The organism is Qipengyuania flavescens (genome assembly GCF_029688735.1).
Lineage (GTDB): Bacteria > Pseudomonadota > Alphaproteobacteria > Sphingomonadales > Sphingomonadaceae > Qipengyuania.
On record NZ_JARULD010000005.1, the window covers coordinates 109400 to 164973 of the forward strand.

The window sequence follows — 55574 nt, forward strand, 5'->3', positions numbered from 1 at the left end:
TGGCAGGCTCGCGCCGTGCTCGCAACCGTCGGGCGATCGAGACGTCGACTCGTCGCATACCGGACTCGGGTCGGCGCAGTTTAAGTCTGCGTTTACTTTGTTTTGGCAGGGAAAGCGGGCAAAGGTCCCGCAAGGGTCGGGTCGATCGCTCACGCACGGATCGACCATGGACGGAGGGTCACGCGTGTATAGGTCCCATGGGGACAGCGAGCAAAGCGATCTGCACACCGCATCGGCGAGCGCCGGTGCGGGCGCTGCTGCGCTCGCGCACGATCAGATATTGTCTGACACGCAGTCTACCGGCTTTTTTCTCGCCACGCTGCGCGATCAGCTCTCCGCGCGGATCGCGTCGGTCGATTTTGCGCCGGACCTCGGTAGCGAGATCGGCAGCCGCCGCTGGTTCCGCGGTCTTGGCACCTTCGTCGGGCTCTCCGCCGCTGCGCTGGCCTTCTGGCCGAGCTTCGCGCCGCTGGAGGCCGCGCCGCCAGCGCATGTCGACGATGCCGTCCGCTCCGAATACCGCAGCCAGATGATCCTGCCGTTGGCGCTGGGGGCCGACAGCGGCCGCCGCATGGGTGCGACCTCGCTGGTCGAACCGCTGGCGCAAGCGCCCGAGCGCCCGCGCATCGAACTTGTCGCGACCCTCTCGCGCGGCGACGATTTCGAACGGATGTTGCGCCGCGCCGGCCTCGGTCGCGAGGATACGCAGCTGGTCACCGACATGGTCGGCAGGGCCATGCCGCTGGGCGAGATCGAACCCGGTACGCGAATCGACATCGTGCTGGGCCGCAGGAACGGCACCGGCGAACCGCGCCCGCTGGAAGAGCTCGCTTTCCGCGCCCGCTTCGATCTGGAACTGTCCGTCGGACGGCTGGACGAGGGCGGTCCGCTGACGCTCGTGCGCAAGCCGATCCGCGTCGACGACACGCCGCTGCGCATTCGTGGCGTCGTCGGCGACAGCCTCTACCGCTCCGCCCGCGCTGCCGGAGCGCCCGCCAGCGCCGTGCAAGCCTATCTCAAAACGCTGGGCCAGCACGTAAACCTCGATCGCGAGATCCGCTCCACCGATACGTTCGATTTCATCATTGCGCATCGCCGTGCGGCCACGGGCGAGCGCCAGGCCGGGCAGCTGCTGTATGCCGGTGTCGAGCGGGGCGACAAACCGCGAGTGCAGCTGATGCGCTGGGGCACGGATGGCGAGTTTTACGAAGCCTCCGGCGTCGGCGAACAGCGCGGTGGGTTGATGGCCCCTGTGCCGGGCCGGATGAGTTCGCGCTACGGCATGCGCCGCCACCCGATTCTCGGCTACAAACGGATGCACGCAGGTCTGGACTACAAGGCACGCCACGGCACGCCGATCGTCGCGGTCACCGATGGCCGCGTTCTCTCGGCCGGGCGTGCAGGCGGATGTGGCAATGCCGTAAAGCTACGCCACGATGGCGGGATCGACACACGCTATTGTCACATGAGCCGCATGGCGGTGGACCGCGGCCAGCGCGTGCGGCGCGGGCAGGTGATCGGCTATGTCGGCTCTACCGGCCTCTCGACCGGGCCCCACTTGCATTACGAGATGTATCGCGGCGGGCGCTCTATCGACCCGGCTTCGGTCAAATATGTGACCCGCGCCCAGCTAAGCGGTGCGGAACTCGCTCGCTTTCAAGGTGCGCTGGAGAAGCTGCGCCAGGTCGAAGCCGGTGCCGCGCTGGCCGAACTCGCACCGACTGCGAGCGAAACGGCGGCGGAAACCCCGCAACGCGAGATCGACAAGGTCGAGCGCAAAGAAACGCTGCGCTGACCGGCTGACGATTGCGCCGCGCCGTGGCTTGCGGCATCTGCGTTCCATGACCAACGCTAGATATCCGAACACCCGCCTGCGCCGAACGCGTGCCCACGCCTGGAGCCGGCGGATGCACCGCGAGACGGTGATGACTTCGGCGGACCTCATCTGGCCGCTGTTCGTGACCGATGGCTCCGGCGTCGAGGAGCCGATTGCGCGCCTGCCCGGCGTGTCGCGCTGGTCGGTGGACGGGATTGCGCAGCGTGCGAAGGAAGCGGTCGAGCTGGGCATTCCGTGCATCGCGCTGTTCCCGAATACGCAACCCGACAAGCGCAGCGATGACGGGGCCGAGGCTTATAATCCCGACAATCTCATGTGCCGCGCGACCAAGGCGGTGCGCGATGCCTGTGGCAGCGACATCGGCATCCTGACCGACGTCGCGCTCGATCCCTATACCAGCCACGGGCAGGACGGGCTGCTCGACGAGAGCGGCTATGTCGTGAACGACGATACAGTTGCGGTACTCGTCGATCAGGCGGTCAACCAGGCAGAGGCTGGAGCGGACATCATCGCCCCGTCGGACATGATGGACGGCCGCGTGCGGGCGATCCGGATGGCGCTGGAAATGGGCGGGCACCACAATATCCAGATCATGGCCTATGCGGCTAAATACGCCTCGGTCTTCTACGGGCCATTCCGTGACGCCGTGGGGTCTGGCGGACTGCTGAAAGGCGACAAGAAAAGCTACCAGATGGATCCCGCAAACGGCGACGAGGCGATGCGCGAGATCGCGATGGATATCGCCGAGGGTGCAGACAGCGTGATGGTGAAGCCGGGTCTCTCCTATCTCGACGTGATCTGGCGCGCGAAGGAGCAGTTCCACGTGCCGGTCTTCGCTTATCAGGTGAGCGGCGAATATGCGCTGATCGAGGCGGGGGCTGCGGCGGGCGTAGCGGACCGCGAGGCGCTGCTGATGGAGAAGCTGCTCGCCTTCAAGCGCGCCGGCTGCTCGGGCGTGCTGACCTATCACGCGCCGTTCGCCGCGCGTATCCTCAATGGCTGACGCTTTCAGGCACGAAACCGAACGGCTGGTCCTGCGCGACTGGCGCGAGGAGGACTGGCCCCGGTTCTGGGAGCTTTGCAACACCCCCAATGTCATGCGCTGGCTGGGCGGTGTGGCGGATGAGGCCACGCAGGCCGGCGCGCAAGAGCGGCTCGAGGGCTATCGCCGCGATCACGGGCACACCTTCTGGGTCTGCGAACGCAAGGCCGATGGCGGGCACCTGTCCGGCGAGATGCTCGGTTTTTGCGGACTGAAGCGCTCCAATGTCGAGAACGAGTCCGTCTTCGGCATGATGGAGGTCGGCTGGCGCTTGCGTGAAGACGCCTGGGGCCATGGTTACGCAAAGGAGGCTGCTCTCGCTTCGCTCGATCTCGGCTTCGGGCGCTTCGGAGGGGAAGAGATCGTCGCCCTGACCGTAGCCGGCAATGCGGCAAGCTGGGGTCTGATGCTGCGTCTCGGCATGACGCGCCGCGAAGATCTGGACTTCACCGATCCACGCTGGGGGCCTGAGCTAAATCCGACTATCGTGTACTCCATCGACCGCGACACCTGGCAGGCGCGCGATGGCTGATATCGTCGCCGAAACCGAGCGCCTTATCCTGCGCACTGTGAATGAGGGTGACGAAGCGGACCACGCCCGCCTGCTCAACTCTCCGACGATCATGAAATTCATCGGCGGCATGATGGAGCCTGCCGAGATCGAGCAGCGGCACGCCAAGGCCATGGCGATGTATGCGCGCGAAGGTTTCAGCTTTCTGTTCGTGATCGAGAAGGCGAGCGGCGAGATGGTCGGCTATTGCGGCATCAAGCGCGTCGACGATCCGGCCGCGCCGAATATCGGGGACCACGAGATCGGCTGGAAAATCCGCGAGGATCGGTGGGGTAGGGGCTATGCGAGCGAGGCCATGCGCGCGGTGATCGACTGGGCCTTCACCCGCGTCCACGCACCGCATGTCGTCGCCATCACCGCTCCGGACAATACGGCAAGCTGGAAGCTGATGGAAAAACTCGGCATGATGCGGCGTGATGATCTGGACTTCGAAGCCGAGCACGGCCCGCTGATCCAGTATTCGCTGACCGCAAATCAATGGGAGAGCGCGGCTTGAGTATTCATCGCCCCGGAGTGACCATCATCCCGATCCACGGCCACACGCCGAAAATCCACGACAGCGCGTTCATCGCGCCCGGTTGCACCATCGTCGGCAATGTCGAGATCGGGGCCGACAGCTCGGTCTGGTACAATTGCGTGCTGCGCGCCGATGTCAGCCGCATCGTGATCGGCGAACGCTCCAACATCCAGGACGGCAGCGTCTGTCACTGCGACCCGGAGCGACCCGGCGACCCCGACGGCTCGCCGCTGATCATCGGCGACGACGTGCTGGTCGGGCACATGGCAATGGTTCACGGCTGCATCATAGAGGACCGAGGTTTCGTCGGCCTCGGCGCGATTGCGATGAACAAGGCGGTCATAGGTAGCGACGCAATGCTCGCGGCCGGCGCCATGCTCACCGAGGGCAAGGTGATGGGCGCGCGCGAGCTGTGGGGCGGCCGCCCGGCGCGCAAGATGCGCGACCTCGACGATGCAGCCATCGCCGGGATGCGCATGGGCGTGGCGCATTATGCGGAGAACGCCAAGGCGCATGGCAAGGCGATCGGAGAAGCGGACTTGGGCTAAGTCGCGCGGCGCGACTTTTTTGGTCTGGGTGCAAGCCTTCGACGGATGTCGAAGGCGCACCTTAAAAAACCAAACCTAATCCCGCACCAGCGCCCTCAGCGCCTCCACCCGATCCGCCTCATGCGGTGGCTTGTCCCAGCGGATGCGGTGGATGCGCGGGAATCGCATGGCGAGGCCGCTTTTGTGACGCTTGCTCTCATGCACGCTGTCGAAGGCGACTTCGAACACCAGGCTCTTGTCGGTTTCGCGGACCGGGCCGAAGCGATTGACGGTGTTGCGGCGGACATGGCGGTCGAGCTTCTTCAGCTCCTCGTCGGTGAAGCCCGAATAGGCCTTGCCCACCGGGAGCAGGTCCGCGCCCGCATCGGGGTCACCGTCCCAGCAGCCGAAGGTGTAGTCCGAATAGAAGCTCGAGCGTTTGCCGCTGCCGCGCTGGGCATACATCAGCACGCAATCGACCAGCAGCGGGTCGCGCTTCCATTTGTACCAATATCCCACGCGCCGCCCGGCGATATAGGGGCTGTCCTTGCGCTTCAGCATCAGCCCTTCGATCGCATCGTCGCGGCTGCCCTCGCGGATCGCGGCAAGGTGCTCGAAATCCTTCGCCTCGACGATGCGACTGATGTCGAAATGGCTATCGGGCAAGCGCTCCATCAGCGCTTCGAGCCGGGCGCGGCGCTTCGTCCATGGACAGGGGCGCAGGTCTTCCCCTTCGACCAGCAGCGCATCGTACAGCCGAACGAAAGCCGGAGCTTCCTTCAGCATCTTCTTGCTGACGGTCTTGCGCCCGAGCCGCTGCTGCAGGGCATTGAAACTGGCCGCGCCGCCTTCCTCCCCTCCTTGCACTATGCCGCGCACCAACAGCTCGCCGTCGAGCACCGCCGGGAAAGGCAACATGTCGAGCAGTTCGGGGAACGTCGCCGAAATATCGTCGCCGGATCGCGAATACACGCGCGTCTCATCTCCCGCACGCACCAGCTGCACGCGGATGCCGTCCCATTTCCATTCGGCCGCGTAATCGCTGAGATCGACCACCGTCTCTTCCAGCGGGTGGGCGAGCATGAAGGGGCGGAAGGTCGGCAAATTGTCGATATCCGGCGGGTCTTCGCCCTCGGCCGCCCAGGCGAACAGCTCCGGATAGGGCGGGGCGAGGCCATGCCAATATTCCTCGACCTCGTCGACCGACACCTCGAACGCCTGCGCGAAGGCTGTCTTCGCAAGGCGACTGGAGACGCCGATTCGCATGCCCCCGGTGGCGAGCTTCAGCAGCGCGTAGCGACCCGAGGGATCGAGCCGGTCGAGCAGTTTCGGCAATTCGGTGACCGCGCTCTTGCGATTCATCGCTTCGAGCAGCTCGACCGTTTCGCTGACCGATGGCGGCGAGGGCGGCTGATCGGGCGCCATTTGCTTTTGGGGCCAGAGCAGGCTGGCCGTCTCCGCCGTATCGCCGACGAAATCACGGCTGAGCGACCAAAGCACCGGATCGATGCGGTCCTTCATCAGATTGCGGATCGTCGAGCTTTTCACCGCCGGAAAATCGAGCCCGTCCGACAATGCCGCCAACGCCCAGCCGCGGTCTGGATCGGGTGTGGCGCGCAGATATTCGGCGATCAGGCGCAACTTTTCGTTGCGGCTGCGCGTATAGACCAGCGCGTCGATGAGAGCGGCGAACTCGTCCACGCCTCAATCGTCCTCGTCGTCATAGCCGACCAGCGCCAGAGCCCGGGCGCGGCGCTGGTGAAGCTGGCACCAGCGCAGCAGTGCATCCTCGCGCCCGTGGGTGATCCAGTTCTCCTGCGCGTCGACCTCCTTGATCGTGCGCGTCAGCTCGCCCCAGTCGGCATGGTCGGAAATGACCAGCGGCAATTCGACGTTGCGCTGCCGGGCGCGCTGGCGGACGCGCATCCAGCCGCTGGCCATGGCGGTGATCGGATCGGGCAGGCGGCGGCTCCAACGATCGTTCAGCGCGGAGGGCGGGCAGACGACGATCGCGCCGCGCATGTCGTCCTTGGAATAATCGGCCACCAGGCGAAGCTCGCCGAGATCGACGCCGTGTTCCTCATAGAGGCGGCACATCTTCTCCATCGCGCCATGGAGGTAGATCGGGTCGCGATGGCCCGCGCGGCGCAGCTCGGCAATCACGCGCTGGGCCTTGCCGAGTGCATAAGCCCCCACGAGCACGCAGCGATCGGGATGCGCGGCGAGGCGGTCGAGAAGTTTGGCCATCTCGTCCTCGATCGGCGGATGAGTGAAGAGCGGCAGGCCGAATGTCGCTTCGGTGATGAAGATATCGCAGGGCGTGACTTCGAACGGCGGGCAGGTGGGGTCCTCGCGTCGTTTGTAGTCGCCGGTCACGATCACACGTTCGCCCGCGTGCTCCAGCAGGATCTGCGCGCTGCCGAGCACATGGCCTGCTGGGATGTAGGTAGCGTCGACACCGCCCGTCAGTCGGATCGTCTCGCCATATTCGACCGGCACGGCCTTGTGCGGAGTTTCGCCTGCATCGTCCTCGGCCCCGGTGCGATAGCGCAGCTCCATGATCGCGAGCGTTTCAGGCGTGGCAACAGTCTCGCCATGCCCGCCGCGCGCATGGTCGGCATGGCCGTGCGTGACCAATGCCTTGCCCACGGCCCTGGACGGATCGACCCAGCAATCGGCTGGTGGGATATAGATGCCGTGCGGTTCCGGCTTGATCCAGGAGAAGGGCGCGCTCACCCCGACTCAAGCGGGCAAAGCGCCAACCGTTCCCGCCGCAGCGTTACGCAGGCGCCTTGAAGCGCTCCATCAGCTGCTTGAAACCCGGCTTCTGACCGGTCGCGAGCAGGCTGGCGCGGAACAGGCGGCCGAGGAAAACCACTTCCAGCGCCACGAAGCCTGCGAGCAGGATGCCCGATCCGATCATCTCCCACCACTCAATGCCCATGCCGAGCCGCGCAAGCACTGCGAAAGGGGTCCACAGCGGCACCCAAGTGAGGATCTGGACCAGCAGCCCGTCCTTGCCGGCCACGAGCGAGGACAGCAGGAAGGTGATCGGCAGCAGGATGCCGAGCAGCACCGGCATCAGATACCCCTGCGCCTCGCTCATCGAATCGGCCATCGCGCCGATTGCCACGAAGATGATCGATACCGCGATATAGCCCATCACGAAGAAATAGATCATCGCGATGATGGCGGTGGGCGAAGACACCGGCTCCAGCGCCGGGCGGATCATGTCGGCGATCTCGCCTTGCGTGAAGAAGGCGACGACGATCGCGCAGCCGACCCAGACGCCGATCATCGAGAAGCCGACAGCCAGCGCGCCCAGCAGTTTGCCCTGCATCAGTTCCTCCGGCCGGATGCAGGCGAGCAGTGATTCGAGCAGTTTGTTCGAACGTTCCTCGACCGAGCCCTGCAACATCCAGCTGCCCGACAGCATCAGGCTGAGCATCAGGATATAGGACAGCGCGAGCGGCACGATCGAGCGGATCAGCAGCGCCTCGCGCGCCCCGCCGCCAGGTGGCGGCGTCGTGACCGCAATGGCGGGCGCCGCGCCCTGGATAGCGGCGGCTTGCGATGCGGGGATGCCCTGGTCGGTCAGCAGGCGCTGGCGCAAATCCGCTGTCAGCACTTCCTGCACCTGGGATACGAAGCTCGAGCGTGGCTGGTCTTTGGACCATAGGCGAATGGTGGGATCGGCCGGATAGCCTTCGCCAACCAGCAGGACGTAATCGGCCGCTTCGCCTTCGGGCACATCTTCGCCGCCATCGAGCAGCGCATCGACGCGGCTCTGCAACTCCTCGGCCTGGGCCGACGCCAAAGCGGCAGGGGCAGGCGCAAAGCTGTATTCGGGCTCGGGAATATCGAATTCCGGCGTGCCGTCGGGCCGAACTTCGTCGATCTGCGCCACCGCTCCTTCCACGCCGCCGGACTGGCGAAAGGCCAGCACATCGGCATCGGTGTACCAGCGGTCGTGCTGGGCCCAAGGAGCGTCGGGATCTGCATTCTCGAGGCCGTGACGCCGCACGTAGCGCGAGAGCGAGCGCAGGACGGAACGCTCTTCCTCGAACCCGAAGCGCTGTTCCAGCGCGATCGCGGCCGATCCTCCGGCGCGGTCGAGCACGACGACGCGCGTCGCCTCCTCCTCGTCCAGCGAACTTCCCAAAAGCGGACCGATAGCCAGCGCGACCGGCACGAGCAGAAGCGTCAGCCAGAAGCTTTTCATGGCGGCGATCTGGCGGAACTCGCGCGCCGCTACGAGCAGAACATTCCGGTTCATCACTGGACCTCCCCTTCGCCGACCATGCTGACGAATACCTCGTGCAGCGATGCGCGCTGCTCCTCGAACCGGCGCAGGGAAATCCCTTTGGCAGTGCAGGCTTCGAGCACGGCTTCGGAGTTCGTGCCGGGGGTAAGCCGGACATCGTAACGATGAAATCCGTCGCCCGCATCCTCGACAGGTTCTGCGCTTGCCACCCCGTCTACCGAGGCAATCGCGGGATGCGCCAAGGCGGTGATCCGCGCCGGCAGCGTGTCTCGCGCTTCCTCCAGCGTGCCTTCGAACCGCTTCGCGCCCTTCTTCAGAAGCAACAGCCGGTCGCACAAACGTTCGGCGTGCTGCATCACGTGGGTGGAGAAGATCACCGCTGCCCCGCGCTGCGATGCGCGCAGGATCTCGTCTTCGAGCAAGCCCTGGTTGACCGGGTCGAGGCCCGAGAACGGCTCGTCCAGCATCAGCAGTTCGGGCCGGTTGACCAGCGAACAGGCAAGCTGGACCTTTTGCGCCATGCCCTTCGACATGTCGCCGATCTGGCTCTTCGCCCGGTCGGCAAGATCGAAGCGTTCGAGCAATTCCATCCCGTGCGCATGGGCGTCCGCCGGATCCATATGCTTGAGCCGACCGAAATAGACGATCGTCTCGATCGCCTTCATGTGGGAATAGAGCCCGCGTTCCTCGGGCAGAAAGCCGATCGCATCGGACTTGCGCTTGTCCGGCGCTGCGCCGAGCACCTCGATCCGGCCCGAGGTCGGCCGGATGATGTCGAGCACCATGCGCAGCGTAGTCGTCTTACCCGCGCCGTTACCGCCGAGAAATCCGAAGATTTCGCCCGGCTGCACGGCGAAGGACAGATCGTCCACCGCCAAAACATCGCCGAAGCGCTTGGTAAGGTTCTCGACCCTTAGAACCGACACTGTGCAATCCCCCTATATCGCTTTCGAGCGGTATGGGAGCGACGCCAAAGCCTCAAGCATTTATCGGGCAGACGGCAAAAAGGGGCCGACAAACGCCGACCCCTCAATGGTTCGTTCAGGGCGAGTGCTTACTTGCTCTCGTCGGTGCTCTCGCTGGTGCCCGCTTCGGGTTTCTTGTCCGCAGGCTTTTTCTTCGCCGCCGCCTTCTTCTTCGGCTTGGCCTTCGCCTTGGGCGGGGCGGGGGTGAGCTCGAAGGAGGGCTTGCCATCCTTCATCGTTACCGACACCTCGCCGCCATCGGCGAGCTTGCCGAACAGCAATTCCTCCGCCAACGGCTGCTTGATCTTTTCCTGGATCAGGCGGCCCATCGGGCGCGCGCCATAGAGGCGGTCGTAACCCTTGTCCGCCAGCCAGGCGCGGGCATCCTTGTCGAACTGGATATCGACGTTCTGCTCGGCCAGCTGCAGTTCGAGCTGGAGGATGAACTTGTCGACCACGCGGGCGACGGTGTCCTTGCCGAGATAGCCGAACGGCACGATCGCATCGAGCCGGTTGCGGAATTCCGGCGTGAACATGCGCTTCACCGCTTCTTCGCTGGCATCTTCCTTCGAAACATCGCCGAACCCAATGCCCTGGCGCGCCATGTCGGCTGCCCCGGCATTGGTGGTCATGATCAGCACGACATTGCGGAAATCGACCGTCTTGCCGTGGTGGTCGGTCAGGCGGCCGTTATCCATTACCTGCAGCAGGATGTTGAACAGGTCTGGATGCGCCTTCTCGATCTCGTCCAGCAGCAGGATGCAGTGCGGGTTCTGGTCGATCGCATCGGTCAGCAGACCGCCCTGATCGTAACCGACATAGCCCGGAGGCGCGCCGATCAGGCGGCTGACGCTGTGACGTTCCATATATTCGGACATGTCGAAGCGCTTGAGCTCGATGCCCATGATGCTGGCGAGCTGGCGCGCGACTTCGGTCTTGCCGACGCCGGTCGGGCCGCTGAACAGGAAGCTGCCGATCGGCTTGTCCGGATCGCGCAGGCCCGCGCGGCTGAGCTTCATCGCGGTCGACAGGCGATTGACCGCCGAATCCTGCCCGAAGACGACATGCTTCAGATCGCGTTCGAGGTTTTCGAGCGCCTTCTTGTCGTCCTTGCTCACCGATTTGGGCGGGATACGCGCCATCGTTGCGATGACCGCCTCGATCTCGCGCGCGGTGATCTTCTTCTTGCGGCGGCTCGGCGGCACCAGCATCTGCATCGCCCCGACCTCGTCGATCACATCGATCGCCTTGTCGGGCAGCTTGCGGTCGTTGATGTAGCGCGCCGACAGCTCGACCGCCGTTTTCAGCGCATCCTGGGTGTAAGTCACCTTGTGATGATCCTGGAACGCGCTCTTGAGCCCCTTGAGGATCTTGATCGTGTCCTCGATCGTCGGCTCGTTCACATCGATCTTCTGGAACCGGCGCAGCAGCGCGCGATCCTTTTCGAAATGGTTGCGAAATTCCTTGTAGGTGGTCGAGCCGATGCAGCGGATCGCGCCGCTGGAGAGGGCCGGCTTCAGCAGGTTGGACGCATCCATCGCCCCGCCGCTGGTTGCGCCCGCACCGATCACCGTGTGGATTTCGTCGATGAACAGGATCGCCTCGGGCATGCCTTCGAGTTCGTTGACCACCTGCTTCAGGCGCTCCTCGAAATCGCCGCGATAGCGGGTGCCCGCCAGCAGCGCGCCCATGTCGAGCGAATAGATCACCGCGTCCTGCAGCACTTCGGGCACGTCGCCCTCGACGATCTTGCGCGCCAGGCCTTCGGCAATAGCCGTTTTCCCGACGCCCGGATCGCCGACATAGAGCGGGTTGTTCTTGCTCCGGCGGCACAGGATCTGGACCGTGCGGTCGACTTCGGGCCCGCGGCCGATCAGCGGATCGATCCGCCCATCCTCGGCCTTCTTGTTGAGATCGACCGTGAACTGGTCGAGCGCGGTTTCCTTCTTGGCGTTTTTGCCGTCGGCCTTTTCATCGCCCTGCGTTTCGGCACTTTCAGCCCCTTCGGCCGGGCGGCTTTCGATCTGCTTGCCGCCCTTGCCGATGCCGTGGCTGATGAAGCTCACCGCATCAAGGCGGCTCATGTCCTGCTGCTGCAGGAAGTACACCGCATAAGAATCGCGTTCGGAGAACAGCGCGACCAGCACGTTCGCGCCGGTTACGGTGTCCTTGCCGGAAGACTGGACATGCAGGATCGCACGCTGGATCACCCGCTGGAATCCGGCGGTGGGCTGCGGATCGGCGCTTTCGTCCGATTGCAGCGCCTGGTATTCCTGCTCGAGATACTGCTTCACCACCGCACCGAGCTCGCCGAGGTCCACGCCGCAGGCATTCATGACCTGCGCCGCATCGTCGTCTTCGATCAAGGCAAGCAGCAAGTGTTCGAGCGTGGCGTATTCGTGCCGCCGCTCGCCCGCGTCGCTGAGCGCTGCGTGGAGGGTTTTCTCGAGGTTTGCTGCAAAGCTTGGCATTCAGATGTCTCTTTCGTGGGACTCGCAGGGGGCGAGATGGAAGCAGCCTAGGCCAGGAAACTTGCCCAAAGCTGTATGTGCCGAAGATATGGGAACGGGGTCCGGATTTTTCAGCCCCTGCTGCTCCGCCCCGACCACCGCGCTATTCTTTCCGCCCGAACAGGGCCTCGGCAGCATCGCGATGTGCGGCAGCTTTGGAACGGTGGCTTTCCACCCGGGCAATCTCGGCCTGGAGCATGGCAATCCGATCGGCGAGTTCGTCCTGCGAATAGGGGCCGAGGTCTTCCGCAGCGAGCTTGCTCGCGGCGTCGCCTTTAGGGCGGGGACGATCCTCGTCTTCCATTGCCTGCCAGTGTTCCCCTCTCTCCGGTTGCTGTCAACGGGGCGCTTGGGTAATGCCCCCTCAAATGCGATGAGGCGTTGCAGCGCCGCACCGCGACCGGACCAGGGGCGGGCACACAGGGGAATTGCGTGACTGACGATCTACCCGAGACGATGACGGCGATGGGTTTCGACGATCCGGGCGGTCCGGATGTCCTGCGGCCGGAGACACTGCCGGTGCCGCAACCGGGCGAGAACCAGGTCCTGATCAAGGTCAGCCACGCGGGCGTCAACCGGCCCGATGTCATCCAGCGGCAGGGCTTCTATCCGCCGCCGCCCGGCGCTTCGCCGATCCCGGGGCTGGAGGTGTCGGGCACGGTCGTCGCCCTCGGTGACGGCACGCCGCCCGAAATGCTCGATCGCAAGGTTTGCGCGCTGGTCTCCGGCGGGGGCTATGCCGAATATTGCCTTGCAAATTCCGCGCACTGCCTCGCCGTGCCGGCCGGCATGGAGATGGACGTCGCGGCGGCGATTCCCGAAACGCTGTTCACCGTCTGGCACAATGTGTTCGAGCGCGGGTTCGCGCGCGACGGCGAAACCCTGCTGGTGCACGGCGGCACGTCGGGTATCGGCACCATGGCGATCATGCTCGCCAAGGCCTTCGAGATGACGGTCATCACCACGGCGGGTAGCGAGGAAAAATGCCAGGCGGCACGCGACCTCGGCGCGGATCTGGCGATCAACTACAAGGACGAGGATTTCGTCGAGAAGGCGAAGACGTTCACCGATGGCAAGGGCGTGGACGTGGTGCTCGACATGGTGTCGGGCGAGTACGTTGCGCGTAATATCGACTGCCTCGCCGAGGATGGCCGGCACGTGACGATCGCCGTGCTCGGCGGGCTCAAGGCCGAGATCAACATGGCCACCGTGATGCGCAAGCGGCTGGTGCTGACCGGCTCCACGCTGCGGCCCCGCTCGGACGAGTTCAAGGCGCTGCTCGCCGACGAAATCTACAACCACGCCTGGCCGCTGTTCGAAGACGGCACAATCCGACCGGTCATGGACCAGACCTTCCCGCTCGCCGAAGCGGGCGCGGCGCATGCGCGGATGGAGGGCGGCGACCACATCGGCAAGATCGTCCTCGCGGTCGGAGGGGACTGACTCCGAACCGTCGCAAAGTCTCGGTTCCGTAACCGCGCTGTGCGACGCGCGTAACATTCCTGCGGCAAGGCTTTCCCGATCATGCAGCGGGGAGTCCGATCATGACCGATCTGCCGAGCGGGTTCGAAGCCTTCCACAACGTCGCGAATTTTCCCTCGATCAAACCGGCCGTGCCTGAAGTCACCAAGGGCGAGCGGCGGCGCTTCCGCACCATCTGGATCAGCGATGTCCACCTCGGCACCAAGGGTTGCAATCACGAGCTGCTGATCGACTTCCTGGACCATACCGACAGCGACACCATGTACCTCGTCGGCGACATCATCGACGGCTGGCGGCTGAAGAAGAAGTTCTACTGGCCGGCCGAGCACAACGACATCGTCTGGCGTATTCTGAAGCGGGCGAAACGCGGAACGCGGATCGTCTACATCCCGGGCAATCACGACGAGATGGTGCGCCCATTCTGCGGCATGAATTTCGGCGGCGTCGAAATTCGGCGCGCAGCCTTCCACAATACGGCAGACGGGCGGCGCCTGATGGTGCTGCACGGCGACGAGTTCGACGCGGTCATGCTGGCCCACCGCTGGCTCGCCTTTGTCGGTGACGCTGCCTATCACGTGATGATGAAGCTGAACGGCTGGGTGGCGAATGTCCGCAAGCGGCTCGGCCTGCCCTACTGGTCGATTTCCAAGGCGGCCAAGCACAAGGTCAAGAACGCGGTCGAATTCATCGGCAAATATGAGGAAGTCGTCGCTCGTGCTGCCGGGGAGCGCGGGGTGGACGGCGTGGTCTGCGGCCATATCCACACGGCGGAATCGCGTGTGTTTCTGCACAACGGCAGTCCTGTCGAGTACTGGAACGATGGCGACTGGGTCGAAGGTTGCAATGCGCTGGTCGAATATCACGACGGGCGGATGGAAATCCTCGACTGGGCCGACGAAGTCGCGCGGCGCGACATTCCAGAGACTGCTGTCGAGCCGCAAGCAGAGCCGGAGGCGGCGTGACGGCATTGCCGCTCGATGCGCTTGGCGAGCGGGCGCGCTTGGCGCCTGCGCCAAGCTTGCCACGCCGGATCGCCATCGTCACCGATGCCTGGCTGCCGCAGATGAACGGCGTGGTCCGCACCTTGACCACGACCTGCGACCTTTTGCGCGAGCAGGGTCACGAGGTGCTGGTGATCTCGCCCGACCTGTTCGCAAGCCTTCCCTGCCCCACCTATCCCGAAATCCGCCTGGCTCTCGCTCCACCGGGGAAGGTCGCGAGTTTGCTGCAAGAGTTTTCGCCGGAAGCGATCCATATCGCCACCGAAGGCCCCCTCGGCATGACGGCACGGCGCTATTGCGCCCGCGCCGGAGTGGAGTTCACCACTGCTTACCACACGCAGTTTCCGGATTACGTCGCGCGGCGCACGCATCTGCCGGCGGGATGGTTCTGGCGCTACATTACCTGGTTCCACCGTCCGGCGAGCCGGGTCTTCGTCGCTACCGAGAGTATTCGCGGCGAGTTGCGCGAGCATAAATTGGGGCGCTTGCATCACTGGAGCCGCGGGGTCGACCTCGGCTGTTTTACACCCGATGCACCGCCGCCGCCTGAATTCACAGAACTGCCACGACCGATCCAGCTTTATGTAGGGCGCGTCGCGGTGGAGAAGAACATCGAGGCGTTCCTGTCGGGGCAGTATCCCGGCAGTAAAGTTGTCGTCGGTGATGGGCCGCAAATCGACGAGCTTCGTACAAAGTTTCCCGATACTGTGTTCCTGGGGCGAAAATCGGGCCGAGAGCTTGCCGGATGCTACGCCGGAGCGGACGTTTTCGTTTTCCCAAGCCGTACCGACACATTCGGCCTCGTCATGATCGAGGCGCTGGCTTGCGGGACACCCGTCGCGGCTTACCCCGTGGCTGGGCCGCGCGACATCGTGACCGACGATGTCGGCGCGCTGTCTGACGAGCTGGACCGGGCTATGGCCGCAGCACTATTTTGCGACCGAAAGGCTTGCGCCGCTTATGGCGCGACCTTCAGCTGGGAGGCTGCCACCGCGCAATTCCTCTCCGGCCTTGCGCCTGTCGCGGAAGGCGCGCTGCCCTCAGCCTAGGGATTCGCTTGCCGAATCCGGTCCGCTCGCCTACATCGAAAGCATACCGGCCGTCCCGCGAGGGGCGGCCTCTCTATTTTCAGACCCCGCGAAAAGGGCATAGATATGGCCGACCAACCCAAACCGCTGATGCCGCATGCGACCGCCACCTGGCTGGTCGACAACACCGGCTTGTCCTTCGAACAGATCGCCGAATTCTGCGGTCTCCATATTCTCGAAGTGCAGGCCATGGCGGACGACCTGGCGGGTAGCAAATACACCGGCCGCGATCCGGTCCATGCCGGCGAGCTGACGCAGGACGAGATCGCCAAGGGCGAGAAGGACAGCGAATATTCGCTCGTCATGCAGCGCGCGCCGGTCGCCGTCAGCCGTACAAAGGGGCCGCGCTACACCCCCGTGTCGAAGCGGCAGGACAAACCCGACGGTATCGCCTGGATCCTGCGCAACCACCCGGAAATCTCCGACGCGCAGATCGGCAAGCTGATCGGCACGACGCGCAACACGATCGGCGCGATCCGCGATCGCAGCCATTGGAACATCCAGAACATCCAGCCCAAGGATCCGGTGACGCTGGGCCTGTGCTCGCAGCGCGAACTCGACGCCGTCGTCGCAAAGGCCGCCAAGAAGGTCGCCAAGGAAGAAGGCGAGGAAACGGCAGTCGAAGCGCCCGTTAGCGGCACCAGCGATCGCGAGCGCCTGATTGAGGAACTGCGCGCCGAACGCGACGCGAATGAAAAGGCCGCGGCCGAAGCCGCGCAGGAAGCCGAAGCCGAAGAGTGGCTGCGGGCCAAGCGCGCTGCGGAAGAGGCCGGAGAAGCACCTGCCGCATCCGGCGAAGACGCCTGACAACAGCGCGGGCAGCGCCAAACCTAAATTGGGGCAGGGGAGGCAGACCGCTTCTTCTACCCTTTTTACTTGCCTTTAGGGCGGGATGCCGCATGTAACTGACATGGATGTAAGCAAGCTCCCGAATTTCCATCCCCTGCCTTGGGATACCGAATTCGAGCCCATGGCTCTTCCCGACATGTTCGCGCGCACGGTCGAGCGACGAGGCGATGCGTCGCTTCTGCATTTTCTCGGCCGCAGTTACAGCTACAACGAGCTTTTCATCGAGGCGCACGCCTTCGCTCGCGCTCTGCAGGCCCGGGGGATCGCGCCCGGGGACCGGGTCGGCCTGTTCCTGCCCAATGTGCCGAGCTACGTTTCCGCTTACTACGGCGCGATGATGGCGGGTGCGGTGGTGGTGAATTTCTCACCGCTCTACTCCGTCGACGAACTGGCGCAGCAGGTGGCGGATTCGGGCACGCGGCTGCTCGTGACCGTCGATGTCCCCGAACTCTATGCGACGGCCGAGAAAGTGCTGCGTGGCTCGGCGCTCGAAACGCTGGTCGTGAGCAAGCTTTCGGCGATGCTGCCGAAGTTCAAGGGCATTGCGCTGCGAATTTTCGGCCGCGGCAAGATTGCTTCGGTTAAATTCGGCGAAGACGTCCTCGACTGGACGACGCTGATCGACGGCGCGCCGCAGCAAGCGGACTTGCCCCATGTGGAGCCGCAGGCGATCGCGCTGCTACAATATACGGGCGGTACAACTGGCGTCCCCAAGGGCGCGATGCTCTCGCACACCAATCTCAGCGTGAATGCCCAGCAGACGGCCGGCCTCAACCCGTTCGGCGATCCGACGAGCGAAGTGTTCATGGGCGCGTTGCCGTTCTTCCATGTCTTCGCCAATACCGCGCTGCTGAACCATGCCGTATTCACCGGCGCAGCCATCGCCATGGTGCCGCGCTTCGAGACCAAGCAAGTGCTGCAGACGATCGAGCGCTACGGCGCGACCGGCTTCCCCGGCGTGCCGACGATGTTCCAGGCGCTGCTCGATCATCGGGATCTAGCGAAAACCGATCTCTCCACCCTCAAGGTCTGCATCTCCGGCGGTGCGCCGCTTCCCGGACCGCTTCGCGAGAAATTCGAGGCTGCGACGGGCGTCCGGCTGGTCGAGGGTTATGGCCTCACCGAAAGTTCGGGCGTGGTGTCGGCCAACCCCTATGAAGGCCAGCGCAAGCTCGGCACGATCGGCCAGGTCGTCATGGGCACCGAGGTGCTGCTGCTCGACAAGGAGGATCCCACGGTGCTGGCGTCGGAGGGCGAACCGGGCGAACTGGCGCTCCATGGCCCGCAGATCATGCAGGGTTACTGGAAACGGCCCGAGGCTGCGAAGGATGTCTTCGTCGAACATCACGGCAAGCAATGGCTGCGTACCGGCGATGTTGCGACGCTCGACAGCGATGGCTTCCTCGAGATCGTCGACCGGATCAAGGACATGATCTCTGTCGGCGGCTTCAAGGTCTTCCCCAGCCAGGTCGAGGATGTACTGCTGGAAAACGACGCCGTGAAGGAAGCGCTCGTGATCGGTGTGCCCGATGATTATCTCGGCGAACGCCCGCGCGCCTATGTGACGCTGAACGCGGATGCGGATGCTAGTGGCGACCAGCTGGCGGAATGGATGAATGCTCGTGTCGGCAAGCACGAACGCGTCGAAAGCGTGGTTGTGCGCGAGGAATTGCCCAAGACGATGATCGGCAAGCTCGATCGCAAGGCCCTGCGCGCCGAAGTTTTTGGCTGAGGCGGCAATAAGAACCTGCGCCGAAGTTTTCGGCTGAGGCCGCGCAAGAAGAAGGCCGCCGGCGTCGTTGCGCGGACGGCCCTCATCCCCTCCAAACGGAAAAATCAGTTGGCGACCGAAAGCTCCGGCTTGCTGCCCTGCGGCGTGGCGGCGGGCTGCGACGCCTTCTGCGCGTCGCGATGGGCGAAGCGGCCTTCGACCTGCGCGCCCTGCTCGATCGTCAGCGCGTCGTAAAACACGTCGCCGTCGATCTTGGCGGTCTTGAGGATCACCAGTTCTCGCGCCGTGATCGATCCGGTCACCGTGCCGGCGAGCCGGGCGGTTTCCGCCGTGATCGCGCCGGTGACCTTGCTGGTTTCGCCCTGGACGAGGCTGTCGCAGGCGATGTCGCCTTCGACTGAGCCGTCGATGTGCAGGTCGGCCGAGGCCTTGATGTCGCCCTTGATCGACAGGTCCGATCCCAGGACCGAGAAGGTCGAGTTGTTCTTGCTGGCCATGCTGCGTCCCCCGTTAGTCGGCGCGGGCGAGCTGGGGAGCTCGTCGGATTTCTTCGAGAACATGGGGGGCGGTCTCCAGGAAGGTGCGCGGGTTCACCGCGCGATTGTTGATGCGGACCTCGAAATGGAGGTGCGGACCGGTCGAGCGACCGGTGCTGCCGATGGCGCCAATGGTCTGGCCGGGCTCCACCCGCTCGCCGACCTTCGCACGGAAGGCGGACATGTGGGCGTAGCGGGTCATCAGGCCGTTGCCATGGGTAATCTCCAAGGTCTTGCCGTAACCAGACTTCCAGCCAACGTAGCTCACGCGACCGGCGGCGGCGGCATAGATCGGCTCGCCGCGGGGGCCGCGGAAATCGAGGCCGCTGTGCATGGCGGCGGCACCGGTGAACGGGTCGCGGCGATAGCCATAGCTCGAAGTGACCATGTCGACCGATGCCGGAGCGACTTGGGGGACGCCGGCGAGGCCGTTCTCGAGCGCGGACATGCGGGCAATCGAGAGGCCAAGGCGCTCGAAGCGCGGATCGATGGTGCCGTCGGCGGAGGTGGCAAGCTTTTCCAGCGGACCACCCATCGCGCTGCGATCGGCGCTGCGGATCATGCTGTCGGGATTGAGGCCGAGCTGCTTGAGGGCCGATGCCGCCTTCTTCGCGCGCCAGTCGGCATAGCGGGTCAGGCCTTCGACGAAGGCCAGCTGGCGGGCTTCGATGCGAGCGAGTTCGGCGGCTTCGGGGATCGATGCGCTGACCTTTTCGACCGTGGCTGCCGCTTCGGTCGTGGAATCGGACACGTTTTCGACAGACTTCACGTCTTCGGGCAGCGAGGCGACCATGTCCTCGATGAATTCCTGCCGCTTGACGAGATCGCTGGTGACCGCGTCGAGATTGCCGCGATAGGCGTTCACGCGTTCGGTTGCCGTGGCGACCTTGGCTTCGCGGTCGAGCAGTGAGAGGCGATCGGCGGTCGCGCGATACTGCGTCCAGCCGGCGATCGCCATCGACACGGCCCAGATCGTGAGGACCGCCACGGCAATGGCCGCGGCGGTCATCTGCACCCGCGATGAAATGGTGATGAAGCGAACCTGGCCTTCCGATCGCATGAAAAATTCGCGATCCGGGAACCAGCTACGCAAGCGGCTCCCCCAGCCGGTGGAGGCTTTTGTGTTGTTCAAAACGACCCGTCCCTTATGGTCTTACGTCCCTGGGTGAGATCATTACCAGCGGTTCCCGACCAAATCTAATCGAGTTCCCGATTAATCTACGAGTCGAAGCCTTGGTGCGATGAGTCGTTTCGTCGCCGCGGAATTTTGCTGCGCGATCCGGGAACGAAAGATTAAGTGCTTGTTTACCAGTGGCTTGCAGCGCACCGGTCCGGCTTTGTGCAAAGCTTTGTATAAAAACGACAATTATCGCGGGAGCTTCTCTTTGGGTGGGAATCGGCGAATCGGACTGCTCGGTGGTAGCTTCAATCCGGCGCACGGCGGCCATCGTAGGATTTCGCTGTTTGCCCGCGACGCGCTGAAGCTCGACGAGGTCTGGTGGCTGGTTTCGCCCGGCAATCCGCTCAAGCCGCGCAAGGGCATGGCACCCCTTCCGGCACGGGTTGGCTCCGCCATCGCCCAGGCACGCCACGCGCCGATCCGGGTGACCGCGATCGAGCGGCAGCTTGGCACCCGCTATACCGTCGATACGCTGGCAGCGCTCGCCCGGCGCTACCCGAAGAAGCAATTCGTCTGGCTCATGGGCTCCGACAATCTTGCCCAGTTCCACCGCTGGCGCGACTGGCGCAGGATAGCGCGCACTATGCCGATTGCAGTCATTGCGCGTCCCGGCTATACCGATGCCGTCGTCGCAAGCCCCGCGATGGCCTGGCTGAGGCGCTTCCGCGTGCCGCTGTCCAGCCTTACCAATGGGGGCGCTTGGAGTGCACCGGCACTGGTGACTTTGCGTTTCGATCCCGATCCCAGATCGGCCACGGCCATCCGCCGCGGCGATCCCGATTGGGCCGCTCGCTTCACCGGGCTACCCGTGCGGGACCAGCTGACACACCGGATCATATCGGCGCGGGAGGAAACCCGTGCGCCATGATGCGCGTTGTTTCTCTCATGTCCTTCTACGCCCCTCGATCCAGGAGTACTGCATCCGCCTATGACACAGGCGCACACCGACCCGGCGCAGACCGGGCAGGCCAAGGTGATCCCGATGACCAAGGCTGACACCGATCCGCTGCTCGACCTCGTGCTCGCGCAGCTCGACGACGACCAGGCGCAGGACGTCGTTTCCATTCCTCTCGAAGGCAAGAGTTCGATCGCCGATCACATGATCATCGCGTCGGGCCGCTCGACCCGGCAGGTCGCTTCGATCGCGCAGAAGCTGGCCGAGAAGATCAAGCAGGCCGGTTTCGGCCCCGTGAAACTCGAAGGCCTGCCCGCGGCCGACTGGGTCCTGCTGGATGCCGGTGACGTCGTGGTTCACCTTTTCCGCCCGGAAGTCCGCAGCTTCTACAATCTGGAGCGGATGTGGGCCTTCGGAGACGCACCGCCGGTGGCCGGCACGGCGTAATTGTTTTTCGCGCCTGCTTGCGCGGGTGCGCTATCCTCGCTCACGCGACCTGACGGTCGCATCGCTGCGGGCGGCCGCTTGGCCTTGCCTCGCCTTCGGCTCGGTGCTCTGGGAGGGGCGAGCGTTGGAGGGTCATCTTGCTTTTGCACATCATCGCGCGCGGGAAGATTGCTCGGTCGCCCGAGGCGGAGCTGGTTGCGCGGTATGAGAAGCGGCTGACATGGCCGCTCAAGCTTACCGAGTTGCCCGAAACCGGCGGGCGCATTCCCGAGCCGCAAGCGCCGTTCAAGACCGTGCTGCTCGACGAACGCGGCAAGGACCTGTTGTCCGAGGACTTCGCTGCCATTCTCGGGCGGTGGCGCGACGACGGGATGCGCGAATGTCGCTTCGTCCTCGGTGCAGCTGATGGGCATTCGGAGGAGGAGCGGCGCGGCGCGGATCTGCTCCTCGCCTTCGGCAGCGCTACCTGGCCGCATCTTCTTGCGCGCGCCATGCTGGCCGAGCAACTTTATCGCGCGACCACCATCCTTGCCGGCCACCCCTATCATCGAAGCGGCTGATGGTGCAGGACTGACGCCATGATCCGGCCTGCGCTTCCCTTGGTCGCCTTACTCGCACTCGGCGTGGCGGCTCTCTCACTGGAGCCACTCGGCGCGCAATCGACGACCGAGTTCCGCACGGCGGGCGAAGCGCGCGAAGCGCTCGATGCCGCGCGGCAGCAGCAGCGCAATGCCAGGGCGCGTGGAGAACGGCTGGAGCAGCAGGCGGCCCGCTCGAGCGAGGCGGCGGAAAAGAAGGCCGCCGAGGCCGCCGCACTGGCGGCACGCGTCCAGCAGGCCGAAGCTGCGATCACTGCAGCAGAAGCGCGTCACGCCATTGCCATCCGGCAACGTCGCGCGCTCGACTCCCGTCTGGCGGAGCGCCGCGAACCTCTCATCCGGTTGACCGGTGCATTGCAGAGCATGTCGCGGAGACCGTTGACGCTCTCGGCCCTGCAACCGGGTTCGTTGCGTGACCTGGTACATACGCGCGCGGTCCTTGACAGCACGATCCCGCAAGTGCGCAAACGGACTGCAGCGCTGCGGTCGGAACTGGATCGCGCCCGGGCTCTCGAAGCCGAAGCGCGCGCTGCGCTGGTCGACCGCCGGCAGAGCGAGGCGGAGCTTGCCGCACGCCGCACCGAACTGGTCGCGGCCGCCCAGCGCGAGCGTCTGGTAGCACAACAGGCTTCCGGCGGCGCCGACCGCGAGGCGCAGCGCGCGCTCGTCCTCGCCGAGCAGGCCCGCGATTTGGATACTCTCGTCGGACAGCTCGAAGAAGCCGGATCGCTGCGTAGCGAACTGGCGGCCTTGCCCGGTCCGATCATCCGCCCCCCAAATCCTTCGCAGGCCAGCTTGTCCGCCACACCTTCACCGAGAGCAAGCGCCACCGCGCCGCCCGCACGTTATATACTGCCCGTCGCTGGGCGTGTTGCACGCGGGTTCGGAGAAAGCGGCGAGGGTGGTCCGCGCGAATCAGGCATCGTTCTCGTGACCCGGCCAAAGGCACAAGTCGTAGCTCCCGGGGCAGGCCGGGTCGTATTCGCCGGTCCCTATCGCGGGTACGGGCGGATCGCGATCGTCGAGCATGCCAATGGCTGGACCAGCCTGGTGACCGGACTGGGATCTCTGGACGTGGATGTCGGTCAGGATGTAACGGCGGGGACGGCGCTCGGCCTCGCCGCATCTGGGTCGCAGGGCGTTTCGCTGGAGCTGCGCCGCGACGGCGAACCGGTGAACCCGCTCGACTATCTGCAATAGGCTTCCGTCGATTTCGGCTTCACTATTCTGCAATCGCCCGCTCATGTGGTATTAAGCGGGGCTGCGATAAGCCGCCACCGACAATTGGAGATACTCCGCCGATGACAATCGCCGCCCTGCTACGTTCTGCCGCCCTCGTGACCGCCGTCGCGCTGATCCCCGCGACCACGGCGAGCATGGCGCAGGTCGAAGGCCGGGCGGGTCCGGAGTTCGCCAAGGTCATGGCGGTCTATCAACGCATCAAGGCGAGCTACGTCGACCAGGTCGATGACGACAAGCTCATGCGCGGCATGATCGACGGAATGCTGACCTCGCTCGATCCGCATTCGGGCTATCTCGACGGCAGCGATCTCCAGCGGCTCGAGACCATGATCGACGGCAATTATTCCGGCCTCGGCCTGTCGGTCGTGATGGAAGATGGCGCGGTCAAGATCATCTCGCCTTTCCGCGGTAGCCCCGCCGACAAGGCCGGTCTGAAGGCGGGTGATTTCATCACGCATCTTGACGGCAAGCTGATCGTCGGCGGCAGCCTCGACGAGGCGGTGGCGCAGATGCGCGGGCCGGAAGGCACGTCGATCGGGCTGACCGTGTTCCGCCCCGGCCGTGACGAGCCGTTCGATGTGACTGTGACGCGCGGCGTGATCGAGCTCGAGCCCGTCACATGGGAGCTCGAAAGCGGCAATATCGGCCATATCATGATCAACGAGTTCTCGCGTGACGTGGGCAGCGATGTCTTCGCGGCGTGGGAGGATTTGCAGAGCCAGGCCTCAGGACGCCTCAACGGGCTGGTCCTCGATCTGCGCTCCAACCCGGGCGGAAGCCTCGACGAGGCGGTGGCGCTGTCCGATCTCTTCCTCACCGAAGGGCGCATCGTTTCGCAGCGCGGCCGTGCGCGGGGCGAGAATATCTATTACGACGCCGAAACGGTATTCCGCGGCGACATCGCGCAGGACGTACCGATCATCGTGCTGATCGACGAAGGTTCGGCTTCGGCCTCGGAAATCGTCGCCGGGGCGCTGAAGGACCATCGCCGCGCGATCGTCATGGGCCAGCGCAGCTTCGGCAAGGGCAGCGTGCAATCGCTCCTCCCGCTCGGCCGCGATGCCGCGCTTAAGCTGACGACGGCGCGCTACTACACGCCGTCAGGTCACTCGGTGCAGGAAGGCGGCATCAAGCCGGACATCGCCGTGCCGCAGTTGTCGGACCCGGACCTGGCGAAGAAATCGCGCTTCACCGTGCGCGAGTCGGACTTGCGCGGCCATCTGGTCAACGAAGCGGGACTTGCTGACGAGGCGATGGAGCGCGACCAGCGCGACGATCCGCGGTTTCAGCTGACCGCCGAGGAACTCGAAGAGCAGGGGATCGAGGATTTCCAGCTGCATTATGCGCTGGAGACGCTTCGCCGCACCTCGCCGAACACGGTTGCCCGCCGCGCCAACTAGGCTAAACGACTGGGTATGAGCCTGTCTCCATCATCGCGGCTGGCCCGCGTGCTGGCCATTGCGGTCCCGGCGCTGCTGCTGGGCGGAGCCTACGTCTCCCAATACGGCTTTGGCCTGTACCCGTGCGAAATGTGCTGGTGGCAGCGCTGGCCGCATTTCGCTGCGGTCGGGCTCGCTCTGCTGGCGTTCCTCGCTCCGCCGCAGCGGTTCTGGACCGGCCTCGCGGCGATCGCCATCCTCGTCTCCGGCGGGATCGGGCTGTTCCATGCCGGTGTCGAATACGGTTGGTGGGAGGGGATCACCTCCTGTGCGGCCACGGTCACGAGCGGGGGCGGAAGCGCGCTCGACGATATCATGAATGCTCCGCTGACGCGCTGCGACGAACCGGCCTGGACGCTGTTCGGGATCAGCCTGGCGGGCTACAACTTCCTCATCTCTACTGCAGCCGGCATTGCCATTCTCGCCCTGCTGGCAAAGGATCGCCGCGTATGACTCCAATCTCGAAAAAGGTCCCCGACCACATCGCCCGCATGATTCGTGTCGATCAGGCCGGAGAATTCGGCGCGACGCGTATCTACGCCGGCCAGCTCGCCGTGATGGGCGACCGTGGCCCCGACTCCGCAGAGATAGCCGGCATGGCCGAGCAGGAAGCCGGACACCGCGAGAAGTTCGATGAACTGATGGCGCGCCGCGGCGTACGACCTACCATTTTGCAGCCGTTCTGGGATCGCGCCGGTTTCGCGCTGGGCGCCGTGACCGCGCTGATCGGGCCCGAAGCCGCTATGGCCTGCACCGCCGCAGTCGAGACCGAGATCGACGATCACTATTCACGCCAGCTCGACCGGCTGATGGAAACCGGCGAAGATCCGGAGCTCGCCGCCATGATCGAGGAATTCCGCGAAGACGAACGCGAACACCGTGACGCCGCGCTGGCCGCAGGGGCCGAGCGCGCACCGGCCTATCCGGTGCTCTCCGCAGTCATCCGTGCAGGCTGCCGCGCCGCGATCGGCATTTCGCAGCGCATCTGAGGGAACATCGCAGGCGTTTCGCGCGCTTCATAGACAGTTCACCGGCGCGCGCGCCCTATGTGCGCCACACACGTTCCGAGAGGCCATGATGACCAGACTGCTTACCCCGATCGCTTCCGCAGCCGCTCTTGCCGCCGCCATCGTGGCCGCGCCCGTTGCGGCGCAGACCCCGGTCGAGACCGGCGACGACAGCTACAACATGGTCATCGTCTACGGCGACGACCAATGCCCGGAAAGCACAGGCGATGTCATCGTCGTCTGCGCACGCAAGGATGAAAACGAGCGCTATCGGATCCCCGAGCGCCTGCGCTTCTCCGACGATCCGGCGAATCAGGCGTGGGCCGAGCGGGTCGAACAGCTCGAATATGTCGGCGCATCGGGCATCATGTCCTGCTCGCCGACCGGCGCGGGCGGCTTCACCGGTTGCACCCAGGAACTTATCCGCGAGGCTTACGCGGATCGGGAAAATTCCTCCGAAGTCCGCTTCGGCCAGCTCGTCGCCGAAGCGCGGGCCGAACGGCTCGAGGGCATCGATGCCGAAGCCGCTGCCGAGCAGGAGCGGGTCGAGATGATCGAGCGCGAATACATGGAACGGCTCGAACGCGAACGCGCCGGTGTCGCACCGGGCGAGGCTACCGAAACGCCCGATCCCGTGATCGAGACGGACGGCGACCGCGAAGTCGAAGACCTGGCGCGCCCGCCCGAAGGCTGAGCGCGCATTTTTGGTTCAGCCCTTGTCGAGGGCGATATCCGGCGCGTCTTCCTGTTTCATGCCGACGACGTGATAACCGGCGTCGACATGGTGAGTCTCGCCGGTCACGCCCGATGACAGGTCGGACAGGAAATAGAGGCCCGATCCGCCGACATCCTCGATCGTGATATTGCGCCGTAGCGGCGAGTTCAGCTCGTTCCACTTCAAGATATAACGGAAATCGCCGATCCCGCTCGCCGCCAGCGTCTTGACGGGCCCAGCACTGATCGCATTCACGCGAATATTCTGCGGGCCAAGGTCATTGGCAAGATACTGCACGCTGGTCTCGAGCGCCGCCTTGGCGACACCCATGACATTGTAATGCGGTATGACCTTTTCCGCGCCGTAATAGGTCAGCGTGACGATCGAGCCACCGTCCGGCATCATCTCCGCGGCCCGCTTGGTCACCGCCACCAGGGAATAGGCGGAGATATTCATCGTCATCAGGAAATTGTCGAGGCTGGTGTCGACGTATTTGCCGCGCAGCTCGCTCTTGTCGGAAAAGCCGATGGCGTGGACGACGAAATCGATCGTGTCCCAGCGCGATTTCAGTGTGTCGAACGCCCGGTCGAGCGCTTCCATGTCGGATACGTCGCATTCGAATACGAAGTCGCTGCCGAGCTGCTCGGCAAGCGGGCCGACGCGCTTTTTCAGCGCCTCGCCCTGATAGGAAAACGCAAGCTCCGCGCCGTGCTCGGCGAGCTTCTTGGCAATGCCCCAGGCCAGCGACTTGTCGTTGGCAAGGCCCATGATCAGCCCGCGTTTGCCCTGCATCAATCCGCTCATGCCGTGCCCTCTTCTTCCGCTTCCTTCGCCAGTTCCGCCCGTCTCCGGTCGTCAGCCTGGCCGATGGTGTTCATTTCCTCTTCCGGCGTCTCCGCGAGCGCCGCGTTCAGTTCCGCGCCGATAACCACGCCGAGGCCGACAAGCCAGAAAAAGAACAGCGCGATCATGATCCCGGCCAGGCTGCCGTAGGTGAGATTGTAGGTGAAGAAACTGCGCAGCACCAAGGGTAGCAGGGTCGTCACCAGGATCCACCAGACGGTCGTGAACAGCACGCCGGGCCATTTCGGATAGCGGCGCGCGCGGTACCGCGACGGGGTCAGCGTGTAGAAGATGAGATAAAGCGAACCGAACAGGCCCAGTGCCGGAATGATGCGCGAAAGGCGCAAATCGCTGACCCTGTCGACGAGGTCGGGGAAATAGGCCTCGATCACTTGCTGCGCCGCCCCGATCGCAATCTGCGCGATAAGGGAAAGCATCAACAGCAGTACCGCGCCCAGAATTACGCCCGACGAGAACAGCCGGTATTTCCAGAAGGCGTGGGTCAGCTTGGTGCCGTAGGCGCGGCGCAGGATGTCGCGGATCGTCTCGATCAGGCTGCCGACCGTCCACAGCGCCACGGCGGCACCGGCCCACAGCAGCCACCCGCTGCGCGAATTGATGACGTCGCGCGCGACCGGCTCGATGACGTTGCCGACACTGGGCGGCAGGGTCACGAGGATGGCGTTGATCGATGCGGCGCGGTCGCTTTCCTCGCCGATCAGCGAGAACAGCGCTGCCCCGAGAATGAAAAACGGGAAGATCGAGAACATCGCCAGATAGGCGAGGTTGCCCGCGTGAATAAAGCCGTCGTTGAAGGTGCCGACGGCCGTGCGCTTGGCGACTTCCCAGGCCCGCGTCCCGGGCCCAACCCGCTCGACCACGCGGCCGCGCAAGGTCGCCGCGTGCTGGCGGCGTGCTTCGGGGGACAGCGACTGGACTTCGCGCTCTTCCTCGCTTGGAAGATCGTTTGCACTCAAACGGCTACACCCCGAGCTTGCTGCGTGGGTCGCTGTCGTCCTTCCAGCCTTCGAGCCGCTTGGCAAGCTCCGCGAGATCGCCGGGCAGCTGGATTTCCAGCGTGACGAGCTGGTCGCCGCGGGTTCCGTTCTTCCTGGTGAAGCCTTTGCCCTTCAGGCGCAGCACCGTGCCGCCGTCCGTGCCGGGTTTGATCGTCATCATCACGGGGCCGTCGACCGTGGGCACGCGCACTTTGCCGCCATTTACCGCCTCGTCGAGCGTGATCGGCAGGTCGAAGCGCACATCGTCGCCATCGCGCTTGTAGAGCTTGTGCCGGTCGATCTCGATCGTGACGAGCCCGTCGCCGGCACCGCCCGGTCCCTGCTCGCCTTTGCCCTTCAGGCGCATCTGGGTGCCGTTCTCGACCCCCTTGGGCAGCTTGAGATCGATGGTCTTGCCGTCGGCCAGCGTAATGCGCTGGTCCTTCAGCGTCGCCGCTTCGACGAAGGGGACGCGCAGGCGATAGCCGATGTCCGATCCTTTGGGGGGCGGGGCACGGCGACCTCCGCCGAAAGGTCCGCCGCCCATGCCGGACGATCGCGCCCTGCCGCCGCCGAACAGGCCTTCGAATATATCGCCGAGATCGGCTTCCTGTCCGAATCCCTGGAAATCCTCGGCGCGATAGCCACGCTGCCCGCCACCGCCGCCGAAGCCGCCACCCCCGCCCATACCGGCGAAGGGATTGGCCGGGTTGCCATCGGCATCGATCTCGCCGCGGTCGAACTGGGCGCGCTTGTCCTTGTCGGACAACAGATCGTAAGCCTGCGTGACCTGGCTGAACCGCTCAGAAGCCTGCGGATTGTCCTTGTTGCGGTCGGGGTGGAGCTCCTTCGCCAGCTTGCGATAGGCGCTCTTGATGTCCTTCTCCGACGCGCCGCGGGCGACGCCGAGAGTGGAATAGGGATCGCGGGAATTGGTAGCCATCAAGCGTGTTAGCTAGGTGCAACAGCGCTTCCGCGCAAGCGCGAGTGGTTCCCCACGCGGACGGATGCGGTTAGGGGATGGCCGATGCGCAGCGATTGTCTCCATAATGCGAACCTGTTTTGCCCCAAACGGGCGCGCATGCGTTTTGCTCCTGAACCGACTCCCATTGCCTAGGACCAGCCCGATGCAGACCGACGAAAGTGCTATTCCCAAGGCGGATCCTTTTTCGCTGTTCGAGGTGTGGTTCGGCGAGGCCAAGGCGAGCGAGCCGAACGATCCCAACGCCATGGCGCTTGCCACGGCCACCGCCGACGGGATGCCGTCGGTCCGGATGGTGCTGCTGAAAGCGCGCGGCGTCGACCAGGGCGAGGGCGGCGGGTTCGTCTTCTATACCAATGCCGAAAGCCGCAAGGGCGAGCAGATTCGCGCCAACATGCGCGCTGCGCTGCTGTTCCACTGGAAGAGCTTGCGCCGCCAGATCCGCATCGAAGGCCCGCTGGAAGAGGTCGATCCTGCACAGGCCGACGACTATTTTCATTCCCGCCCCCGCCCCTCGCAGATCGGCTCGGCCGCCAGCGACCAGTCGCGCCCCTTGCCGGACCGGCAAGTCTATCTCGACCGGGTGGCCGCACTGGAGGAACGCTATCCCGAGGGCGATATCCCGCGCCCGTCGCACTGGACCGGCTTCCGGCTGAGTCCGCGCCGGATCGAATTCTGGCAGGACCGCGAATATCGTCTGCACGACCGGCGGCTGTTCACGCGGAGCAGCGCGACGGAAGCGTGGGACGACACGCTGCTTTATCCATGAAGCAATATTGATGACCGACGACCGCACCCGACTCGCCCGCAGCGCAGCATTCGCCTCTATCACGGTGGCGGTGATCCTGGTTGCGCTGAAAAGCTGGGCGAGCTGGCGAACCGGATCGACTGCCATGCTCGGCAGCCTTGCCGATTCCGCGCTCGATCTGATCGCGAGTATCGCGACGCTGACCGGCGTGTGGATCGCGTCCATGCCGGCGGACGAGGATCACCGGTTCGGCCATGGCAAGGCGGAAGCGCTGGCAGCGATCTTCCAGGTCATGCTGATTGCATTGTCGGCTTTCGGAATCGCGGCCCGTGCGATCATGCAATTGTCCGGTCAGGTCGAAACTGCGGCAGCCGAAGAGGGGATCGCCGTCTCGCTGATCGCCATCGTTCTGACGTTCGCGCTGCTGGCGTGGCAGCGCTATGTGGTGAACAGGACGCGCAGTCTCGCGATCCAGACCGATCACCTGCACTACAAGTCCGATCTGCTGCTCAATCTCGCGGTGATCTCCGCGCTCGCGCTCGACCAGTTTGCAGCGCTTGGCATTGCCGATCCGCTCTTCGGCCTCGCCATCGCCGCATGGCTGGCATGGGGCGCATGGCGAGGGGCGAGCGATGCGGTCGACGACCTGATGGATCGCGAATGGCCCGAGGACAAGCGGCTCGCCTTCGTCGAAGCGGCGGCCCGGCATCCCGAGCTCACCAACCTGCACGATCTGCGCACCCGCACCAGCGGCCACCGCGATTTCGCGCAATTCCATGTCGACCTGCCGCCGATCATGACGGTGGAGGAAGCGCATGACATTATCGAGCGGGTGGAAGCCGACCTGTGCCAGCGCTTCCCGGGGCTCGAATTGCTGATCCATATCGATCCCCAGGGTCATGTCGACGAGCCGGACAATCCGCTGGTCGAGGACAACGAATTCGCCAAGCTGGAGAAAGATGCATGACCACCGCACTGCCCTATTGGCATGTCGACGCCTTCGCCGACCGCCCGTTTGCCGGCAACCAGGCCGCGGTGATGCCGCTCGATGCGTGGCTCGATGATAAGGTGCTCCAGGCCATCGCCGAAGAAAACAATTTCGCCGAGACCGCTTTTGTGGTGCCCGATGCCAGTGGCGAGGCCGACTACGAACTGCGCTGGTTCACGCCGACCGAGGAAGTGCGCTTATGCGGCCATGCCACCTTGGCGAGCGGCCACGTGCTGCTGACCCGCGACGGGGGCGAGCGCGTGACCTTTCGCACGCGGCGCGCGGGCAATCTGGAGGTCAGGCAAGCGGGCTCGGCATACGAACTGGGGCTTCCAATAATCCCCACCGAACCCGGATCGTGGGACGAGGCGGCGGTGTTGCTGGGCGCGGAGCCGCGCGAGATTTGGCTCAATCCCGAGGGATACGGGATCTATCTATTCGACGACGAGGAGACGGTGCGCGGGCTCGGCCCCGACATGCGCGGGTTACGGGCATTGGGGAACGACCAGTTCATCTGCACGGCGCAGGGCGGCGAGGCCGATGTCGTCAGCCGGGTGTTCGTGCCGGGTGGCGGTGTCGACGAGGACAGCTTCACCGGCTCGGCTCACGCGGCGCTTACGCATTTCTGGACCAAACGGCTCGGGTGCGAAAGCTTCACCGCGTTCCAGGCATCGCAGCGCGGGGGACGTGCTACATGCCGCCGCGAAGGCGACCGGGCCATCCTGTCCGGCCCCTGCGTCACAGTAGTAGAGGGGCGTTTCCTGCTGCCCTAGCTTGCCGGGTAAAGCTCGATAATGTCGGCGAGCTGCTGAAGCATGGCCTTGCGCTCCGGCGCATCCGAGTGACCAAGGCGCACGACGGTCAGCTTCTGGCTTGGCGAGACGAAGATATATTGCCCCATGTGCCCGATCGCGGAAAAGGCGCTGTGCGGCGCTCGGTCGGGAAACAGCGGATGTTCCTCGCCGTCGGGTAGCGGGCGATTGAGCCAGGTCTGCAGGCCGTAATGCGGGCTTGCTGGGCTGGGTTCGAGCATTTCCTCGACCCACTGGCGCGGCACCAGCTGCTCGCCCTTCACCGATCCCTTGTTGCGCAAAAGCTCGCCGAACCTGGCCCAGTCGCGGGCATTGGCATGGATCAAGCTGCCGCCGATCAGCGTGCCCGCGCGGTCGAATTCCGGCACGGCGCTGGTCATTCCCAGCGGCCCGAAGAGGCGCGCCCGGAGGTAGTCGGCCACCGCCTTGCGGCGCGCGTCGGGATTGGTGCTCTCGGTCAGCGCACGCGCCGCGATATCGGCCAGGATCACCGTGGTGTTCGAGGAATATTCGAAGCGCGAACCCGGCTCCGCTTCGAGCGGCTGGGCAGTGGCGTAATCGGCCATGTCGTCGCGCCCGTCGAGGAACAGCATCCGCACCTCGCTGCTCTCGTAGGGCGGATCGCCCGCCTCGGTATGCTCGAGGCCGGAGCGCATCTGGAGCAATTGGCGCAAGGTGATCTCGGCGCGTGGGTCGCCGGTGCGCTGCCAGCGCGGTACGGGGGCGGGCGCATCGAGCCGCAGCTGCCCATCTGCCACCAGCATGCCGATCATCACCGCAGTCACCGTCTTGGCCATCGACCAGCTGATGAAGCGCGTCTGCGGCCCGTAACCTTCGCCGTAGCGTTCGACCGCAATTTCGCCGCCATGCATAACGACCAGCGCCCGTGTGTCGCCCAGCCCGTCGAGCGTGAATAGCTGGTCCGATTCGCGTGCCAACGCCTTGGTCGGCGCGCCCGGATCGTCCTTCACCGCTGCCAGCGCTTCCTCGCTCAGCGGCGGCTCTTCGGCAGGGCCGGAGCCGCCGCACGCGGCAAGGCTTGTGGCGGCGAGGGCAAGCGCGATAAGGGGGGCGGTCCGCAGGGGCATGACGCGTCACTCGCACGAAGGAATCCGACTTGGCAACGGTCAAAAACCGCTCTCGAAAACTGCGCCTGTGGCTGTGGCTCGCGATCATCATCGCCGGGCTGGGCGCGATCGCTTGGGCGGTCTGGGGCGACGGCCTGCGCCGGACCGGCGCGACCGGCACGGCCTATGCCGCGCATGTCGCCTGTTCCTGCCGCTTCGTGGCGGGTCGCAGCTTGGACGACTGCGCCAAGGACAAACTCGCCGGGATGGAACTGGTCAGCCTGAGCGAAAATCCGCAGGCGAAAAGCGTGACAGCCTCGATCCCGCTGGTCGCTTCAGAGACCGCCACCTGGCGCGAAGGCTATGCCTGCGTGCTGGATGAGTGGGAAGGCTAGGCACCGACCTCCCGCAAGAACGCAGCGTAGGCATCGCGCAGGCCGTCCCTCAGCTCGATGCGCGGCTGCCAGCCCATCGCAGCCAGGCGGGAATTGTCCATCAGCTTGCGCGGTGTGCCGTCCGGTTTCGATGTGTCGGTCTCTACATCACCATCGAACCCGACCACATCCGCGATCAGCCGTGCGAGATCGGCGATGGCGATGTCGTCGCCCGATCCGACATTGATCGGCGCATCGTCCGAGTAGCGCTGCACCAGCATCACGCAGGCATCGGCAAGATCGTCGACATGCAGGAACTCGCGGCGCGGCTCGCCGCTGCCCCAGATGGTGAAGCTGTCATCGGCGGCCACCTTCGCCTCATGCGCCTTGCGGATCAGGGCAGGGACGACATGGCTCGATGCAGGATCCCAATTGTCGCCCGGCCCGTAAAGATTGGTCGGCATGACGGAAATGAAATCGCGCCCGTACTGCGTGCGATAGGCGGCGGCGAGCTTCAGGCCGGCGATCTTGGCGATCGCATAGGCTTCGTTGGTCTGCTCAAGCGGGCCTGTGAGCAAGGCGTCTTCGCGGATCGGCTGCTGGGCGTGTTTCGGATAGATGCAGGACGAGCCGAGGAACAGCAGCTTTGACACATCGTGCAGGTGCGCCGCGTGGATCACATTCGTCGCGATAGCGATATTGTCGTAGAGGAATTCCGCCGGCCGCTCGGCATTGGCCATGATGCCGCCGACCCGCGCGGCTGCCAGGATCACGGCATCGGGCCGGTTGGCGGCAAACCATTCGTGCACGGTGCCTTGGTCGCGCAGATCGACACTGCGCGGCGCGGTGAGGACGGTGCAGGGCTCGCGTTCCAGCCGGCGGAGCAGCGCCTGCCCGACCATGCCGCCATGGCCCGCCACCCAGACGCGTTTGCCGTCGAGCGCAAAGCCCGGCACGCTCAGCAGCCCCGGATTCCGGCGATGTCCGCCTGCACCATCTCGCGGACGAGTTCGCGAAGCGGCGTTTTCGCTTCCCAGCCCAATTCCGCCTTCGCCTTGCTTGCATCGCCGAGCAGACGATCGACCTCGGTCGGGCGGAAATAGCGCGGATCGATTTCGATCAGGCAGCGCCCGCTGTCGGCGCAATAGGCTTTCTCCTCGGCGCCTTCACCACGGAACTCCAGCGACAAACCGATATCCTCGAAAGCCCAGCGGGCGAAGTCGCGTACGCTGGTGGTGGTGCCCGTCGCCAGCACATAGTCGGCCGGATGTTCCTGCTGGAGCATGCGCCAAATGCCCTCGGCATATTCGCGGGCATGTCCCCAGTCGCGCCGGGCGTCGAGATTGCCAAGGTAAAGCCGGTCCTGCAGCCCGAGGGAGATCGCGGCGGCCGCGCGGGTGATCTTGCGCGTAACGAAGGTCTCGCCGCGCACCGGACTCTCGTGGTTGAACATGATCCCGCAGCTTGCGTGCAGTCCGTAGGCCTCGCGGTAGTTCACCGTGATCCAGTGCGCATAGGCCTTCGCGGCGGCATAGGGGCTGCGCGGGTAGAACGGCGTGGTTTCGGTCTGCGGCGTTTCCTGCACCAGCCCGTACATCTCGCTGGTCGAGGCCTGGAAGAAGCGGGTGCTTTTCTCCAGGCCGAGGATGCGGATTGCCTCGAGCAGGCGCAACGTACCGAGGCCATCCGCATTCGCGGTATATTCGGGCGTCTCGAAGCTGACCTGCACATGGCTTTGCGCGGCGAGATTGTAAATCTCGTGCGGCTGAACCTCCTGCACCACGCGAATGATGTTGGTGGCATCGGTGACATCGCCGAAATGTAGGTGCATCTGCGGATTTTCGCGATGCGGGTCTTCGTAAATGTCTTCGATCCGGCCGGTGTTGAAGGAAGAGGACCGACGCTTGACCCCGTGGACCTCGTATCCCTTTTCCAGCAGCAGGCGTGCGAGAAACGAACCGTCCTGTCCGGTAACACCCGTAATCAATGCGCGCTTCGCACTCATGCCGACCTCGATTTATATCTTTGCAAGCGCATTGAATATCCGCCGGCATCACGCAAGAGCATGCGACTCGAAACGCACGGGTTTACGCCTCGACCGGCACCGTCGCCTCAATCCAGCCGCCGCCGACCACGCGGTCGTCTGCGTAGATAACCGCAGCCTGCCCCGGCGCGACGCCGTATTCGGGCTGTGCGAACCGCAGATTTGCGCTCCGACCCTCACCGAGGGGTCCGTTTAGTTCGACCGGCACCGGCTTGGCGAGGCTGCGAACCTTGGCGGTCAGCGGCTTGTCGGGGAGCGGGCCGATGCGGTTTGTTTCGCCGATGCGGGCCTGGGTCACTGCCAGCAGCCGCTTGGGGCCGACGTGGACCTCCGCGCTCTCGGCATCGATTTTCACGACATAGAGCGGTTCGGGCTGGCCACCGATCTCCAGCCCGCGTCGCTGGCCGACCGTGTAATGGATCACGCCGCGATGCTCGCCCAGTTCCTCGCCGGTCGTTGCGTGGACGATCTTGCCCGTTCGCACGCCTTCCGGACGCATTTTCTTGACGATCTTTGCATAATCGCCGTCGGGCACGAAGCAGATGTCCTGGCTGTCTGGCTTTGCGGCGTTGCGCAGCCCCGCCTCTTCGGCCAGCTGGCGGACTTCGGCTTTGGGCAGGCCGCCGAGGGGGAACCGGAGGTAGGCGAGCTGGTCTTCCGTGGTCGCATAAAGGAAGTACGACTGGTCGCGTGCAGGATCGTGGGCCCGGTGCAGTTCCGGTCCGGCCGAGCCCATCACGCGGCGCACATAATGGCCGGTGGCAAGGCAATCGGCGCCCAATTCGCGCGCCATGGCGAACAGGTCGGTGAACTTCGGGCCCATGTTGCAGCGAATGCAGGGCACCGGCGTCTGCCCGGCGAGATAGGAATCGGCAAAGCCCTCGACCACGTCTTCGCGAAACGCGCTTTCGTGGTCATGCACGTAGTGAGCGATACCGAGCCGGTCAGCCACGGCGCGTGCGTCTGCAATGTCGTCCCCCGCACAGCACGCGCCCTTGCGCCCCGTCGCCGCGCCGTAATCGTAGAGCTGCAGCGTAACGCCGATCACTTCCGCACCGCTGCGCGCGGCCAAGGCGGCCACGACCGAGCTGTCGACCCCGCCCGACATGGCGACGACGATGCGGCAATCGGATGCGGCATGCGGCAAGTCGAAAAGACCGGCTGCCTGAACCGGGGAAAGAGCAATGTTTTCGGGCATGGCGCGCCCCATACACGGCTGGGGGGCTTGCCACCAGAGGGCAGCGCGCAAGCGCGCATGCGACGCTTTACGGTTCGTTCACCATGTGGCGTTATCCCCGTACAAATGATCGAGGGGCAATTTCAAAGAGCCGATCTGGCCGAAAAGCGCGAAGCCGCGGATCTCCGCCGGTTTCGCTGGACCGATCTGGTCGCGCGCTTGGCGGCGACTCGCGAACTTCGGGAGGAGATTGCGCAGGTCGAAGGGGGCTTCGGGGCCTTTGCGGACGTCCGCCGCGAAGGCAGCGAAAAGAATGAAAGCGCTGTTAACCACGATATTTCAACGGATGGCAAACCAGACCCGCTAGGCCTTGGCGACACCGCAGGTGATGAAACCCACGGCGACAGAGAGACGGAATGATTGAAAACCAGGATATCCGGCCGGCGCAGGTCATCGGCCCTCTCGGAGAGCCGCTGACGCTCGACGATCTGCCGTCGCCCCAGACCAAGCGTTGGGTCGTGCGCCGCAAGGCCGAGGTCGTCGCTGCCGTCAATGGCGGACTTCTGTCGATCGACGAGGTTCTGGAGCGCTACAGCCTGAGCCTGGAGGAGTTCGCTTCCTGGCAGCGCGCCGTCGATCGCTCCGGCATGCAGGGCCTGCGCGTCACGCGTATCCAGCACTATCGCGATCTGTACGAACGCCAGCTCAAATACTGAGCCGTCCGGTCCGAGACGCGGTTTCGGGAACAAAACCCATCACCATCCGCTCCTCTTGGTAGTCCTGCACGATGCAGGAAACCGTTTTCCTGTCGAAGCCTGAAAGCGAATATCAGGCGGGCAGGATGAAACAGGAGGAAATACAATGGGTTGGATTATTGCAATTATCGTCGGCGGTGTAGCGGGCTGGCTGGCTAGCCTGGTCATGAACCGCGATGCCTCGATGGGCATCTTCTGGAATATCGTCGTCGGCATCATCGGTGCGCTGATCGGCAACTTTCTCGCTGGCGCCGTTTTCGGCATCGAAGGCACTATCCAGACTTTCAACCTGACCGGCTTCATTATCGCCATCATCGGCGCGATCGTACTGCTCGGAATTGCGAACCTCGTCCAGCGTGGACGCGTTCGCTAAGCCGAGCGAGATTATATCAGAACAATCCGAAAGCCGGGGATCGAAAGATCTCCGGCTTTCGTCGTCGAGGCACCCGTTTTAATTGCCCTTCGTCCGCTCATGGTCCACACCGGTCGATAGTTCTTTGCCTGCGCCGAGCGCGTGGTCTAGCGGCTATCGAGCTAGTATCTTGCACTAAGTGACCTAGCAGGATAATACACTGCGATCCGAAAAGACGCATACCGGGGCGATATGGCCATGAATTACGAATCTGGTTTCGAGGCGGAGCGGGTAGAGCCGATGACAGGCAGCGCGTCGCTCGAATCCGACGAAACGGCCGAAGCGACGCGTCGCCGCCGCTGGTACATTGGCGCTGCGATCCTTGCCCTGCTGCTTGCGATCGTGGCCTATTTCGTCGTCTCCGGGGCGGGCGCGGAAGAGAGTGCCGGTGGCGAGGCCCAACTGCCGAGCGTCACGGTGATCGCGCCGGGCCAGAGCACCGTCGATGGCGAAATTTCCGCGACCGGTACGCTGGCTGCGCGCCGCGATCTGCCGGTAGGTGTCGTCGGCGAAGGTGGCCGCGTGACGGCAATCAGCGTCGATGCCGGCGATTGGGTGCGCCAGGGCCAGGTGCTTGTCTCGATCGATCGCTCGGTCCAGTCGCAGCAGGTGCAGAGCGCCGCCGCGCAGGTCCAGGTCGCGCAGTCGGACGCCAATATCGCGCAAGCCAATCTCGACCGCTCGCTGCAGCTCGTCGAGCGCGGTTTCGTTTCCGAGGCAGACGTTGATCGCCTCACGGCAACGCGCGACGCGGCCGTAGCGCGAGTGCGCGTGGCACAGGCGCAGGTCCGCGAATTGCAGGCCCGGAACGCCCGCCTCAACGTGGTCGCGCCAGCCTCCGGCCTTGTGCTCGAACGCAATGTGGAAATCGGCCAGACGGTCAGCGCCGGCTCCCCTCCGCTGTTCCGGATCGCCCGCGGCGGTGAGATGGAAGTGCTCGCACGCCTCAGCGAAACCGATCTCGCGCAGATCAACGTGGGCACCAGAGCCACCGTCACGCCGGTGGGGTCGGACAGTAGCTATACCGGGAGCGTCTGGCAGGTCGCGCCGCTGATCAGCTCGCAGGATCGCCAGGGCACGGCGCGGATCGCGCTGCCCTATGCCGAGGGCTTGCGCCCCGGCGGCTTCGCGACGGTCGTGATCAAGAGCGGCACGGTCAGCGCTCCGATCCTCCCCGAGAGCGCGATCCAGTCTGACGACGAGGGCAGCTATGTCTTCATCGTCGATGCGGAAAACACGGTGCAGCGCCGCAATATCGAGCTCGGCCAGGTGACTTCCGAGGGCATCGTCATCGCAGGCGGGCTCGCAGGCAATGAACGGGTGGTACTGCGGGCCGCCGGCTTCCTCAATCCGGGCGAGACGGTTCGCCCCATCGCCGACGGCGCGTGAGCGGGACTGGCATATGAATTTCCGTAACATCTCCGCCTGGTCGATCCGCAACCCGGTGATACCCCTGGTCGCGTTCACGGCGCTGCTGCTGGCTGGCTTGATCAGCTTCATGCGCATGGATGTCGTGAACAATCCCGACATCGAATTCCCGGCAGTCAGCGTAAATATCTCGCAGCCAGGCGCCGCGCCGACCGAGATCGAGAACCAGATCACCCAGCGGGTCGAGGCCGCCGTGCGCTCGATCAACGGCGTGAACTCGATCAATTCGACTGCCAGCGAAGGCAATTCGAATACGTTCATCGAATTCGAAATCGGCGTCGACCCCAACGATGCCACGGCGGAAGTGAAGAACGCGATCGATACGATCCGCGGCTCGCTGCCCGACGGAATCCTCGAACCACGCGTGAGCAAGCAGGAAATCTCCGGCGGCTTCCTGGCGATCTATGCTGTCGAAGCCGACGACATGACCATCGAGGGGCTGAGCTGGTTCATCGACGACACGATCGCCAAGCAGCTCCTGTCCATCGAGGGCATGGCCGAGGTCAATCGCTTCGGCGGGGTCGACCGCGAGATCGAGGTTATCCTCGACCTGCCGCGCATGCAGGCGCTCGGCGTGACCGCCAGCCAGATCAACGGTGTGCTGCGGCAGAACAATATCGATGCTGCGGGCGGCATGGCCGAAGTCGGCGGCACCCGCCAATCGGTGCGCGTACTCGGCAACAACGACTCCGCTTACGAGCTGGGCGAACGCCGCATCCAGCTCGGCGGCGGGCGGACGGTCAAGCTGTCCGACGTGGCCACCGTGCGCGACGGCTATTCCGAGCGGACCTCGATCAGCAAGGTGGGCGATAAGGAAGTCGTGAACTTCGCCATGAGCCGCGCCAAGGGCGCATCGGACGTGACGGTTTACGAAAACGCGCTCGAGAAAATCGAAGAGATCGAGGCCAGCAATCCGGGCGTTAAGTTCATTCCGCTGTTCAACACGGTCAAATACACGAAGGACCAGTACGAAAGCGCCATGGCCGCAATGATCGAGGGTGCGATCCTCGCCGTGGTAGTGGTGTTCTTCTTCCTGCGCGACTGGCGCGCGACCGCGATTTCCGCCGTGGCGATCCCGCTTTCGGCCATTCCGACCTTCTGGTTCATGGACCTGCTCGGCTTCAATTTGAACCAGCTGTCGCTGCTGGCGCTGGCCCTCGTGGCTGGGGTGCTCGTCGACGACGCGATCGTGGAGATCGAGAACATCGTGCGTCACATGCGTATGGGCAAGAGCGCGTATCAGGCATCGATCGACGCGGCCGACGAGATCGGCCTGCCGGTCGTCGCGACCAGCTTCTGTATCGTCGCGGTGTTCTTCCCGGTCGGCGCCATGCCCGGCATATCGGGGCAGTTCTTCAAGAACTTCGGCTTCACCGTAGTGGTCGCCGTGCTGATGTCGCTCGCTGTCGCCCGCATGATCACGCCGATGCTGGCGGCCTATTTCCTCAAGTCCCACGGGCAGGCCGCCCATGGCGAAGGCCCGATGATGGATCGCTACATGGGCGTCCTGCGCTGGTCGCTCGACCGGGGCAAGATGCACCGGCTGCGCGAGGGGCTGGAGGGCCCGCGCCATCGCTGGCTCTATGTGCTGGCGCTGCTATTCACTGTTATCGGCGCGCTCGCCGTTGCGGCATTCGGCACGTTCACCGTGTCCGGCCTGCTCCAAGGTCTCGGCATTCCAGCAATGATTACCGGGGGCAATCCCGATCCCGGCTTCCTGCCTGAAACGATCGTGAAAATCGTCGGCATCATCCAGCTGGCCATTGCACTGCTGGCAGGCTTCCTGCTGACGCTTGTGTTCTTCAAGGTCCTCGGCCTGATTACCGGGCTGTTCGGCAGCCACATGAAGCAGGCCTGGCAATATCTTTACGCGCGCTTCCTCGACCATCGGGTATGGATGCTCGGCGTCGGCTATTTCTCCCTGCTGCTGACCGTGCTGCTGTTCGGCATCGTGCCCACCCAGTTCCAGCCGGTGATCGACGACGAGAACAGCCGCATCGAGATCGAGATGGTGCCGGGCACGACGCTCGAGACCACCGAGCGCGTCGTCGATCAGGTCGCCGACCTCCTCTACGAGCAGCAGGAAGTCGAGCTGGCGCTGGAGCGAGTGCGCGAGGGCCAGGCGACTATCTACATTACGCTGCGCCCCGACCGCGAACGGACCTCGATCGAATTCGAACGTAGCCTCGCACCGGAACTGTCGCAGATCGCCGATGCGCGGGTTCGCTTCGCCTCGCAGTCCGGCGGTTTCGGCTCGGGCCGCGACATGACGGTAATGCTGGCCGGTTCGGATCCCGAGCTGCTCAACGATACGGCTGCCCAGCTGGTTGAGCAGATGAAGTCCATCGACTCGCTCGTCGCCCCGCGGGTGAGCGCCGACATCAACCGGCCGGAGCTGATTATCTCTCCGCGCGAGGATCTCGCGGCGGAACTCGGCGTATCGACCATCGCGCTCAGCCAGACGATCCGTATCGCCACCATGGGCGAGATCGAGCAGAACGCGGCGAAATTCTCGCTCTCGGACCGCCAGATCCCGATCCGGGTCAAGCTACCCGAGCAATCGCGCGAGAACCTGGACACGATCCGCAATCTGCCGGTGCAAACGGCAAACGGTGGGTCGGTGCCCTTGTCGCGAGTGGCCGAGATCAGCTTCGGCTCCGGCCCGACGACCATCCAGCGCTACAACCAGAACCGCCGCGTGCTGGTCGGCGCCGACCTCGCGCAAGGAGTCGTCAAGGGCGAGGCTCAAGCAGAGATCGACCAGTTGCCCATCCTCCAGGACCTGCCGCAGGGCGTTATCCGCGATGTGGTCGGCGAAGAAGAATGGCAGGCCGAGCTGATGACCAGCCTGACGATCGCTATCGCTTCGGGCGTGCTGCTCGTGTTCGCGGTGCTTGTGCTGCTCTACAAACGGCTCATGAGCCCGCTGGTGAACATGGCCAGCCTCGCGCTCGCCCCGCTCGGGGGCATCCTGCTGGTGTGGCTGTTCGGCCAGCCACAATCGATGCCGGTCTATATCGGCATCTTGCTGCTGCTGGGCATTGTCTCGAAGAACTCGATCCTGCTGATCGACTTCGCGATCGAGGAGATGGACAAGGGCACGCGCAAGCTGGAAGCAATCGTCGATGCGGGCCACAAGCGTGCGCAGCCGATCGTCATGACCACCGTCGCAATGACGGCCGGCATGGTGCCGATCGCCTTGTCCGGCGTGCTTGGCTCGGGCGACGGAGCCTGGCGCGCGCCGATGGGTACCGTGGTGATCGGGGGCCTGATCCTCTCGACACTGCTCACGTTGCTGATTGTACCGGCAGGCTTCAGCCTCGCCGATGGCTTCGAGAAGCGCGCGGGTCCGTGGCTGCGCCAGCGCATGCTCACCTATCGCCCGGGTGACGACAAGCGCGGACTGGCAGGCACAGGAACCGCCGAACCGGGGGCAGAGCCCGCCGAGTGAACGATCCCCGCCACGCTGGCCCAGTCTCCGCGCCTCCAGCACTGCCGCCGGACCGTGCGCGGGTCATGCGGCGCACCGCCACTGGCCTGATAGTCCTGATGGCGGGGTTATTCCTGCTGTCGGGCCGCTATCTGGAGCTGCATCCGGCGTGGGGCTATCTCCACGCCTTTGCGGAGGCCGCCATGGTCGGCGGGCTGGCCGACTGGTTCGCGGTGACCGCGCTGTTCCGCCGCCCGCTCGGCCTACCCATCCCGCACACGGCGATCATTCCGGAGAACAAGGATCGCATCGCCGACACGATGGCGGGTTTCCTGCGCGAAAACTTCCTAACCCCCGCTGTCGTCGGGCGGCGGATGGGGTCGATGAATCTGGCGAAAGCGATCGGCAGCTATCTCGCCGATCCCAAGGCGACGCGCGATTCGCGTATCCGGCTTGGTGCGGGTGAGCTTGCGGTCGAGGTGCTTGAGTCGCTCGACCCCGAACGGCTCGGTACGCAGGTGCGCAGCGGCATCAAGTCGCAACTCGACCGGCTCGAGATCGCACCGCTGATCGGCGGAATGCTCACCGCAATGATGGCGGACGGCAAGCACAAACCGCTGATGGACAAGATCATCCGCTGGGCGGGGCTGGTCCTCGAAGACAATGAGGAACTGGTGCGCGATATGGTCCATCGCCGGGCCAACGGTATCCTGCGCTTCACGGGGCTGGACGAACGGCTCGCGAATTCGGTGATCGACGGCCTGTACAAGCTGCTTGCCGAAGTTCTAGTCGACCCGAACCACCCCTTGCGCGACAAGATCGAGGAAGGTCTTGCCGAATTCGCCACCGGCCTGCGCGAGGATCCCGAACTGCAGGCCCGTATCGAGCGGATGAAGCGCGAAATGCTCGGCAACCCCGCCATCGCCGAATGGTGGCAGGGCACGTGGGAGCGCATCCGCGCCAAGCTGATCGTTTCGATCCGCGAATCGGGCGGGCTCGCCTCGGGCTATGTCAGCGAGACGCTGGCCGAGCTGGGCGGGGCGCTACGCGACGATCTTCGTTTGCAACGCCAGATCAACCGCTTCGCCCGCCGCACGGCGGTCGGGATTGCGACGCGCTATGGCGATCAGATCGTGCGGCTCGTGTCCGAAACCGTGCGCCGCTGGGATGCCCATACGATCACCGACCGGGTCGAAAGCGCGGTCGGCCGCGACCTGCAATTCATCCGCATCAACGGCACGATGGTCGGCGGGCTAGTGGGCCTGACGATCCATTTCCTCAGCGAAACTCTCGGTTAGGCGTTCGCCCGCGAGCTTATCGGATACGGTAGAATATCCGGTGGGCCAGATAGCTCCGCACCGGCTGGCCGGCCGCATCCCGCGCCGGTTCGATCTGCGCGGTCCGCTGCATGACCGAGCAGGGATGCTTTCGCATGTCGAAATCCTCGGCCACGGTCTGGTTGAGCATTTCGCAGGCTTCCACTCTTCCGCTCTCGTCGACGGTCAGCCGCAGCGCGAAATAGGCTTGCGCCCCCTTGCGCAGAGCTTCTGCAGGATATTCCGACTGGATCGTGCGCACGACCCGCTTCATGTTCACGATCTCGGGCGGCGAGACGACCATGCGCTGCCGTTCGGGATCGAACCCCCAATGGGTGACGAGATCCTCCATGCACACATTCATCGCCGCCAGCGGTTTGTCCATCGGACCGAGGTCTAGAACGATATCGTCCTTGCCTCTTTGAGACAGGGTAAAGGTCGAAATACCGGCTGCGTTGGCTTCGTCGAGATGTGCCAGCCCGCGGGGATCGCTGGTCCAGTCGCGATCTTCTTCGGTCCATTCGCCTTCGGCATCCTTACCGGGGTGGAATGCTATCGAGGTGGTCGCGCTCACAAGCTTCTGCTCGCCAAGGTCCATATCGGCGACCGGGAATTCGCCCGTATCACCGCCAGGTCCGAAGGCGAAGCGAGCGTCCCGCGACACTCTCAACTCCTCGACAGCCGGGCCTGCAAGCCCCCAGATCGCCGAGATGGACGGATCCCATTGCTCAAGGAAGAAAATCGTCCGGCTGTCTTCTGGACCGAAAGTGCGGAGCAGGCGGCATTTGTTTTCGGCCATGTCGAGGTGCCAGTTGCTCGACGGCTGCAGTGCGGTCGGCGCTTCCTGCGCAGCGGCAGATGTTGCAAGACCAGTAAAAGACATAGCCGCTAGAGCGACAGACAATGATAAGCGGCGACCCATGAAAATCCCTCCGAAGCAAAATGCTTCGGAGGGATCTGTATTCAAAATCGCTTGGCGATCAAAGCTTTTCGGTCAGCTCCGGCACCGCCTTGTAGAGATCGGCGACGAGACCGATGTCCGCGACCTGGAAGATCGGAGCGTCCTCGTCCTTGTTGATGGCGATGATGGTCTTGGAATCCTTCATGCCTGCAAGGTGCTGGATCGCACCCGAGATTCCGATGGCGATATAGACTTCGGGCGCGACGATCTTGCCCGTCTGGCCGACCTGGTAATCGTTGGGGACGTAGCCCGCATCGACGGCCGCACGGCTGGCGCCGATGCCCGCACCAAGCTTGTCGGCAAGCGGGGTGATGATCTCGTCGAAGGTCTCGGAGTCCTTTAGCGCGCGGCCACCGGAAACGATGATCTTCGCGCTGGTCAGTTCGGGGCGATCGCTTTCGGCAATTTCCTCGCTCACGAAGCTGGAGATACCCGCATCGGTGGGACCGGAGATTTCCTCGACCGTGCCCGAGCCGCCTTCTGGTTCCGCCTTGTCGAAAGCGGTGCCGCGTACGGTCAGGACCAGCTTGTCTTCGGTGCTTTCGACTGTCGCGATGGCGTTGCCGGCGTAGATCGGGCGGGTGAAGGTCTTATCGCCTTCGACCGAGAGAATGTCCGAAATCTGCATTACGTCGAGCAGTGCTGCGACGCGCGGGGCGACGTTCTTGCCGGTGGTGGTGGCCGGTGCGACAAAAGCGTCGTGATGACCCATCTGGTCGGCGATCAGCGGCGCAACGTTCTCGGGCAGCGCGTGCTCGTAAGCCGGATCGTCGGCGAGGTGGACCTTGCCCACTCCGGCGATCTTGGCAGCGGCATCGGCCACGGCGCGGCAGCCCGAACCGGCGACCAGCAGGTGGACTTCACCCAGCTTCGATGCGGCGGTGACCGCAGCCAGCGTGGCGTCGGCCATGGTGGAATTGTCGTGTTCGACCCAAACGAGGGTTTTCATATTCGTGTTCCTTCTCGTTGGAGTGGCTCAGGCGACGCCCATCGCCTTCAGCTTGGCGACCAGCGCATCGACGTCCTCGACCTTCTCGCCTGCCTGGCGAACCGGCGGTTCGGAGACATTGGTGGTCTTGAGGCGCGGCGCGGTATCTACGCCGTAATCGGACGGGCGCTTGGTATCGAGCGGCTTCTTTTTCGCCTTCATGATGTTCGGCAGCGAGGCATAGCGCGGCTCGTTGAGGCGCAAATCAGTGGTGACGATGGCCGGCATGGTCAACTTGACGGTCTGCAGGCCGCCATCGACCTCGCGCTTCACCGTGACGCTGTCGCCGTCGACTTCGACCGTATTTGCGAAAGTGCCCTGGGGGCGCTCCATCAGCGCAGCGAGCATCTGGCCGGTCTGGTTCGAATCGTCGTCGATCGCCTGTTTGCCGAGCATGATGAGGCCCGGCTGCTCTTCTTCGGCGATGGCCTTGAGGATCTTGGCGACCGCGAGCGGTTCGACTTCGTCGTCGGTTTCGACGAGGATCGCGCGGTCGGCGCCCATCGCCAGTGCGGTGCGCAGCGTTTCCTGGGCCTTCGCCGGGCCGATCGAAACGGCGACGATTTCTTCGGCGTTGCCCGCTTCCTTGATGCGAATGGCTTCCTCGACGGCGATTTCGTCGAACGGGTTCATGCTCATCTTGACGTTGGCAAGATCGACGCCGGAGCCGTCGGCCTTGACCCGCGGCTTGACGTTGTAATCGATCACCCGCTTGACGGGGACGAGGATTTTCATGGCGTTCCTTCCTCTCGAATGAATTCGCGGCCCACCTACCTTGCGTTTACGTAAACGTCAAGTGGGCCGTAGCCGTTGCTTACTTTCAGAAAGCCGCGGAAAGCTGGGCGTTCCCGCGCGGCAAACGAAAAGGGCGGACCCGCTGCCGCGTGCCCGCCCCTTCGATATGCCGTACGAAAAAAGAGAACCAGTTCAGGCCGCTTTCTTCACCTCGGCCACGATCTTGCGGGCCGCGTCGCCCAGATCGTCGGCGCTGACGATCGGGAGGCCGGAGTTCTCGAGGATCTCCTTGCCCGCTTCGACATTCGTGCCTTCGAGGCGGACAACCAGCGGAACCGAGAGGTTCACGTCCTTCGCCGCCTGGACGATGCCGTTGGCGATGACGTCGCACTTCATGATGCCGCCGAAGATGTTGACGAGGATGCCTTCGACCGCCGGGTCCTTGAGGATGATCTTGAACGCAGCGGTGACCTTTTCGGTCGTCGCGCCGCCGCCCACATCGAGAAAGTTCGCCGGGAAAGCGCCATTGAGCTTGATGATGTCCATGGTCGCCATGGCGAGGCCGGCGCCATTGACCATGCAGCCGATGTTGCCGTCGAGCTTGATGTAGGCGAGATCGTATTCGCTCGCTTCGACTTCGGCCGGGTCTTCCTCGGTCTCGTCGCGCATCTCCTCCACGTCCTTGTGGCGATAAAGCGCGTTGCCGTCGAAGCTCATTTTGGTGTCGAGGACGAGGAGGTTGCCATCCTTGTCTTCCACCAGCGGGTTGATCTCGAGCATTTCCATGTCGAGGTCCATGAAGGCGGTGTAGAGCTGCTTGGCCAGCTTCTGGCACTGCTTGTTGGTGTCACCGGTCAGCTTGAGCGCGAAGGCGACCGCGCGACCGTGATGCGGCATGAAACCCTGCGCCGGGTCGATGGTGATCGTGGTGATCTTCTCGGGCGTCTCATGCGCCACGTCTTCGATGTCCATGCCGCCTTCGGTCGAGGCGATCATGGCGACCTGGCCGCTGGCCCGATCGACCAGCATGGACAGGTAATACTCCTTTTCGATGTCGACGCCGTCGGTGACATAAAGGCGATTGACCTGCTTGCCCTCGTCGCCGGTCTGGATCGTCACCAGCGTGTTGCCGAGCATTTCCTTCGCATTGGCCTCGACTTCCTCGACGCTCCTCGACAGGCGCACGCCGCCCTTCGCATCGGGGCCCAATTCCTTGAACTTGCCCTTGCCGCGGCCGCCGGCGTGAATCTGCGCCTTCACGACATAGAGCGGCCCGGGAAGCTTCTTCGCGCCCTCGACCGCTTCTTCGACGGTCATCGCTGCATGGCCCGTGGGCACGGCGATGCCGTATTTCGCGAGCAGTTCCTTGGCCTGATATTCGTGAATGTTCATGGGAGCGTCTGTCCTTCGCGCGGATACGCGGCTGGGGGTGGGAAATCTCGTGGGCGCATAAGCATACGTAGGCCTTCTTGAAAAGTGCCGCGTTCGGGTGCAACTGCCACAGCGCTCTCATGATCGACAGTCAGCGCCTCGAATCGATCGTCTCCGAAGCGGGACGGATCGCCCACGACCTTTGGCCGGGGGCGGGCAATTCGGTGCGTAGCTGGGAGAAAGAGCCGAACAGTCCGGTATGCGAGGCGGACCTCGCGGTCGACGCTTTCCTGAAGCGCGAGCTGGGCGCGCTGTTGCCTGCGGCGGGATGGCTGTCGGAAGAGACGGCGGACGATCCTGCCCGGCTCGGGTGCGATCTCATCTGGCTGGTCGATCCGGTGGACGGCACGCGCGATTTCATCCGGGGCCGGAGCGGCTGGGCAGTGTCGGTCGCGCTTATCAGCGCAGGGCGACCGCTGATCGCCATGCTGTCCGCCCCGGCGCGCGGAGAGATGTGGAGCGCGGTCGCCGGGCGCGGTGCGGAGCGCAATGGCGCGGCACTGGCGGCGTCGATGCGCGATCGGTTCGACGGTTCGCGCGTACCGGCCGCCTCGCTGCCCAAGACCGACCGCGACCTCGTCTGCGTCGACCAGCCCAATTCCATCGCCCTGCGAATCGCAATGGTCGCCGCCGACGAGGCCGATCTCGTCGCGACGCTGCGCTGGGGCTTCGAATGGGATATCGCCGCAGCGGGGCTGATTGCCCGCGAGGCGGGCGCGGCCGTCACCGATGCCTTCGGCAAGAAGCTCGATTACAACAAGCGCGATCCGCGCGCTTTCGGCGTGCTGGCTTGCTCGCCGAATATCCACGAAGCCGCGGTCGAGCGGCTGGCCGGTCGCGCGGCGCAGATCGGGCAGAAATAGGTTCTGCAAAGAAAGAGGGCCGATCCGAAGACCCGCCCTCCCCCTGCTGTTCAGCTGCTATCAGTAGCCTTGCGACTGCTGGGCAGCCTCGACATCTTCTTGGTCGAACGGGATGATCTTGATTTCGACGCGGCGGTTAAGCGGCTCGTTCACGCCGTCGGCGGTCTGCACCGCGAGGCGCGTTTCGCCGAAGCCCATCCAGCGGATGCGCGACGAAGCGACGCCCTGTGAGATCAGGTAATTGGCGACCGCCTGGGCGCGCTGTTCGGACAGGCGCTGGTTGGCATCGGACGGGCCGGTCGTGTCGGTGTGGCCGTACACGTCGACGAGGCTGTTCGGATACTGGCGCAGGCTGTCCGCCACGCGGTCGAGCAGGTCGCGGAAGCCCGGCGTAATCGTATAGCTGCCGGTGGCGAAGGTCACGCCGTCGGGCAGGTTGACGAGAATTGCGTCCCCGCCATCGACCGAACTGACATCGACGCCAGAGCCGGCCGTCTGCTCTTCGAGTTCCTTGATCTGCTGGTCCATGCGATAGCCGACATAGCCACCCGCTGCGGCGCCGCCGACGGCACCGATGATGCGTCCGGTCTTGCCGCCGATAACGCCGCCCAGCAGGCCGCCGACGACTGCACCGCCGGCCCCGCCGAGCACGGTGCGCGAGACCTTGCGCTCGCCGGTGTTGGGATCGGTAACGCAGGCCGAAACCGTCATCAGCGAAACGGCTGCGAGGCTGGCTGTAAGAACACGCGACTTTTTCATTGTCATTCCTCCTTCAAGGCGGCCCGGTATGCTCCGGAAATTCCGCATGCGATTTGGGACGCGCCCATCCCGCGTCGTGCCCCATCAACCGTCATCGCGCGTCCTCGTTCCGAGCCAGCGTATTATGGCAATTGCACAGAAAGTCCTCGCAGGCGCTGGCAGAGCCGTGCAATTGTGCTAGCGCCAGCGGCGTGACACCCTTTCCCTGGACCGACCTGTTCATCATCGCGGGCCTCATCGTGCTCAACGGCGTCTTCGCCATGAGCGAGCTTGCGATCGTTTCTGCCAAGACCTCGCGCCTGCAGCAGGCTGCGAACAAGGGCAGCGGTGCGGCGCAGACGGCGCTCGATCTCGCGGCCGATCCGGGCAAGTTTCTCTCCACTGTGCAGATCGGCATCACGCTGGTGGGCATCGTCTCGGGTGCCTATTCGGGCGCAAGTCTCGGCGGTCCGGTTGGCGAGCGCCTGGCGATGTTGGGCGTGCCTGCCGATTATGCGCAGGAGGTCGGCTTCGCGCTGGTCATCGCGCTGACAACTTATGCCACGCTGGTCGTGGGCGAGCTCGTTCCGAAACAAATAGCCTTGCGGGCGGCCATGCCGATTTCGCTGGTCATGGCGCGTCCCATGGCGCTGCTGGCGAAAGTCGCCGCGCCCATTGTATGGTTGCTCGATACGTCGTCCGGCCTGCTCATCAAGCTGCTCGGCGTACGCAAGAGCGGGCAGGCGGCGGTGACAGCCGAGGAACTGCACATGCTGTTTGCCGAAGCCACGCAAAGCGGGGTGATCGAGCACGAGCAGCACCAGATGCTCCAGGGCGTAGTCCGTCTCGCCCAGCGCCCGGTGCGCGAAGTGATGACCCCGCGCCCGGAGATTGACTGGTTGGATTTCGCAGCGGACGAGGACGCGATCCGTGCCGCCATCGAAAGCTCGCCCCATTCGCTGATGCCGGTGGCCGAAGGCTCGCCCGACAAGGTGATCGGCGTGGTCAAGGTGCGCGATATCATGACGCGCATGGTGGCGGGCGAACCGATCGATCTCGTCGCGCTGCTCAAGAAGGCCGAAGTCGTGCCCGACCAGCTCGACGCGGTGGATGCACTGCGCGTGCTACAGCAGGCCGAAGTGCCGCTGGCGATGGTGCATGACGAATACGGCCATCTCGACGGTATCGTTAGTCCAGTGGACCTGCTGACCGCGTTGGTCGGCGATTTCGCCAGCGACCATGATCCGGGCGACACACCCGGCGTGGTCGAGCGGGAGGACGGCTCGCTGCTGGTCTCCGGCTCGCTCTCGGCCGATGCACTCGCCGACCGGTTGGACCTCGAATATGGCGAAGACCGCGAGTTCGGCACCGCGGCAGGCTACGCATTACACGTCCTCAAGAGGCTCCCCTCGGAGGGCGAGTATTTCACCGACCAGGGCTGGCGATTCGAAGTCGTCGACATGGACGGCCGCCGGATCGACAAGCTGCTGGTGTCCGAGGCGAGAGAAAGCGCCGGGCCGGCGGAGGCCCGGCCAGCGTGACCACGCGCCCGCAGCGGGTGCAGCTTGCTGCACGCATAGCGAGGACGCATCGATGGATGTCGATGCGACAGACAAGAAAACCATTTCTTCGAAAAATGGTGCTGCTGGGGAGGATTGAACTCCCGGCCTCACCCTTACCAAGGGTGCGCTCTACCACTGAGCTACAGCAGCACATGACCCTGCGAGAAGCCTCGCGGGGTGGAGGCGCGCGCTAATGGCAGAGCCGGCGGCAAAGTCAACCTTCGCTTGAGCCGCGCAGCGAAATTGGCAAAAGGTTGCGCGATGAGCGCCGATACCGACAAATCGACCCGCGAAGAGCGCCTCGCCGCGAAACTTCGCGAGAACCTCCGCCGCCGTAAGGCCCAGACCCGCGAAATGCGCGACTCGTATGAGGACGGGCTTTCCAAGGATGGGCCGGACCGCTAACGCGCGAGGCCACGCAAGCCGGGGAGCATCGATGTCGAAACTGATCCTAGTCCGCCATGGCCAGAGCGAGTGGAACCTCGCGAACCGCTTCACCGGCTGGTGGGACGTCGATCTGACCGAAAAGGGCGAAGAGGAAGCGCGCGAGGCGGGCGAACTGATGAAGGCGAAGGGCGTGCTGCCGACCACAGCCTTCACTTCGGTACAGAAGCGCGCGATCAAGACGCTCAACATCGCGCTGGAAGCCTGCGATCGGCTATGGATCCCCGTCACCCGCGACTGGCATCTGAACGAGCGGCATTATGGCGGGCTGACCGGCCTCAACAAGCAGGAAACCCGTGACCGGCACGGCGACGAACAGGTGCATATCTGGCGCCGCAGCTTCGACGTGCCGCCGCCCGAAATGGAGCAGGGCAGCGAATTCGAAATGGCCGACGATCCGCGCTATGCCGGGATCGACGTGCCGCGCACCGAAAGCCTCAAGCTGACCATCGAGCGCGTGCTGCCCTATTGGGAAAGCGCGATCCTGCCGAAACTGGGCGAGGGCGAGACTGTCATCATCTCGGCCCATGGCAACAGCCTGCGCGCGCTGGTCAAGCATCTTTCCAACATTTCTGACGACGAGATCACCGGCCTCGAAATCCCGACCGGCCAGCCGATCGTCTACGAGTTCGACGGCACGCAAGTTTCGGGCGAGCGCTACTATCTGAAGGATGGCTGAGATGGCTGCCTCAAGTTCGCCGAAAGTCGCGATAGTCATGGGTAGCCAGTCCGACTGGGACACCATGCGCTGCGCTGCCGATGTACTCGACGAGCTCGAAGTCGAGAGCGACGTGCGGATTGTCTCGGCGCACCGGACGCCCGACCGCATGTACGACTTCGCCAAGGGGGCGGCCGAGGCCGGGTTCGAGGTCATCATCGCCGGTGCAGGCGGTGCGGCGCATCTGCCGGGGATGATCGCTGCCCTCACGCATGTTCCGGTACTGGGCGTGCCGGTGCAATCGAAAGCGCTGTCGGGTGAGGACAGCCTGCTTTCCATCGTGCAGATGCCTGCCGGTGTCCCGGTGGGCACGCTGGCCATCGGGCAGGCGGGCGCGACCAATTCGGGCCTGCTCGCCGCCGCGATCCTCGCCAACCACGACGCCGCCCTCTCGCAGCGCTTGCAGGACTGGCGCGCAGCTCGCAGCGCAGCCGTGACCGAGCGGCCGGTCGACTGATGCTGAAGCGCGGGGGCACGATCGGCATACTCGGCGGCGGTCAGCTCGGCCGGATGATGGCGATGAGCGCCGTTCAGCTCGGCTATCGCTGCATTGCCTACGCACCCGACGGCGACACGGTCGCAGAGGACGTCTGCGAGGATGTGTTCGCCAATCCCTGGGACGATACGGCCGCGCTCGCCGCCTTTTCCGCCAAATGCGACGTCGTGACGTGGGAGTTCGAGAACGTCCCCGTCGCCACCGCCAAGGCCATGCCGGAGGGCCGCGTCTTCCCGCATCCGCGCGCGCTCGAAACGGCGCAAGACCGCTTGAACGAGAAGCGCTTCGTCGAAGGGCTCGGCGGCAAGCCCGCGGCCTATGCCCGCGTCGATTCGCCCGGCGATCTGATGGCGGCGGTCGACCGCCTCGGTGCGCCCGGCATCCTCAAGACGCGGCGCGACGGATACGACGGCAAGGGCCAGTGGCGCATCGGATCGAGCCGCGCTGCGGACGCGCTGCGCCTGCCCGATATCCCGCTGATTTACGAAGGCTTCGTCGAGTTCGGGGCGGAATTTTCGGTCATCCTCGTGCGCGGGCAGGATGGCGAAATCCGCTTTTGGGACAGCACGCGCAATGTGCACGAAGACGGCATATTGTCGGCCTCGCTATGGCCGGCGGGCGAGCTGGTCGAAGGGCAGGTGGGCGAAGCGCGGCGCCTCGCGGGTGAAGTCGCCGATGCGCTGAAATATGTCGGGGTGCTGACCTGCGAATTCTTCGCCACGCATGAAGGGCCGATCTTCAACGAGATGGCACCGCGCGTGCACAATTCGGGCCACTGGACGATCGAGGGCGCGGCCACCAGCCAGTTCGAGAACCACATCCGCGCGGTCGCAGGCCTGCCACTCGGCGATACCGCCACCACCGCGGCGGGCGTGGAGATGCGCAATATCCTCGGCGGCGAGATCGAGGGCGCGCACGCCTTCCTCGCCGATGCGGACAGCCATCTGCACGATTACGGCAAGCGCGAGGTGCGCGAAGGGCGCAAGATGGGCCATCTGACACGACTGACGCGCGCATGAGCCTGTTCTGCATCTACGCCCGCGCCGCCAATGGCGCGATCGGCAAGGACGGCCGCCTCCCGTGGCACCTGCCTGCCGACCTCAAGCGCTTCAAGGCGCTGACGATGGGGCCGGACAAGCAGGGCCTGCCGATGATTATGGGCCGCAAGACCTTCGAGAGCCTGCCCGGCCTGCTCCCCGGCCGCCGCCATATCGTGCTGACCCGGCGCGAGCGGTGGGATTCGACCGGGGCCGAAGTCGTCCGCTCGGTCGAGGAAGCGCTGGCTGTCGCAGGCGAGACCGACATCGCCGTCATTGGAGGCGCGGCAATCTTCGACGTCTTCCTGCCGCAGGCGGAGCGGGTCGAGCTGACGCAGATCCACCACGAATTCGACGGCGACGTGTTCATGCAGCCGCTTGGGCCGGAATGGGAAATCGCCGGACGGCAGGATTTCGAGGCCGAGGGCGAGATCCCGGCCTATTCTTTTCTCACCTACGAACGCGTCGGCGAAAGCACGGCGTGAGGTTCCTCGACCACCGCGACGAATTGCCCGAGAGCCTGCGCGGCGCGGTGATCGCGCTCGGCAATTTCGACGGCTTCCATCTCGGTCACCAGGCCGTCGCGCGGCAGGCGATCGACTGGGCGCGGGCTGAGGGTCGGCCCAGCATCATCGCGACCTTCGATCCGCATCCCGTGCGCCATTTCCAGCCCGACGCGCCGCCGTTCCGCCTGACGACGCTGGAACAGCGTCAGGAACTCTACCTCGCCGCCGGGGCCACGGCGATGCTGGTGTTCCATTTCGACGGCGAACTGGCGGGCACGACGGCGGAGGATTTCGTCCGCAAGCTTCTCGGCAGCCATCTCGGCGTGGCGGGCGTGGTAACGGGGGAAGATTTCACTTTCGGCAAGGCGCGCGGTGGCAATTTCGAGAAACTGGTGAGCCTCGGCAAGGAGGTGGGCATCGAAGCGCGCGCTGCCACGCCGGTGATGGACGATGGCAAGCCCGTCTCCTCCAGCCGCGTGCGCGAGGCCCTGCGCGAAGGCGATCCGCAGGAGGCCGCGCGCCTGCTCACCCGCCCCTTCGCGATTCGCGGTATCGTGCAGCATGGCGACAAACGCGGGCGCGAGATCGGCTATCCCACGGCGAACCTCCCGATCGAGCATTACCTGCGCCCCAAATACGGCATCTACGCCGTCACCGGGCGCATCCTGTCGACCGGGCAGGAGCTGAAGGGCGCGGCGAATATCGGCGTGCGCCCGCAGTTCGATCCGCCCAAGGAATTGCTCGAGCCCTATTTCTTCGACTTCTCCGGCGATCTCTACGGGCAGGAGATCGAGGTGGCCTTCCACCACTTCCTGCGCGGCGAGGCGAAGTTCGACAGTCTTGATGCACTGATCGAGCAGATGGAGCGCGACTGCGAGCGGGCGAAAGACTTGCTCGCGTGAAGCGCTGGCTCAAGATTCTCGGCATGGCGGGCGCGGTGCTGTTTCTCGTCCTCACCGTGGTCAATGCCAGCTGGCTTGCGCCCGATCCCAAGGGCGCGCCCAAGATCATCGCCCATCGCGGGATCTATCAGCAATATGACACAACCGGGCTGGGCCGCGACGATTGCACCGCCACGCGGATCGAGCAGCCGGTCCACGATTACCTTGAGAACACCACCCGCTCGATTGCCCGCACGGCTAAGCTTGGCGCGACTCTGGTGGAGGTCGATATTGCCCCCACCAGCGATGGCGAAATGGCGGTGTTCCACGACTGGACCGTCGATTGCCGGACCGAGGCGAGCGGCGATACGCGCGACTTTACGCTAACAAAGCTG

At 64.5% G+C, this 55574-nt stretch carries 58 protein-coding genes and 1 tRNA gene (2 of these 59 running past the window's edge); 37 read left to right on the plus strand and 22 right to left on the minus strand.

Going from position 1 to position 55574, the window contains the following annotated elements; translation table 11 throughout:
* Nucleotides 1-58, minus strand: partial view of a helicase-related protein gene (locus P8R33_RS13255; RefSeq protein ID WP_446532519.1) — the beginning only. The gene continues 2516 nt to the left of window position 1, outside the view; 58 of the gene's 2574 nt are visible here — the first part of the coding sequence; it begins with the start codon at nt 56-58; its stop codon lies beyond the left edge, outside the window.
* Between the two features lie 126 nt (nt 59-184).
* Here P8R33_RS13255 and P8R33_RS13260 point away from each other — a divergent pair, with 126 nt between their 5' ends.
* The 5 genes from P8R33_RS13260 to P8R33_RS13280 are packed head-to-tail and all read left to right on the plus strand — an operon-like array spanning nt 185 to nt 4515.
* Nucleotides 185-1795 carry a M23 family metallopeptidase gene (locus P8R33_RS13260; protein WP_278329441.1) on the plus strand — a complete coding sequence of 537 codons (1611 nt, stop codon included), beginning with the start codon at nt 185-187 and terminating at the stop codon, nt 1793-1795.
* Nucleotides 1796-1841: 46 nt separating this feature from the next.
* Complete coding sequence (gene hemB, locus P8R33_RS13265; protein ID WP_278329442.1) at nt 1842-2840, plus strand: porphobilinogen synthase; 999 nt, start codon at nt 1842-1844, stop codon at nt 2838-2840.
* Nucleotides 2833-3411 carry a GNAT family N-acetyltransferase gene (locus P8R33_RS13270; RefSeq protein WP_278329443.1) on the plus strand — a complete coding sequence of 193 codons (579 nt, stop codon included), beginning with the start codon at nt 2833-2835 and terminating at the stop codon, nt 3409-3411. The genes hemB and P8R33_RS13270 overlap by 8 nt, the downstream gene beginning before the upstream one ends.
* Complete coding sequence (locus tag P8R33_RS13275; RefSeq protein ID WP_278329444.1) at nt 3404-3946, plus strand: GNAT family N-acetyltransferase; 543 nt, start codon at nt 3404-3406, stop codon at nt 3944-3946. Before P8R33_RS13270 ends, P8R33_RS13275 begins: the two co-directional genes overlap by 8 nt.
* Nucleotides 3947-3948: 2 nt before the next feature.
* Nucleotides 3949-4515, plus strand: coding sequence for a gamma carbonic anhydrase family protein (locus tag P8R33_RS13280; protein ID WP_446532520.1), 567 nt, complete (start codon nt 3949-3951; stop codon nt 4513-4515).
* 75 nt (nt 4516-4590) lie between these two features.
* On the opposite strand, the gene P8R33_RS13285 is transcribed toward P8R33_RS13280, so the two are convergent.
* From P8R33_RS13285 to P8R33_RS13310, 6 genes are all read right to left on the minus strand, one after another.
* Nucleotides 4591-6195, minus strand: a complete 1605-nt coding sequence (locus P8R33_RS13285; RefSeq protein WP_278329447.1) for a cisplatin damage response ATP-dependent DNA ligase — start codon at nt 6193-6195, stop codon at nt 4591-4593.
* Nucleotides 6196-6198: 3 nt separating this feature from the next.
* On the minus strand, nt 6199-7230 hold the full coding sequence (locus P8R33_RS13290; RefSeq protein ID WP_278329448.1) for a ligase-associated DNA damage response exonuclease: 1032 nt from the start codon (nt 7228-7230) through the stop codon (nt 6199-6201).
* Between the two features lie 43 nt (nt 7231-7273).
* Nucleotides 7274-8770: an ABC transporter permease gene (locus tag P8R33_RS13295; RefSeq protein ID WP_278329449.1), complete on the minus strand. Its 1497-nt coding sequence runs from the start codon at nt 8768-8770 to the stop codon at nt 7274-7276.
* Nucleotides 8770-9684: an ABC transporter ATP-binding protein gene (locus tag P8R33_RS13300; RefSeq protein WP_278329450.1), complete on the minus strand. Its 915-nt coding sequence runs from the start codon at nt 9682-9684 to the stop codon at nt 8770-8772. Before P8R33_RS13300 ends, P8R33_RS13295 begins: the two co-directional genes overlap by 1 nt.
* Before the next feature lie 128 nt (nt 9685-9812).
* Nucleotides 9813-12194 (minus strand): ATP-dependent Clp protease ATP-binding subunit ClpA, encoded by a 2382-nt coding sequence (clpA, locus tag P8R33_RS13305; RefSeq protein ID WP_278329451.1) that lies wholly within the window; start codon nt 12192-12194, stop codon nt 9813-9815.
* Nucleotides 12195-12336: 142 nt separating this feature from the next.
* The gene (locus tag P8R33_RS13310; RefSeq protein WP_278329452.1) at nt 12337-12537 is read right to left on the minus strand and encodes a DUF1192 domain-containing protein; all 201 of its coding nucleotides are present in this window, start codon (nt 12535-12537) and stop codon (nt 12337-12339) included.
* Nucleotides 12538-12698: 161 nt separating this feature from the next.
* On the opposite strand from P8R33_RS13310, the gene P8R33_RS13315 reads away from it, so the two are divergent.
* The 5 genes from P8R33_RS13315 (at nt 12699) to P8R33_RS13335 (ending at nt 18385) form a co-directional block, all read left to right on the plus strand.
* Entirely contained in the window at nt 12699-13676 is a 978-nt protein-coding gene (locus P8R33_RS13315; RefSeq protein WP_446532521.1) for an NAD(P)H-quinone oxidoreductase, read from the plus strand.
* Nucleotides 13677-13777: 101 nt separating this feature from the next.
* Nucleotides 13778-14677 (plus strand): UDP-2,3-diacylglucosamine diphosphatase, encoded by a 900-nt coding sequence (locus P8R33_RS13320; RefSeq protein ID WP_278329454.1) that lies wholly within the window; start codon nt 13778-13780, stop codon nt 14675-14677.
* 101 nt (nt 14678-14778) lie between these two features.
* Complete coding sequence (locus P8R33_RS13325; protein ID WP_278329568.1) at nt 14779-15765, plus strand: glycosyltransferase family 4 protein; 987 nt, start codon at nt 14779-14781, stop codon at nt 15763-15765.
* A 105-nt stretch (nt 15766-15870) separates the two neighbouring features.
* Nucleotides 15871-16611 carry a DUF1013 domain-containing protein gene (locus P8R33_RS13330; protein WP_278329455.1) on the plus strand — a complete coding sequence of 247 codons (741 nt, stop codon included), beginning with the start codon at nt 15871-15873 and terminating at the stop codon, nt 16609-16611.
* A 103-nt stretch (nt 16612-16714) separates the two neighbouring features.
* Nucleotides 16715-18385 (plus strand): long-chain-fatty-acid--CoA ligase, encoded by a 1671-nt coding sequence (locus P8R33_RS13335; protein ID WP_278329456.1) that lies wholly within the window; start codon nt 16715-16717, stop codon nt 18383-18385.
* 104 nt (nt 18386-18489) lie between these two features.
* Here P8R33_RS13335 and P8R33_RS13340 read toward each other — a convergent pair whose 3' ends face one another.
* Nucleotides 18490-18882 carry a bactofilin family protein gene (locus P8R33_RS13340; RefSeq protein WP_278329457.1) on the minus strand — a complete coding sequence of 131 codons (393 nt, stop codon included), beginning with the start codon at nt 18880-18882 and terminating at the stop codon, nt 18490-18492.
* A gap of 13 nt (nt 18883-18895) precedes the next feature.
* Nucleotides 18896-20053, minus strand: a complete 1158-nt coding sequence (locus tag P8R33_RS13345) for a M23 family metallopeptidase (RefSeq protein WP_278329458.1) — start codon at nt 20051-20053, stop codon at nt 18896-18898.
* A 253-nt stretch (nt 20054-20306) separates the two neighbouring features.
* On the opposite strand from P8R33_RS13345, the gene P8R33_RS13350 reads away from it, so the two are divergent.
* From P8R33_RS13350 to P8R33_RS13385, 8 genes are all read left to right on the plus strand, one after another.
* Complete coding sequence (locus P8R33_RS13350; protein ID WP_278329459.1) at nt 20307-20969, plus strand: nicotinate-nucleotide adenylyltransferase; 663 nt, start codon at nt 20307-20309, stop codon at nt 20967-20969.
* A gap of 114 nt (nt 20970-21083) precedes the next feature.
* Complete coding sequence (gene rsfS / locus P8R33_RS13355; protein ID WP_278329570.1) at nt 21084-21443, plus strand: ribosome silencing factor; 360 nt, start codon at nt 21084-21086, stop codon at nt 21441-21443.
* A 137-nt stretch (nt 21444-21580) separates the two neighbouring features.
* On the plus strand, nt 21581-22003 hold the full coding sequence (locus P8R33_RS13360) for a 23S rRNA (pseudouridine(1915)-N(3))-methyltransferase RlmH (RefSeq protein ID WP_278329460.1): 423 nt from the start codon (nt 21581-21583) through the stop codon (nt 22001-22003).
* 18 nt (nt 22004-22021) lie between these two features.
* Entirely contained in the window at nt 22022-23242 is a 1221-nt protein-coding gene (locus tag P8R33_RS13365) for a murein hydrolase activator EnvC family protein (protein WP_278329461.1), read from the plus strand.
* Nucleotides 23243-23343: 101 nt separating this feature from the next.
* The gene (locus P8R33_RS13370) at nt 23344-24684 is read left to right on the plus strand and encodes a S41 family peptidase (RefSeq protein ID WP_278329462.1); all 1341 of its coding nucleotides are present in this window, start codon (nt 23344-23346) and stop codon (nt 24682-24684) included.
* 15 nt (nt 24685-24699) lie between these two features.
* Entirely contained in the window at nt 24700-25176 is a 477-nt protein-coding gene (locus P8R33_RS13375) for a disulfide bond formation protein B (RefSeq protein ID WP_278329463.1), read from the plus strand.
* Entirely contained in the window at nt 25173-25712 is a 540-nt protein-coding gene (locus P8R33_RS13380) for a demethoxyubiquinone hydroxylase family protein (RefSeq protein WP_278329464.1), read from the plus strand. Before P8R33_RS13375 ends, P8R33_RS13380 begins: the two co-directional genes overlap by 4 nt.
* Nucleotides 25713-25800: 88 nt before the next feature.
* Nucleotides 25801-26424: a hypothetical protein gene (locus tag P8R33_RS13385; protein WP_278329465.1), complete on the plus strand. Its 624-nt coding sequence runs from the start codon at nt 25801-25803 to the stop codon at nt 26422-26424.
* A gap of 15 nt (nt 26425-26439) precedes the next feature.
* Here P8R33_RS13385 and fabI read toward each other — a convergent pair whose 3' ends face one another.
* From fabI to P8R33_RS13400, 3 genes are read right to left on the minus strand one after another with little or no spacing between them, the layout of a single operon-like run.
* Complete coding sequence (gene fabI, locus P8R33_RS13390) at nt 26440-27249, minus strand: enoyl-ACP reductase FabI (RefSeq protein WP_278329466.1); 810 nt, start codon at nt 27247-27249, stop codon at nt 26440-26442.
* Nucleotides 27246-28265 (minus strand): YihY/virulence factor BrkB family protein, encoded by a 1020-nt coding sequence (locus P8R33_RS13395; RefSeq protein ID WP_278329467.1) that lies wholly within the window; start codon nt 28263-28265, stop codon nt 27246-27248. The genes fabI and P8R33_RS13395 overlap by 4 nt, the downstream gene beginning before the upstream one ends.
* Nucleotides 28266-28269: 4 nt before the next feature.
* On the minus strand, nt 28270-29229 hold the full coding sequence (locus P8R33_RS13400) for a DnaJ C-terminal domain-containing protein (RefSeq protein ID WP_278329468.1): 960 nt from the start codon (nt 29227-29229) through the stop codon (nt 28270-28272).
* A gap of 184 nt (nt 29230-29413) precedes the next feature.
* Between P8R33_RS13400 and pdxH the strand changes: the two genes are divergently transcribed.
* From pdxH to P8R33_RS13415, 3 genes are read left to right on the plus strand one after another with little or no spacing between them, the layout of a single operon-like run.
* Nucleotides 29414-30037 carry a pyridoxamine 5'-phosphate oxidase gene (gene pdxH, locus P8R33_RS13405; protein ID WP_278329469.1) on the plus strand — a complete coding sequence of 208 codons (624 nt, stop codon included), beginning with the start codon at nt 29414-29416 and terminating at the stop codon, nt 30035-30037.
* Nucleotides 30038-30047: 10 nt separating this feature from the next.
* Nucleotides 30048-30983: a cation diffusion facilitator family transporter gene (locus P8R33_RS13410; protein WP_278329470.1), complete on the plus strand. Its 936-nt coding sequence runs from the start codon at nt 30048-30050 to the stop codon at nt 30981-30983.
* Nucleotides 30980-31777 (plus strand): PhzF family protein, encoded by a 798-nt coding sequence (locus tag P8R33_RS13415; RefSeq protein WP_278329471.1) that lies wholly within the window; start codon nt 30980-30982, stop codon nt 31775-31777. The genes P8R33_RS13410 and P8R33_RS13415 overlap by 4 nt, the downstream gene beginning before the upstream one ends.
* Here the strand turns inward: P8R33_RS13415 and P8R33_RS13420 are convergent.
* Nucleotides 31774-32904 (minus strand): serine hydrolase domain-containing protein, encoded by a 1131-nt coding sequence (locus P8R33_RS13420; protein ID WP_278329472.1) that lies wholly within the window; start codon nt 32902-32904, stop codon nt 31774-31776. The two genes, P8R33_RS13415 and P8R33_RS13420, sit on opposite strands and share 4 nt — an antisense overlap.
* A gap of 29 nt (nt 32905-32933) precedes the next feature.
* Here P8R33_RS13420 and P8R33_RS13425 point away from each other — a divergent pair, with 29 nt between their 5' ends.
* Nucleotides 32934-33278, plus strand: a complete 345-nt coding sequence (locus P8R33_RS13425) for a hypothetical protein (RefSeq protein WP_278329473.1) — start codon at nt 32934-32936, stop codon at nt 33276-33278.
* On the opposite strand, the gene P8R33_RS13430 is transcribed toward P8R33_RS13425, so the two are convergent.
* From P8R33_RS13430 to mnmA, 3 genes are all read right to left on the minus strand, one after another.
* On the minus strand, nt 33275-34219 hold the full coding sequence (locus P8R33_RS13430; RefSeq protein ID WP_446532522.1) for a GDP-L-fucose synthase family protein: 945 nt from the start codon (nt 34217-34219) through the stop codon (nt 33275-33277). The genes P8R33_RS13425 and P8R33_RS13430 overlap by 4 nt on opposite strands.
* Complete coding sequence (gene gmd, locus P8R33_RS13435; RefSeq protein WP_278329474.1) at nt 34216-35262, minus strand: GDP-mannose 4,6-dehydratase; 1047 nt, start codon at nt 35260-35262, stop codon at nt 34216-34218. Before gmd ends, P8R33_RS13430 begins: the two co-directional genes overlap by 4 nt.
* A gap of 82 nt (nt 35263-35344) precedes the next feature.
* Entirely contained in the window at nt 35345-36499 is a 1155-nt protein-coding gene (mnmA, locus tag P8R33_RS13440; protein ID WP_278329475.1) for a tRNA 2-thiouridine(34) synthase MnmA, read from the minus strand.
* Nucleotides 36500-36604: 105 nt separating this feature from the next.
* Between mnmA and P8R33_RS13445 the strand changes: the two genes are divergently transcribed.
* The 6 genes from P8R33_RS13445 to P8R33_RS13470 all read left to right on the plus strand — a co-directional run bounded on the left by P8R33_RS13445 (nt 36605) and on the right by P8R33_RS13470 (nt 43801).
* On the plus strand, nt 36605-36898 hold the full coding sequence (locus P8R33_RS13445) for a hypothetical protein (protein ID WP_278329476.1): 294 nt from the start codon (nt 36605-36607) through the stop codon (nt 36896-36898).
* Entirely contained in the window at nt 36895-37194 is a 300-nt protein-coding gene (gene sciP / locus P8R33_RS13450; protein ID WP_278329477.1) for a CtrA inhibitor SciP, read from the plus strand. The genes P8R33_RS13445 and sciP overlap by 4 nt, the downstream gene beginning before the upstream one ends.
* Before the next feature lie 145 nt (nt 37195-37339).
* Nucleotides 37340-37606 (plus strand): GlsB/YeaQ/YmgE family stress response membrane protein, encoded by a 267-nt coding sequence (locus P8R33_RS13455; RefSeq protein ID WP_278329478.1) that lies wholly within the window; start codon nt 37340-37342, stop codon nt 37604-37606.
* A 237-nt stretch (nt 37607-37843) separates the two neighbouring features.
* Nucleotides 37844-39034: an efflux RND transporter periplasmic adaptor subunit gene (locus tag P8R33_RS13460; protein WP_278329479.1), complete on the plus strand. Its 1191-nt coding sequence runs from the start codon at nt 37844-37846 to the stop codon at nt 39032-39034.
* A gap of 13 nt (nt 39035-39047) precedes the next feature.
* Nucleotides 39048-42524: an efflux RND transporter permease subunit gene (locus tag P8R33_RS13465; RefSeq protein ID WP_278329480.1), complete on the plus strand. Its 3477-nt coding sequence runs from the start codon at nt 39048-39050 to the stop codon at nt 42522-42524.
* Between the two features lie 65 nt (nt 42525-42589).
* Complete coding sequence (locus P8R33_RS13470) at nt 42590-43801, plus strand: DUF445 domain-containing protein (protein WP_278329481.1); 1212 nt, start codon at nt 42590-42592, stop codon at nt 43799-43801.
* Nucleotides 43802-43817: 16 nt separating this feature from the next.
* Here P8R33_RS13470 and P8R33_RS13475 read toward each other — a convergent pair whose 3' ends face one another.
* The 4 genes from P8R33_RS13475 to sucC form a co-directional block, all read right to left on the minus strand.
* Entirely contained in the window at nt 43818-44702 is an 885-nt protein-coding gene (locus P8R33_RS13475) for an energy transducer TonB (RefSeq protein ID WP_278329482.1), read from the minus strand.
* 97 nt (nt 44703-44799) lie between these two features.
* Nucleotides 44800-45729 (minus strand): electron transfer flavoprotein subunit alpha/FixB family protein, encoded by a 930-nt coding sequence (locus P8R33_RS13480; protein ID WP_278329483.1) that lies wholly within the window; start codon nt 45727-45729, stop codon nt 44800-44802.
* A 27-nt stretch (nt 45730-45756) separates the two neighbouring features.
* Nucleotides 45757-46503 carry an electron transfer flavoprotein subunit beta/FixA family protein gene (locus tag P8R33_RS13485; RefSeq protein WP_278329484.1) on the minus strand — a complete coding sequence of 249 codons (747 nt, stop codon included), beginning with the start codon at nt 46501-46503 and terminating at the stop codon, nt 45757-45759.
* A gap of 192 nt (nt 46504-46695) precedes the next feature.
* Nucleotides 46696-47895: an ADP-forming succinate--CoA ligase subunit beta gene (gene sucC / locus P8R33_RS13490; RefSeq protein WP_278329485.1), complete on the minus strand. Its 1200-nt coding sequence runs from the start codon at nt 47893-47895 to the stop codon at nt 46696-46698.
* Nucleotides 47896-48014: 119 nt separating this feature from the next.
* Between sucC and P8R33_RS13495 the strand changes: the two genes are divergently transcribed.
* Nucleotides 48015-48797, plus strand: a complete 783-nt coding sequence (locus P8R33_RS13495) for a 3'(2'),5'-bisphosphate nucleotidase CysQ (protein ID WP_278329486.1) — start codon at nt 48015-48017, stop codon at nt 48795-48797.
* A gap of 60 nt (nt 48798-48857) precedes the next feature.
* Here the strand turns inward: P8R33_RS13495 and P8R33_RS13500 are convergent, their stop codons facing one another.
* Nucleotides 48858-49556: a YiaD family glycine zipper/OmpA-like lipoprotein gene (locus P8R33_RS13500; protein WP_278329487.1), complete on the minus strand. Its 699-nt coding sequence runs from the start codon at nt 49554-49556 to the stop codon at nt 48858-48860.
* Nucleotides 49557-49747: 191 nt separating this feature from the next.
* Between P8R33_RS13500 and P8R33_RS13505 the strand changes: the two genes are divergently transcribed.
* Nucleotides 49748-51076, plus strand: a complete 1329-nt coding sequence (locus tag P8R33_RS13505; protein WP_278329488.1) for a hemolysin family protein — start codon at nt 49748-49750, stop codon at nt 51074-51076.
* Between the two features lie 96 nt (nt 51077-51172).
* Here P8R33_RS13505 and P8R33_RS13510 read toward each other — a convergent pair.
* Nucleotides 51173-51247, minus strand: a tRNA-Thr gene (locus P8R33_RS13510).
* A 111-nt stretch (nt 51248-51358) separates the two neighbouring features.
* Here P8R33_RS13510 and P8R33_RS13515 point away from each other — a divergent pair.
* The 7 genes in view from P8R33_RS13515 to P8R33_RS13545 are tightly spaced (at most 31 nt apart) and all read left to right on the plus strand, a layout consistent with a single transcriptional unit that may run on beyond the window.
* A complete protein-coding gene (locus P8R33_RS13515; RefSeq protein WP_278329489.1) occupies nt 51359-51502 on the plus strand; it encodes a hypothetical protein in 144 nt (47 codons plus the stop codon).
* Nucleotides 51503-51533: 31 nt separating this feature from the next.
* Entirely contained in the window at nt 51534-52220 is a 687-nt protein-coding gene (gene gpmA, locus P8R33_RS13520; RefSeq protein WP_278329490.1) for a 2,3-diphosphoglycerate-dependent phosphoglycerate mutase, read from the plus strand.
* A 1-nt stretch (nt 52221) separates the two neighbouring features.
* Nucleotides 52222-52716 (plus strand): 5-(carboxyamino)imidazole ribonucleotide mutase, encoded by a 495-nt coding sequence (purE, locus tag P8R33_RS13525; protein WP_278329491.1) that lies wholly within the window; start codon nt 52222-52224, stop codon nt 52714-52716.
* The gene (locus tag P8R33_RS13530; protein WP_278329492.1) at nt 52716-53774 is read left to right on the plus strand and encodes a 5-(carboxyamino)imidazole ribonucleotide synthase; all 1059 of its coding nucleotides are present in this window, start codon (nt 52716-52718) and stop codon (nt 53772-53774) included. Before purE ends, P8R33_RS13530 begins: the two co-directional genes overlap by 1 nt.
* Nucleotides 53771-54277, plus strand: coding sequence for a dihydrofolate reductase (locus P8R33_RS13535; RefSeq protein WP_278329493.1), 507 nt, complete (start codon nt 53771-53773; stop codon nt 54275-54277). The genes P8R33_RS13530 and P8R33_RS13535 overlap by 4 nt, the downstream gene beginning before the upstream one ends.
* The gene (locus P8R33_RS13540) at nt 54274-55200 is read left to right on the plus strand and encodes a bifunctional riboflavin kinase/FAD synthetase (RefSeq protein WP_278329494.1); all 927 of its coding nucleotides are present in this window, start codon (nt 54274-54276) and stop codon (nt 55198-55200) included. Before P8R33_RS13535 ends, P8R33_RS13540 begins: the two co-directional genes overlap by 4 nt.
* Nucleotides 55197-55574, plus strand: partial view of a glycerophosphodiester phosphodiesterase family protein gene (locus P8R33_RS13545; protein ID WP_278329495.1) — the 5' end (the start) only. It continues 675 nt past the right edge of the window; 378 of the gene's 1053 nt are visible here — the first part of the coding sequence; the start codon lies at nt 55197-55199; its stop codon lies off the right edge, out of view. Before P8R33_RS13540 ends, P8R33_RS13545 begins: the two co-directional genes overlap by 4 nt.

What these genes read in the sequence shown, in the direction of transcription:
- hemB (WP_278329442.1), top strand. Translation starts at nt 1,842, where the DNA reads ATGACCAACGCTAGATATCCGAACACCCGCCTGCGCCGAACGCGTGCC.
- P8R33_RS13270 (WP_278329443.1), top strand. Translation starts at nt 2,833, where the DNA reads ATGGCTGACGCTTTCAGGCACGAAACCGAACGGCTGGTCCTGCGCGAC.
- P8R33_RS13275 (WP_278329444.1), top strand. Translation starts at nt 3,404, where the DNA reads ATGGCTGATATCGTCGCCGAAACCGAGCGCCTTATCCTGCGCACTGTG.
- P8R33_RS13295 (WP_278329449.1), bottom strand. Translation starts at nt 8,770, where the DNA reads ATGAACCGGAATGTTCTGCTCGTAGCGGCGCGCGAGTTCCGCCAGATC.
- clpA (WP_278329451.1), bottom strand. Translation starts at nt 12,194, where the DNA reads ATGCCAAGCTTTGCAGCAAACCTCGAGAAAACCCTCCACGCAGCGCTC.
- P8R33_RS13310 (WP_278329452.1), bottom strand. Translation starts at nt 12,537, where the DNA reads ATGGAAGACGAGGATCGTCCCCGCCCTAAAGGCGACGCCGCGAGCAAG.
- P8R33_RS13315 (WP_446532521.1), top strand. Translation starts at nt 12,699, where the DNA reads ATGGGTTTCGACGATCCGGGCGGTCCGGATGTCCTGCGGCCGGAGACA.
- P8R33_RS13320 (WP_278329454.1), top strand. Translation starts at nt 13,778, where the DNA reads ATGACCGATCTGCCGAGCGGGTTCGAAGCCTTCCACAACGTCGCGAAT.
- P8R33_RS13325 (WP_278329568.1), top strand. Translation starts at nt 14,779, where the DNA reads ATGAACGGCGTGGTCCGCACCTTGACCACGACCTGCGACCTTTTGCGC.
- P8R33_RS13330 (WP_278329455.1), top strand. Translation starts at nt 15,871, where the DNA reads ATGGCCGACCAACCCAAACCGCTGATGCCGCATGCGACCGCCACCTGG.
- P8R33_RS13335 (WP_278329456.1), top strand. Translation starts at nt 16,715, where the DNA reads ATGGATGTAAGCAAGCTCCCGAATTTCCATCCCCTGCCTTGGGATACC.
- P8R33_RS13340 (WP_278329457.1), bottom strand. Translation starts at nt 18,882, where the DNA reads ATGGCCAGCAAGAACAACTCGACCTTCTCGGTCCTGGGATCGGACCTG.
- rsfS (WP_278329570.1), top strand. Translation starts at nt 21,084, where the DNA reads ATGACCAAGGCTGACACCGATCCGCTGCTCGACCTCGTGCTCGCGCAG.
- P8R33_RS13365 (WP_278329461.1), top strand. Translation starts at nt 22,022, where the DNA reads ATGATCCGGCCTGCGCTTCCCTTGGTCGCCTTACTCGCACTCGGCGTG.
- P8R33_RS13370 (WP_278329462.1), top strand. Translation starts at nt 23,344, where the DNA reads ATGACAATCGCCGCCCTGCTACGTTCTGCCGCCCTCGTGACCGCCGTC.
- P8R33_RS13375 (WP_278329463.1), top strand. Translation starts at nt 24,700, where the DNA reads ATGAGCCTGTCTCCATCATCGCGGCTGGCCCGCGTGCTGGCCATTGCG.
- P8R33_RS13380 (WP_278329464.1), top strand. Translation starts at nt 25,173, where the DNA reads ATGACTCCAATCTCGAAAAAGGTCCCCGACCACATCGCCCGCATGATT.
- P8R33_RS13385 (WP_278329465.1), top strand. Translation starts at nt 25,801, where the DNA reads ATGACCAGACTGCTTACCCCGATCGCTTCCGCAGCCGCTCTTGCCGCC.
- fabI (WP_278329466.1), bottom strand. Translation starts at nt 27,249, where the DNA reads ATGAGCGGATTGATGCAGGGCAAACGCGGGCTGATCATGGGCCTTGCC.
- P8R33_RS13400 (WP_278329468.1), bottom strand. Translation starts at nt 29,229, where the DNA reads ATGGCTACCAATTCCCGCGATCCCTATTCCACTCTCGGCGTCGCCCGC.
- pdxH (WP_278329469.1), top strand. Translation starts at nt 29,414, where the DNA reads ATGCAGACCGACGAAAGTGCTATTCCCAAGGCGGATCCTTTTTCGCTG.
- P8R33_RS13410 (WP_278329470.1), top strand. Translation starts at nt 30,048, where the DNA reads ATGACCGACGACCGCACCCGACTCGCCCGCAGCGCAGCATTCGCCTCT.
- P8R33_RS13415 (WP_278329471.1), top strand. Translation starts at nt 30,980, where the DNA reads ATGACCACCGCACTGCCCTATTGGCATGTCGACGCCTTCGCCGACCGC.
- P8R33_RS13420 (WP_278329472.1), bottom strand. Translation starts at nt 32,904, where the DNA reads ATGCCCCTGCGGACCGCCCCCCTTATCGCGCTTGCCCTCGCCGCCACA.
- gmd (WP_278329474.1), bottom strand. Translation starts at nt 35,262, where the DNA reads ATGAGTGCGAAGCGCGCATTGATTACGGGTGTTACCGGACAGGACGGT.
- mnmA (WP_278329475.1), bottom strand. Translation starts at nt 36,499, where the DNA reads ATGCCCGAAAACATTGCTCTTTCCCCGGTTCAGGCAGCCGGTCTTTTC.
- P8R33_RS13445 (WP_278329476.1), top strand. Translation starts at nt 36,605, where the DNA reads ATGATCGAGGGGCAATTTCAAAGAGCCGATCTGGCCGAAAAGCGCGAA.
- sciP (WP_278329477.1), top strand. Translation starts at nt 36,895, where the DNA reads ATGATTGAAAACCAGGATATCCGGCCGGCGCAGGTCATCGGCCCTCTC.
- P8R33_RS13455 (WP_278329478.1), top strand. Translation starts at nt 37,340, where the DNA reads ATGGGTTGGATTATTGCAATTATCGTCGGCGGTGTAGCGGGCTGGCTG.
- P8R33_RS13460 (WP_278329479.1), top strand. Translation starts at nt 37,844, where the DNA reads ATGAATTACGAATCTGGTTTCGAGGCGGAGCGGGTAGAGCCGATGACA.
- P8R33_RS13465 (WP_278329480.1), top strand. Translation starts at nt 39,048, where the DNA reads ATGAATTTCCGTAACATCTCCGCCTGGTCGATCCGCAACCCGGTGATA.
- P8R33_RS13470 (WP_278329481.1), top strand. Translation starts at nt 42,590, where the DNA reads ATGCGGCGCACCGCCACTGGCCTGATAGTCCTGATGGCGGGGTTATTC.
- P8R33_RS13475 (WP_278329482.1), bottom strand. Translation starts at nt 44,702, where the DNA reads ATGTCTTTTACTGGTCTTGCAACATCTGCCGCTGCGCAGGAAGCGCCG.
- P8R33_RS13480 (WP_278329483.1), bottom strand. Translation starts at nt 45,729, where the DNA reads ATGAAAACCCTCGTTTGGGTCGAACACGACAATTCCACCATGGCCGAC.
- P8R33_RS13485 (WP_278329484.1), bottom strand. Translation starts at nt 46,503, where the DNA reads ATGAAAATCCTCGTCCCCGTCAAGCGGGTGATCGATTACAACGTCAAG.
- sucC (WP_278329485.1), bottom strand. Translation starts at nt 47,895, where the DNA reads ATGAACATTCACGAATATCAGGCCAAGGAACTGCTCGCGAAATACGGC.
- P8R33_RS13495 (WP_278329486.1), top strand. Translation starts at nt 48,015, where the DNA reads ATGATCGACAGTCAGCGCCTCGAATCGATCGTCTCCGAAGCGGGACGG.
- P8R33_RS13500 (WP_278329487.1), bottom strand. Translation starts at nt 49,556, where the DNA reads ATGAAAAAGTCGCGTGTTCTTACAGCCAGCCTCGCAGCCGTTTCGCTG.
- P8R33_RS13515 (WP_278329489.1), top strand. Translation starts at nt 51,359, where the DNA reads ATGAGCGCCGATACCGACAAATCGACCCGCGAAGAGCGCCTCGCCGCG.
- gpmA (WP_278329490.1), top strand. Translation starts at nt 51,534, where the DNA reads ATGTCGAAACTGATCCTAGTCCGCCATGGCCAGAGCGAGTGGAACCTC.
- purE (WP_278329491.1), top strand. Translation starts at nt 52,222, where the DNA reads ATGGCTGCCTCAAGTTCGCCGAAAGTCGCGATAGTCATGGGTAGCCAG.
- P8R33_RS13530 (WP_278329492.1), top strand. Translation starts at nt 52,716, where the DNA reads ATGCTGAAGCGCGGGGGCACGATCGGCATACTCGGCGGCGGTCAGCTC.
- P8R33_RS13535 (WP_278329493.1), top strand. Translation starts at nt 53,771, where the DNA reads ATGAGCCTGTTCTGCATCTACGCCCGCGCCGCCAATGGCGCGATCGGC.